The following is a 45432-nucleotide window of genomic DNA, read 5'->3' as shown; positions in this document are numbered from 1 at the left end:
GAGGCCGTAGAGCGGGTTGTGGTGAATGAAGGTCCGCATCGGCCAGAAGAACGGCACCGGCTCACCCGCCACATAGGCGGTCGAGCGCACCCGCAGACGCCGGCCGAGGTTCAATGCATCCACCATGACCATCCTCCGATCGAAGCCAGCACTGCGGCAACGGCAGTAAGCATCAGCCCCAGGCCAGCGCCGTATGACAGATCGACCGTTCCCGCAGGACGCGGCCATTCGCGCCCGAACAGGCCGTGCTGCCATAGCAACGCGGCCGCCCAGCTCCACAGCAACCACACCGCGAGCACGACAGCCGCCAGGCCAACAGGAATCTGCTGCAACACCGCAAGCATGGCGAAGAATCCAGGGAACGGCGGCGCCGCCAGCGCCGCGAGCAGGGTCACCACCCACGCGAGGGTCAGGCGCGGAAAAGCCGGGCCGATGCGTCCACGCAGGCCGAGATAGGCCCCCCCGAAGCGGCTGCTCAGGCCGGAACCGAGAATCATCAGCACCGCGGCGGGGATCGTCATCGCCAGAGCCACGAACAGGAGGGTCTTCCCGTGCAGGCCGTGCAGCCAAGCCAGCCACACCAGCGGCCAGACCGAAGTGGCCTGCAACCGCGCCCAGATGAACACCTCCTGCACCGAAAGCAGTCGCCAAGCGTAGAGCAGCGCGGTGAACGCCGCCAATAGTTGTAGCGGAAGGATGTATTGCTCAGGCGGCGGCGCCGCCTGGTTGAGCAGCCACGCGCCCGCGGCGGGGAAAGCCAGAAGCACCGGAACACGCAGCCAGACGGGCAGCGCCTGGAGCCCGGCGTTGAACAACATGCTCAGGGGAAACAGCGGCAGAAGGATCAAGGCAAGGAGCAAAGCGATCATGGCGGTCAGACCCAACGCAGCCAGATGTTCACCCGCTTGGTCGCGCTCAGCGTGCCGCGCGCCAGTTGGGTGTAGATGTAGGACACGTAGAACTCTCGCGAAAACAGGGCGTAGAGATTGAGGTAGATGGCGTTCCACCGCGTGCCGGGCTTGCCCTCGAACTCGAGGGAGTGGGTATAGAAGGTGGCCAGCCAGGAACCGACAAGCGCGACCGTGACGAGCACCACGAGAATGTCAAAAGCCAGGACATTGATGCTCGCCGCGGCATAGATGGCGTCGCGCAACTCCTCGTCCGGGTAGAGGAAGCTCTCGAACGTATGAGCGATCAGTGTGTAGCCCACCACCACGATGAAAAAGGACAGGAGGACCATGGTCAGTGTGCGCAACGGACTCTCACTGGGCATTTTATGAATGGAAAAGAACAGTTGCGCACCGGTGACCCAGCCGAAGAACAGCAGCACCACGGAACCCTGCTTGTGGAAGAAATCCGCCGCCACCATCCCATGTGACAGACCCAGCACCAGCGCCGGCACCAATACGGTGGCGAGCGCGGCCCACAGCCATGGCACTTTCTGGACTTCGCGCAGGGGACGGCGCTCGACCACGAAGCTGTAGATATCATCGGGCGGCACGCCATCGTCGCGGCGGCTGTCGCCGATCACGTTGCCCGCGTTGAGAAACAGCGTAGCCTTGAACAGTCCATGCGCGATGAGATGATAGACGGCGAGCGAAAATGCGCCCAGCCCGCATTCCATGATCATGAAGCCCATCTGCCCCATGGTGGAATAACCCAACGATTTCTTGACGTCATTCTGCGTGAGCATCAGCGCCGAGCCGATCAGCGCCGTCACCAGCCCAACGACGAACGCCAGGTGCAGCGCGTCGGGCGCGTGAACAAACACCGGCGCGAAGCGGTTGAACAGAAATCCGCCGGCGTTGACGATGCCCGCATGCATCAGGGCCGACACCGGCGTTGGACCGTCCATCGTATAGGGCAGCCATGTATGCAGCAGGAACTGCGCCGAGCGGGCAAACGCCGCGAGCGCCAGCAACAGCGCCACCAGCGGCACCACCGCTACTCCGCCGAGCTGCATACCCGGATTGGCGGTGATCCGCGCGAACAGTTCCGGCAATTCGGCGGTGCCATAGCCATGCCACAACAGCAACGCCGCGCCCACCATCGGCAGATCGCCCACGCGATAGGTCAGGAAGGTCCACAAGGCATAGCGGCCGCTGGCCTTGCGGGTCGTATCGAAGCCGAGCAGGAAGAACAGCAGCACCCCGATCAGGAACCAGGCTGCCAGCAGCGTGAGCAGATCGGCGGCGGTCACCATCAACAGGATGACAGCCGTCATCAGGTCCAGCATGGCGAAAAACCGCACGTAGCCAGGCTCGTCGGCCATGTAGCGCACGGAGTAGACATGCACCACCAGGCTGATGGCAGATACCAGCACCGCCATCGCCACGGCGAGGTTGTCGAGCATGAGAGCCGCGGGCCCGAGCCGCGCCACTGTCACATCGCCCTGCGGGGCACGCAGCACCGCCACCAGCAAAACCACTGAGACCACGCAGGTGACAGCCGTCATCGCCACGCTGAGGCGCGCCGCCCGTGCTTGCTGACCAGATCCTGCCAGCGGGGCCACTATCGCCGATAGTACCGGGAGCGCCGGCAATACCACCAGACACCAAGAGACCCATTGATCCACGGCAACACTCCTTGTTGAATCGGGATGGCGCGATGTCGAAGCAGTCGAGAGGGCCCCCTGCTCCAGCTGGCCGGAGCAGACTGACGTGGGGCATCATATAAGGAAGTATCGAATAAGCAGAAATTTGAATTTCTTATTCAACCCCCAAAGTAAGCTAATATAGTTTGACCCTGACGCTCATTGAATCGTTTTTCAAGCAAGAGAACTACCATGGCTAAATACGTCGGACTCGATCAAGACACGCACGGGATAACCGCGCTCGGGCGAACCGTGCTCGATGCGCGCGTTTTCGGACTCATCCCTGAAACGCAGGATTGCGCGGGCTGGGACGCCGGGCAGATGCAGGCGCTGATGAGCAAAGTGAACCACCTTTGGGATCAATATGGTAACGTTCCCAGTGCGTTACCGCCAGAACTGGCCGAACGCCACGATCGCGTTTATACTGAGGCCATCGCACGCGCCAAGGCGCGCGGCTGGAACGCAGAACTGGACGACAACGATTAGCCGAAATGAACCCGCCTGCCCCCGCCGAGTTCAGATCAGGCTTTTGCACGATCAGGCTGGTGAGTTGCGGATGACGAGCGTCGCATGACGGTATGTGACGACGCGTCGCATCACCTCAAGCTGGCCAGGCCCATTCAAAGTCTGACAACGAAGGGCCCTCGTACTCAAACGGCGCGAAAGTTCCTGGATATGCTACAAGGCCACGCATCATGAGCGTTCTGAAAGTCTATGTGTATGTGATCCCGTTTCTGGTGATCTCCGCTACCATTGGCGCTGTTTTGTGGAATCGACGGAAGATCAACCGCGCCCGCGCGTCCGCCCCCAACAAAAAGCCTGAAGATGAGAGCCTTTCCGCCTCTGACTGAACTCAAAGTCCCTCACCTCTTCAGAGAAGTGGTGAATGACTTTATCTTCATGTTTTGACGCGTTTTTCCTCACGCAAACCAGATTCCATCCTCGGGTCAAGCCCGAGGACATGCTTCGCTCGAAAACGTTATAGAAGCGAAACTCTGGCAAACCGCCGAAAAAGGAACAATGTTTCCGTATTCACGCGAACCGGTATCCGGCCCCAAGTCCGATCCGGGACATTCTTCACGCGAGGGTGCTGTCTTCAGTTGCCAGATGAAATGGGTCCCGCCGCGCGTACGACGCAAGTCAAAGCGGCTCGTCAGTGCACCGTCATCCAGGCCCGCGCATCGCGTTGCGCCATGACGATCTCGGTCTCGGACATCAGCGCGGCAACTTCGCGGCGCATCGCGGCCGCTTCAGCGTGTCCCTTGAGGGCGGCAAGATTGAACCATTTATGCGCGGCCACCAGATCGACCAGACCAGCACGACCGCTCGCCCAGTACAGTCCCCGCTCGAAAAGAATATCCTGAATTGCGTCAGCGCTCACCGGCACCGCCGTCTCGAAGTCGATCTGCCCCTGAAACATCCCTCTGTTCCCCTTTTTTGCCGCCCTGCTTCGAGTGCGGCCCATCCACCTGTCAGCGCCCCGCTGGATCCAACCGCCGTTCGCCGGCGTGCCGTCCAGACACACGGATCATGAAGGTGAAATTTGAAGAGCAGTTTAAGTATCGCGATGAATCGAACGTGAACGTCATCGGCGGACAGCTATCACTTCGGATCAGAAAACCCTTATATGACAATGGTTTTCGTCATTTCACACGATTCGGTTTACTGTGAGATTTGGCAAACCGCTAACCATCGTTACAGCCCGGATCCAAGGCGCGCGAGCAAAGGCGCTATCCGGGACGATGCCGTCAGCATCATCGCGATCCGCAAGGCTTCCAGCAGCCGCTCTATTGTAAGACGGGAAATGACGACGCGAGAGCTATAGCGTCTTCGCGCGAAGAACGTCCCCGGGCTCGACCCGTGGATGGGTATACCGGTTCACGCGAAGAAGACGCGTCAAATCAAATCCGGTAGCGCGCCCCTGATTTGATCAGAAGCGAAGAAAGCTTGATAGCCGAGCCAGCGGCAGGACGAGGGCGTCGGTGAACACGTCAGGACCAACTCTCACCGCAGCCTGAGCCGCCAGTGATCGCGGACTTGGTATCCGCGCTGAAGAAGACCGGCGATGAGACTCACCGCGCTCTTCCTTCGGACCAGTTGTCGAGGAGGAACTCCGAAACAACGATCCGACCGTTTGACCTGATGTCTCGCCGACACCCTCTCTCGTCGTCGTCACCCGAACTGAAATCTGCCTGGAAGCAAACTGTCTCGGCCCCGACGACGTCACCGGCATCAAGCAGCCGGCGATTCCAAAGCGAGCTTACTTCTTCTTCTTGGCGACCTTCTTGGCGACCTTGCGGGTCTTCTTCGCAGTCTTCTTCACCGCGCTCTTCGTCTTCTTCACCTTCTTCGTCGTCTTCGCCTTGGCTTTCGCCTTCTTCGCCTTCTTGGCCATGTTGCCCTCCAGAGTGAGATGGCTTCGTCGCTGCATGCATTCGGGAATCGAAATGCACATCTTTCGAATACACCAACATCAAAAAAAAAACAGCGTCCCGCTTAAGGAAGTGTTGACATCTCACGGCGGCACGACAGTGGCGCGCGCCAAGGTTATACGGAGACTCGTGGATGGACGATGCCAGCAAGCCACGGGAAACCCAAGCAGGCGTTTTTCGTGATTTCAAATAATGGCTGCGCCGCAACGATATTCTTAATTCAACAAACGGACGGCGGATGCGCGGCACGCATCACACCGACCAGCGGCGCCACTGAAATCGATATAGATGCGGACTCCGAGTCCTGACTTTTGGCAATAAAAATATTTTCGCCGATAACTTTGAAAGCCGCCTTCGGCGTCCGCTACGACGCATGTTTTCGCGAATCTTGAAATGCGATTCGCGAAAACCGATTCAGCTTTCCTACTCCGCCGACCGCTATCAGCATGGCCGGCGTACGCTTAAGCAAACGCAGTTCAATGATGAAGCAGCTCGATGGCTGTCCCCTCGGCCCGCGCGGCGTCCGTCGAAAACCATGCACCAGACAACGAGGCAGTCGGCGCGTCGATGCCGTCAAAGCGAGGAATGCAGCCGCGCGAGTTGAACCGGCAGCCGAAGGCTACAGACCAAGCCTGGTCTTGAGCAGATCGTTCACCGCCTGCGGATTGACCTTGCCGCCGGACGCTTTCATCACCTGACCGACGAACCAGCCGATCATCTGCGGCTTGGCGCGGACCTGTGCGACCTTATCCGGGTTGGCGGCGACGATGTCGTCGACCACCTTTTCGATCGCGCCCATGTCGGTGACCTGCTTCATCCCGCGAGCCTCGACCAGCACCCGTGGATCGCCGCCTTCGGTCCAGACGATCTCGAACAGATCCTTGGCGATCTTGCCGGAGATGGTCCCCTCGCCGATCAGGTCGATGATCGCAGCGAGCTGGGACGCCGACACCGGCGACGCCGCGATGCTCACGCCCTCTTTGTTGAGGCGTCCGAACAGTTCGTTGATCACCCAGTTGGCGGCGACTTTCCCGTCGCGTCGCGCGTTCGCAAGACCGGCCAGGACCGACTCGTAGAAGTTGGCGCTCTCATGCTCGCTGACCAGCACGGTGGAGTCATACGGTGTCAGGCCAAGATCCGCGATGAAGCGTCCCTTCTTCTGATCGGGCAACTCCGGCAGGTCGGCCTTCAGCGCATCGACGAAGGATTGCGAAAACTCCAGCGGCAGCAGGTCGGGATCCGGGAAATAGCGGTAGTCGTGCGCCTCTTCCTTGGAGCGCATCGCGCGGGTCTCGCCCTTATCCGGATCGAACAACCGCGTTTCCTGATCGATGCTGCCGCCGTCTTCGAGAATGCCGATCTGCCGGCGCGCCTCGTGCTCGATCGCCTGACCTATAAATCGGATGGAGTTGACGTTCTTGATCTCACAGCGCGTGCCGAAGGGTTCGCCCGGCCGACGCACCGAGACGTTGACGTCAGCGCGGAGGTTGCCTTTCTCCATGTCGCCGTCGCAGGTGCCGAGATAGCGCAGGATCGTCCGCAGCTTGGTCACGTAGGCCCTGGCCTGTTCGGAGGAGCGCATGTCGGGCCTGGATACGATTTCCATCAGCGCCACGCCGGAACGGTTCAGGTCGATCGCGCTCATGTCCGCGTGCTGATCGTGCAGGGACTTGCCGGCGTCCTGTTCGAGATGCAGCCGCTCGATCCCGACCACGAAGCTTGTGCCGTCGGCAAGATCGACCACGACCTCGCCCTCGCCGACGATCGGCGACTTGTACTGGCTGATCTGATAGCCCTGCGGCAGGTCGGGATAGAAATAGTTCTTGCGGTCGAACACCGAGCGCAGATTGATCCTGGCGTTCAGCCCCAGGCCGGTCCGCACCGCCTGGCGAACGCATTCCTCGTTGATGACCGGCAGCATTCCCGGCATCGCCGCATCGACCAGCGAAACATGGCTGTTGGGATCGCCGCCGAAGGCGGTCGAGGCGGCGGAGAACAGTTTTGCGTTGGAGGTGACCTGGGCGTGGACTTCGATCCCGATCACCATCTCCCACTCGCCGGTTGCGCCTTTGATCAGGTTGGACGGTTTGACAGGTGCGTTCATGCGCGGTTTTTACTCCGGGGCTCACGATTGGGAAACCCAATCTTTTATGTGCGAGGTCTCCGCTCGCTTACATGCGTCCGGCGAACATGCGAAAGGCGGAGCTTGCCCGCAATGCGTCGCGACCTGCCGCGATCACCTCGTCCACCTGCTGCGGCGGCAAGTGGAATCGGGTCGGAACGGTCTCGAGGCGAGCGGCGCGCGCGGGATCGAGTTGATCGAAGCCGACCCGGCCGACAAAAAATTTAAGATCGCGACAGTTCCAGCCCGGGCGTGCCCCGTAACGCGCGCGCTCCGCCGCCGACAGGCCACAACGCCAACGGATCAGCCCCGCCTGCCAGTCACCCATGGTGCGCTCGAAAGCCGTGAAACCCGCGCCGACGCTGGCATCGATCGCGGTACTCGCCGCCGCCTTGACCAGATCGACGCCGCTTGGGCCTTCAATGGTATTGATCCAGTTGCCTGAAACGCCGGTCTTGGCGTCCACGACCACAACAAGTCCGCGCCGGATTTTGACGGCCTGCTCGGGTGACAGCGGTTCATAAGGCGTGCGCGCCGACAGTAGCGAGATGGTGAAACCCGACAGGCCGAAGTTGTCGACCAAACCGCCGTCGAGCAGCTTGATGAAGGGAATTTCGCCGTCATGATAGCGGCTGATGGCTTTGGCAAAGGCGCTCAGCATCGGCGGCGCATTGCGGTTGTCCCGCGCCTTCACGATCCAGTCCGGTAGCGGATCCTTGCATCGACCGGGAAAGGTCTGAATCACCACCGGCGCGAATGCGACAGGCACCGCCGCCGACGCCGCCACGGCGTTCGCCAGCGGATAGGAGGCGAGATCGCTGCACATCGCACTGAACGCGGTCGCTCCAAAAACGAAAGGTGTGCGATTGTAGATGTCGGAGGCGTTGATCCATACCCGCGGGCGCACCGTCCTTCGCAGATCGGCGAAGGTCGCGCCATGAAACAGGTTGGCGTCGAGCCAGCGCGGCAGCCCGCTGGAGTCGTTGATGCCGCCGGCGAACGCCCTGCCAAGCGTGGCGAGGTTGAGGTCGGTTTGAAGTCCCTCCTCGGCATTGCGCAGAAGAAACTTTTCACGGAAGTCGGCCATGGCCTCGCGCTTGCGCAACCCGAAATAGGCAGCGGTCACCGACCCTCCGGACACCCCGGAAATGAAATCGATACGGTCGATCATGGATGCGCCGCCGCGCACCGGCGTCTGCGCCAGTTCTTCCAGCACGCCGAAGGAAAAGGCCGCCGCCCGCGTACCGCCGCCTGAGAACGATAGCACCACCAGACTGTCGTCAGTGGCGGCCCATTCTTCGAAGTTTTCGCGTAGCTGGCCTACGAGGTCGGCGCTGCTGCCCGGCTGGTTGACGGGCGCGTTCTGGATCGACGCGCAACCGAGCAGCAGCGCGCATAGTCCGATAACAGCAAATGCTGAACGCATGGTCGTGCAGGGGCCCCGCCAATCGCGCGCCGACTATGGTTCGTGACGCAGCGAATGGCAATCATCCCGACGATCTATCTACGGTCGTGGTCAATGCCGGTCGTGGTCAATGCCAGCGCCGCACCTGAACGGCGGCAAACCGGCAGGCGGCCTGCCCCTTCCGATACCGGCTAGCCGTTGCCGCCACCCAGCAATTCCGCGACGATCTGATTCCACTCGTCCTCGGACGAGCCCTTTCCAAATGGCTTGTCCGCGCGGCGGTACCAGTAAGCGGCGTTGCCGATCTCGCGGCCATCAAGCCTGTGCAGGTAGGCGTGGACCCACGCGGCCTCCGGCCCCACCACCGGCTGCACGATGACATGCGCCTTGTTCCAGTCGCCCTTGGCGGCCCACCACAAGGCCACAAGCGGCACCGAAACGCCCTGCGGCGGCTCGGCATTTGCCAAGCTGGCTTTGAAAGCATCCGGCGTCACCACCATACCTCCGGCGTAAAGCGTCCGGCGGCCTGTTCGATCACCTCCCCGAGCGAGATAACCGCCTCCTCGTCGAACGGGCGGCCGATCAGTTGCAGCCCGAGCGGAAGCCCCTGGGCGTCCCTGCCCGCGGGCACGGCAATGCCCGGCAGGCCGGCCATGTTCGCCGTCACCGTAAAGATGTCGTTGAGATACATCTCGATCGGATCGGAAGCAGTCTTCTCGCCGATGCCGAAGGCGGCGGACGGTGTTGCCGGAGTGAGGATCGCGTCGACCCCCGCCGCATAGCAATCCTCGAAGTCCTTCTTGATCAAGGTGCGAACCTTCTGTGCACGCAGGTAATACGCATCGTAGTAACCCGCGGACAAAACATAGGTTCCGATCATGATGCGACGGCGAACTTCCGCGCCAAATCCTTTCGCCCGGGTGTTCTCGTACATCTCGACGATATTGCGTCCATCGGCGCGGGCGCCGTAACGGACGCCATCGTAGCGCGCGAGGTTGGACGACGCCTCGGCCGGCGCGACGATGTAGTAAGCAGGCAACGCGTATTTCGTGTGGGGTAGCGACACCTCCACCAGTTCGGCGCCCGCCGCTTTCAGCCAATCGGCGCCCTGCGACCACAGCTTCTCGATCTCGGCGGGCATCCCGTCCAGCCGGTACTCCCTGGGAAGGCCGATCTTCATTCCCTTGACGGATCTGCCGACCGCAACCTCATAGTCGGGCACGTCACGATCGACCGACGTCGTATCCTTCGGGTCGTGGCCGGCCATCGAGCGCAGCAAAATCGCGGCGTCGCGCACCGTGCGTGCGATCGGCCCGGCCTGATCGAGCGAAGACGCAAACGCGACCGTGCCCCAGCGGGAGCAACGTCCGTAAGTGGGCTTGAGGCCGACCGTGCCGGTGAAGGCCGCGGGCTGGCGGATCGAGCCGCCCGTATCGGTCGCGGTTGCACCGAGACAGAGTCCGGCCGCCACCGCCGAGGCCGAGCCGCCGGATGAACCGCCGGGCACCAGTTTTACATCGGAGCCCTGCCGCCGCCATGGATTGACGACCGGACCGTAGCACGAGGTCTCGTTCGACGATCCCATCGCGAACTCATCATTGTTGAGCTTGCCGAGCATCACAGCGCCGTCGCGCGTGAAGAGTTGCGACGTTACCGTGGATTCATAGGGCGGCCTGAAATCACCGAGAATGCGCGAACACGCCGTGGTCCGCGTGCCTTCCGTCGCAAACAGGTCCTTCACGCCGAGCGGAAGACCGTTGAGCGGGCCGCCCTCGCCTTTGGCAATCCGCTCGTCCGCCTGGCGCGCCATCGCCCTCGCCTGCTCCGGCGTCTCCAGCACATAGGCGTTCAGGACGCGCGCCCGCTCCATCGCCGCGAGATGCGCGTCGGTCAATTCCAGCGAGGTGAAAGATTTGCGCGCGAGACCGTCACGCGCCTCGGCCAGCGTGAGCGAGGTCAGGTCCGTCATCTATCAACCGCGCTGCAAAAAAAAGGCGACAGCGTCCTGTCGTTCCGGGGATCATCGGCAGGCGCCGTATCGACCGCATGGAGCCTGTCGAGAACGGCGTTCGCCGCCTCGTCGGGATCGGCGGTCCGGCCCTGGCGCTCCATGGCGTCGAGGTAATCCATATAGGCCCGATAAGCCTTTTCATCGCCGCAGAGCAGACACATCAAATCAAAACCTGTTATTCGACAACCTTCGGCACCAGAAAGAAGTGGTCGTGCGTCACCGGCGCGTTGGCGACGATCCTGTCCGCGATTTCACCGTCATTCACCACGTCGGACCGCATTTTCATCGCCATCGGCGTCACGGACGTCATCGGCTCGACACCATCGACGTTCACTTCCTGCAACTGCTCGACGAAGGCCAGAATCGCGTTCAATTCGTCTTGCAGATGGGGCACCTCGGCGTCATCGACCGCTATGCGCGCCAGATGCGCGATGCGGCGGACGGTAGCGGCATCAACGGACATATTGTAAGCCCCCGCAGGCTCGATCGTAAGGCACTGTCGTCTGACAGGCGTTGTCACGCCTATAGCAGACCCGGCTTTCGCACCGCAACCATTCGTAGTGGCGAGGGGTCGCCCGAGCAGACCCGCGGCCCCTTTGCCCGGCCTGTCCCGCGCATGATATGGGGAGCCATGCCTGCATCCGTCCTCCCGCTGGTCGAAGCCGCCGCGCATTGGCCCGCGCGCGGAGCGCTCGTCGGATTGGACCTCGGCACCAAGACCATCGGCGTCGCGGTGTCCGATCCCGATCGCCGCCTCGCCGCCGGCGTCGAAACCATCCGTCGCAAGACGTTCACGTTGGATGCCGCGCGGCTTCTCGCCATTGCAGGCGAACGCCGCGCGGCAGGTTTCATCCTTGGATTGCCGATCAACATGGACGGCAGCGAAGGACCGCGCGCGCAATCGACCCGTGCCTTCGCGCGCAATCTGGCCAGGCTCACCGATTTCGCCATTGGGCTGTGGGACGAGCGGCTTTCGACGGCGGCCGTCGAACGCGAATTGATCGGACTGGACATGAGTCGCGCAAGGCGCGCCAAAGTCATCGACGAACACGCCGCGATCTTTATTCTGCAGGGCGCGCTGGACCGGCTAGCGACGCAGCGGCGAACGTCCGGGCCGGGATGATCACGGCGAACCGGCGAGCCATAACGTTTGCAGCGTCGCCGCGAGGTTGTTGAATCCGTGCAGGATCACGGTCGGCCAGATCGAACTACTGAGATACCGGAGATAACCGAACAGCAATCCGATCGAGAAGATCTGTCCGAAGAAGAACCAGTCGTATTGGAGATGCATCGCGGTCCACACCAGCGATGACAGCACGATCGCCCCGATGGGACGCAGGAAGGACTCCGACCAGCCGCGATACAGGAATCCGCGCGCCAGGAGTTCCTCGCTGACCGGCGCCACGACGCAGAACGAAACCACCAGAAGCCACAGCGCGCCATCGGCGCGGGCCGACTTTGCCACATCGACCATGAAGGCAGGCGAACTTTCGTGTCCCACCGCCTTGGATATCCCCTCCCATCCGGTGACGAGCACGACCATGGCGACAATGCCGAGCAGCAGGTGACGCCAGGAAGCCCGGCGCAGCGCGAGATAATCGGCGAACGGCACCCCCGAGAGCCGGATCGCGATCCACAGCGCGAGCAAGACCGCCGGCAGTCCCGTGACCACCGACAGCGCGACCGTCAGGCCGCTTTCAGCCTGTTCCGCGACCTCGTCCAAACTGAACGGCGCGTCATCAGTGATCACGAAATAAGCAAGCACGGATAGCTGCCCCGCGAACATCGCGGCGAACACCACGAGCCCCCACAGGCTGGTGCCGAGGAATTTCCAGGCTCGCGGGAGGCGCGGTTGCGGAGGCAGTGGCGGCGGCGCCACAGCAGAAGACACGGGCGCTTCAGCGGAAGTCATCGACATTCTTCCCTTTCGTCATGGCCAGCCTTGTGCCGGGTATCCACATCATGCAGCCTCGCAACAGAAAGGCGTGGATGGCCGGGACGAAGCCCGGCCATGATGCCCCATACTCCTTATTGGAATCGTAGTCCGCGCTCACGGCAGTGCTCGCTCAAGCAGATCGCGGCTCTGGGCGGCAGACAGTTCGGCCGTTCCGAACATGCTCCCGTGGGGGTGGCCGAGCCGCGTCGCCGCGAACAGCGCCGCCTGATCCGGCGCGGTCCGGTTGAGCGCCGCGGCTGCGGCCAGTTGCGCCAGCGTTTCCACCGCCTGGCGCGCGGCGCGCTCGCCGTCAGGCCGACGGAAGGTCCCGGCGAGAAAAGCCACCGCTTCCGCCGCACCCGGCAGATCGCTGGTATCCGCCGCGAGATCGTCAAGCACGGCGACGGCGGCCTCCCCGTCGCGGGCCAACACCCGCAGCACGTCGAGGCACATCACATTCCCGGAGCCTTCCCAGATCGCGTTCACCGGCGCCTCGCGATAGTGCCGGGCCAGAATGCCCTCCTCGACATAACCGTTTCCCCCGAGGCACTCCATCGCCTCGTACAGAAGGCCCGGCGCGCTCTTGCAGATCCAATACTTCACGGCGGGCGTCAAAAGCCTCATCCACGCCGCCGCCTTCGGGTCGGACGGTGCTTCATCGAAGGCGCGGCACAGACGCATCACCAGCGCCACCGACGCCTCCACCCGCAACGCCATATCGGCAAGAACCGCCTGCATCAACGGCTGATCGGCCAGACGCTTCTGAAACACGCTGCGATGACGCGCGTGATGCAGCGCATGCGCCAGCCCCGAGCGCATCAGGCCGGCCGAGGCGATGGCGCAATCCTGCCGCGTCAATTGCACCATCTGCAGGATGGCGCGGACGCCCTTGCCTTCTTCACCGACGCGCCGGGCAAAAGCTTCGACGAATTCCACTTCGGAGGAAGCGTTGGAGCGGTTGCCGAGCTTGTCCTTCAGCCGCTGGAGATGAATCGTGTTGACCGATCCGTCCGGGCGGAAGCGCGGCGTGAAGAAGCATGTCAGTCCGCCCTCGGCCTGCGCCAGCACCAGAAACGCGTCGCACATCGGCGCGGACATGAACCATTTGTGGCCGGTGATATGATAGGCGTCGCCATCACGCACGGCGCGGGTCTGGTTGGCGCGCACGTCGGTGCCGCCCTGCTTCTCGGTCATGCCCATGCCGAGCGTCATGCCGCGCTTGGTCCGCCATGGCGCGAACGACGGATCGTAGCTGCGGGTCGCGATCACCGGCATCGTCTCCGCCAGCAGGTTGGGCTGCACCGCAAGCGTCGCCACTGACGCGCGGGTCATGGTGATCGGGCAGAGATGTCCGGTCTCGACCTGCGCGGCCATGTAGAATTTTGCAGCGCGCACCACTTCCGCCGCGCCGGCCGCGGGCCCGCCGTCGGCGGTCCAGGTGGAATTGTGGAGGCCGGCATGAGTGCTGTGCGCCATCAGTTCATGATAGGAGGGATGGAATTCGACCTCGTCGCGCCGGTTGCCGCGCGCATCGAAGATTCGCGGCTTCGGCGGGTTCTCGTTGGCGAGACGTCCGCGCGCGGCCATCGCCGCCGAACCCCAGTGCTTTCCAAACGCCTTCATTTCGTCGCGGGCCGCGGCTCCGCCGTTCGCCGCCACTGCCTCCGCCAGCGGACGGTCGAGCGTGAACAGATCGACATCCTCGAACGGCGGCGACTGGTTGAAGACCTCGTGCGTCCTGAAGGGCTGCGTCATGAACCGCCTCCGCCGGCGATGATATCCATGTGACTTTATGCCCGAACAGCGGCCAGATCACGCCAGCGATCTTGCCATCGTTTACCGTGACCTCCCTTCGGCGGGGGAAAACTTGCCTGCGCGCTGTTCGGCCTTGCCCCCACGGACGAGTGTGCCTATAGCTCTGGCTTTAATGACATCGACAGCCAAATCTAGCTTTGTCCTCGGCCACCGGCATCTGCTGGGCATCGAGGGCCTTTCCGTCGCCGATATTACCGGCCTTCTCGATCTTTCCGAAGAATATGTCGAACTGAACCGCCAGGTGGACAAGAAACGCGCCTCCCTGCGGGGTCTCACCCAGGTCAACCTGTTCTTCGAGGCTTCGACCCGCACCCAGTCATCATTCGAGATCGCCGGCAAGCGGCTCGGCGCCGATGTGATGAATATGTCGGTGTCGTCACTATCGACCCGCAAGGGCGAGACGCTGGTCGATACCGCGATGACGCTCAACGCCATGCATCCGGACATCCTGGTGATGCGCCATTCCGCCTCCGGCGCGGTGGAGCTTCTGGCGCGCAAGGTCGACGGCTCCGTCATCAACGCCGGCGACGGCTCCCACGAACATCCGACCCAGGCGCTGTTGGACGCCCTGACCATCCGCCGCAACAAGGGACGGCTCGACGGACTTCTGGTCGCGATCTGCGGCGACGTTCTCCACTCGCGCGTCGCGCGCTCCAACATCATCCTGCTCAACGCCATGGGCGCGCGCGTCCGCGTCGTCGCGCCCTCCACGCTGTTGCCGCCGGGCATCGAGCGCATGGGCGTCGAGGTCGCCCGCGATATGCGCGAGGGACTGGACGGCGCGGACATCGTGATGATGCTGCGGCTGCAGCGCGAGCGGATGAGCGGCTCGTTCGTGCCGTCGAGCTCCGAGTATTTCCACTATTTCGGCCTCGACCAGAAGAAGCTCGCCTACGCCAAGCCCGACGCGCTGGTCATGCATCCGGGACCAATGAATCGCGGCGTCGAGATTGACTCGATCGTCGCGGACGGCACGCAGTCGCTGATCCGCGAGCAGGTGGAAATGGGCGTGGCGGTGCGGATGGCGGTGCTGGAAGCGCTGGCGAGGAACCTGCCGAATGCGTGAACGCGAGCCCTCCCACCGATTTGCACGGCGAGCATTGTCACGCGCGATGTTAGCGAACAGTTCGCGAAGGTGCCGCATATGCTGAGCGGCCATCGCCCGATCCTGCTCGCCAACGCCCGCATCGTCGATCCCGCGCGCGATCTCGACGGCCCCGGGGACGTACTCATCGCCGATGGAATTATTCGCGATGCGCGGCACGGCATCGGCGCGGCGGGCGCGCCCGAAGGCGCCGACATCATCAACTGCGCCGGCATGATTGTCGCGCCGGGCTTGATCGACATCCGCGCCTTCGTCGGCGAGCCGGGCGCGGGCCATCGCGAAACCTTCGCATCGGCAAGCCGCGCCGCCGCCGCCGGCGGGATCACCACCATTGTCTGCCAGCCTGACACCTCGCCGGTGATCGACAATTCCGCCACCGTCGATTTCGTGCTGCGCCGCGCGCGGGATACCGCGATCGTCAACATTCATCCGATGGCGGCGCTGACCAAGGGTCTTGCCGGCAAGGAGATGACCGAGATCGGCCTCCTGAAGCAGGCCGGCGCGGTCGCCTTCACCGATGGCGCCCGCAGCGTGATGAACGCGCAGGTGATGCGCCGCGCCCTCGCCTATGCCCGCGACTTCGACGCGCTGATCGTCCATCACACCGAGGATGCTCATCTCGTCGGCGACGGCGTCATGAACGAGGGCGAACTGTCCTCCCGTCTCGGATTGACGGGCGTTCCTGCGGCCGCGGAGGCGGTGATGCTGGAGCGCGACATGCGGCTCGTCGGGCTGACCGGCGGCCGCTACCACGCGGCGTCCCTGACCTGCGCGGAATCGCTCGATATCCTGATGCGAGCGCGCGATGCCGGGCTTCCCGTCACCGCATCCGCATCGATCAATCATCTGACGCTGAATGAAAACGATATCGGGCCGTACCGCACGTTTCTGAAATTGTCGCCGCCGTTGCGCGGCGAGGACGACCGCCGCGCGCTGGTCGCGGCGCTGGCGTCGGGCCTGATCGATGTGGTGATGTCCGACCATAACCCGCAGGACGTGGAAACCAAGCGTCTGCCGTTCGCGGAAGCCGCGGCCGGTGCGATTGGGCTGGAGACCATGCTGACGGCCGCGCTGCGGCTCGTGCACAACGCGGAACTGGATTTCATAACGCTGATCCGGGCGATGTCGACGCGGCCCGCGGAACTGCTGGGTTTGCCCGGCGGATCGCTGCGACCGGGCGCGCCCGCCGATGTGATCGTGATCGATCCTGACGTGCCATGGATTCTCGATCCCGCCAATCTCAAATCGCAATGCAAGAATACGCCATTCGACGAATCCCGGTTCTCGGGCCGGGTTGTTCGGACGATCGTCGGCGGACGCACGGTTTTCGAGCACGCCTGACATGACAGGTGTTTCGATCGAAGGAAGGTTCTATCCGCTCGAATAACTATCCGAAAAATCAAAACCATAGGGCCTTCCCCTCCGATGCCGTCGGAAGAAGGCGTGGTCATGGGATGCAATTTTTGAAAGTTTATCGTCCGCATAAATCTTTGCAGCCGAATGTTGATGCCCGCGACGGTGTGAATATCTGCCGTGGCGTGACCATGCCGATCCATGGTTTACATCGACGGCATTTGGCATTCGGAGCCCTTTTCGATGTTCCCTAACGGCCTGATCGCTTTCGTCTTCGGCTACCTGCTTGGCTCCATCCCGTTCGGTATGATCCTGACGCGGATCGCGGGCACACAGGATTTGCGCTCGATCGGTTCGGGCAATATCGGCGCGACCAACGTTCTTCGCACCGGGCGCAGGGGGCTCGCGGCGGCGACGCTTCTGGGCGATATGCTGAAAGGCACGGCCGCCGTCGTGATCGCATTGCTCCTCTCCGGACCGGGCGCGGCGATGGCCGCGACGCTTGGAGCGTTCCTTGGCCATCTGTTTCCGGTGTGGCTCAAGTTCCGCGGCGGTAAGGGCGTTGCGACATATATCGGCGTACTGCTCGGCCTTTTCTGGCCCGCGGCGCTCGCCTTTTGCGCGATCTGGCTGCTCGTCGCCTTCACGACGCGCTACTCATCTCTGTCGGCTCTGCTCGCCAGCCTCACCACGCCATTATTGTTATGGGGCTTCGGGCATCCACAATTCGCGCTGCTGTTCGCAGTGCTGACGACGCTTCTCTGGTTCAAGCACCGCGAGAATATCACCCGCCTTATCGCTGGCAGTGAAGGCAGGATCGGCGCGAAAGCGTAAGCCGCGTCGGTATCCGGCTAAGAGGACAGCGTGAATATCCGGAATCCAGACAGGCGGCTGAGCGAAGCGCAGCGGATCGATTGGCTGCGGCTGATCCGGTCCGATAACGTCGGGCCGCGGACCTTTCGTTCGCTCGTGAACCATTTCGGCAGCGCCAGCGAGGCGCTTATCCGGCTGCCCGATCTGGCGCGGCGTGGCGGCGCTTCCCGTCCCAGCCGGCTTTGCACGGAAGCAGACGCGCGGAACGAACTGGCAGCCTCGCGGCGCATCGGCGTCAGCCTGCTGGCGCCGGGAGAGGCCGGCTACCCCCCGCACCTTGCAACGATCGACGATGCACCACCGCTGCTGGGCGTGCGCGGCAACCTCGACGTCATGGAGCGTCCCATGATCGCCATCGTCGGTTCACGCAACGCATCCGGCGCCGGTCACAAGTTCGCGCAAACGCTGGCGCATGATCTCGGGGACGCCGGTTTTGTCATCATATCGGGGCTGGCGCGCGGCATCGATCAGGCGGCGCATCGCGCGAGCGTAGCGCGCGGGACCGTCGCGGTGCTTGCCGGTGGCCACGACCGCATCTATCCACTGGAACATGAGGATCTTCTGGCAGCCGTATTGGAAGGCGGCGGCGCGATTTCTGAAATGCCGATGGGGCATGTTCCGCGTGCCCGCGATTTCCCGCGGCGCAACCGCCTGATCTCCGGCGCCGCGATCGGCGTCGTCGTGGTCGAGGCAGCGCATCGGTCCGGCTCTCTGATCACCGCCCGCATGGCCGCCGAGCAGGGCCGCGAGGTTTTCGCCGTGCCGGGCTCGCCGCTCGATCCGCGCGCCGCCGGCACCAACGATCTCATCAAGCAGGGCGCGACACTGATCACCGAAGCAGCCGACGTCATCAATGCTGTCCGGCCGATCATAAGACGGCCGGTTGATCTGCCCGCTGAAGAACCGGAGCCCAGTGAGCCCTGGACCGAAGAGCCCGCCGCAGGCGACCGTGCGCGGATAATCGCCTTGCTGGGTCCGGCGCCGGTCGGACTCGACGATCTGATTCGGATGGCGAATGCCCCGCCTGCCGTCGTGCGCACGGTCCTGCTTGAACTGGAACTGGCCGGACGGCTGGAGCGCCATGGCGGCGGCCTGATATCGATGATGTGACCGCGATCTCGCGGCCTGTCCGCTCGGATTCGAAGTTGCAGCGATCAAGCAGAGCGTTTTCAAGCGAAGTGGACACCGGTTCGCGTGAAGAAAACGCGTCAAATCAAAATCATAGAGCCCTTTCGCTTCTGATTACATCAGAAGCGAAAGGGCTCTATAGCGCTTCGAAAGCGCTACCGGTCGGGAGCCGGTGGCGGCGCGGACGACGAAGCGGCGGGCTCCGCAGACGGCGAGGCATTGCCTTCGCCGACCTTTGGTGAGGGCGTGACCGCTGGAACGGGATCGGCACGCAGCGGCACCGCTTTCGGTTCGCCGGAGGTTGGAGCATCGGCCGGGATGCTGTCGGGTTTGCCGCTCTCCGCCGCACTGGACTTTCCGGCTTCTGATTTATCAGCGGCAGGCTTGCCATCGGCTCCGTCTTTGCCAAGGTCGGGCTTGTCATTCGCGGAGGGAGCAGGATCAGGTTTCGGCGCGGGCGTCACCGCTGGAACGGGATCGGCCCGCAACGGCACAGCTTTCGGCTCACCGGAAGTCGCGGCATCGGCCGGGGCGCCGTCGGGCTTGCCGCTTCCCGCCGCACTGGATTGTCCGGCTTCAGATTTGTCGACGTCAAGTTTGCCGGCTGTTCCGTCTTTGCCGGCGCCAGCCTTGTCATGAGAGGATGGAACGGAATCAGGTTTCGGCTCGTCCGAACCGACCGCCTTCGGATTCGCGGCCTGCTCCGAAGCAGGCTGCTTCCCACCGGCCTCGTCCTTGGCGGATTCCTTCTTTGGCGCTTCGTCCTTCGCGGTCTTGTCTTCGGCCGCATCTTCCCCGGCGGGCTCCGGTTTTGAAGCCGCTCCCCTGGAGGTTTTCTCCTGAACCGCTTCTTCGCTGACGGCTTCGTTTTCCTTAGGCGGCGTCGCGCCGGACGGTTCGGTCTTCGCCGTCTCGGGCTTCACAGCAGCATCGGAAGGAGACGCGCCCTGCCCCGCGGCACCGGCTTTCGCCGCCTCTTCCGGGCTCTGCTTGCCGGGCTTTCTCTTGTTTGCGGGCGTCCGCCGGTCCTTGCCCACCTGAGCCTCATTCTGCTGCGCGGCAGACTCAGGAGGCTGTGCCGGCTGCGGAAGCGGTTTCCGGCCTTGCCGTTCCATCTGTCTCGGTTCGGTTCTCAGATCACCCGGATGTGACTTCGGCGGCTCGACGCGCCGCCGCTGATCGGTCGCGCCGTTGGAGATCAAATAAGCGCTCAACATCCCGGCCATGTCGGGACCGGTGGTGTAATGCTGACGCAAAAAACCTGGCAGCGATCCGGGCGGCACGGTCCTGAGTAGTCCCCTGGCCCCTTTGTGGCAGGCTGCGCAGTTCCCTGAGAACATCTGAGGAGCCGATTTTCCCGCATCGAGATTCTTCGCTCCCGCATCACCTGCCGCAAAAACGACGGTCACGAGCATCACCGTCGCTAAGCTGAGCGCTCGGCTCGACATTCTCATCCTCCGGGTGCGGAAACTGCGCTTCCATCGCAGCGGCCACGTTTTAGCTCATTACGCCGCGAATGGAAGCGCCGAGATGGACGCAAAGGACACCGCGTCTTCATTTCGGATATCGGCGTTGCGGTCCGAGCACTGGTGAACCGGACCATACGACACTACATTCTCATGGAACTTGGACACCATTCCCGGAGTTACGGCGGCCAGAGTCTGCTTCAACTGCGTTGAATCCGATTCAACAGCGTTGAACCAGACTCGTCGCTTAACTTTTTGTTTGAGCATGATCCTATCCGACCGGTTTCCACTTTTCGGGATCATGCTCTAGCGCGCGTCCTCGTGTTGATGGTGGTTTCGATGGACCGTGTATTACGGTTTTTTCTGAACCAGTTTGTCCGGCGCGGCTCGATCACATTCGTAACCGCGAGCGGCCTGACCTTTACCTGCGGCGACGGCACCGGCGAACCCGTTCGCGTGCGGCTGACGACGAGCGAAGTCGCGCGCCAGCTTCTGCTCGATCCTGAAATGTCCTTCGGCGAGGCTTATACCGACGGCACGTTGCTGATTGAACGGGGATCGATCGCTGATCTCCTGACGGTAATCCTTGACCAGCCCGACGTCATGCCCCGCTGGGGGAAGTTGCAGTGGTGGCTCCGCTATCTCGTCCGCAATATCCAGCAGTTCAACCCACGCGGGCGGTCAAGAAATAATGTCGCGCGCCATTATGACCTCGACGGCAGGCTCTATTCGCTGTTCCTGGATGCGGACAAGCAATACAGTTGCGCGTATTTTGAAACCCCCGACATGACGCTGGACGACGCCCAGCTTGGAAAGAAACGGCATATCGTCGCCAAGCTGCTGCTCGAACGCGGTCACAGCGTTCTTGATATCGGTTCAGGCTGGGGCGGCCTCGGCCTGTATCTTGCGGAAATGACCGGCGCCAACGTCACCGGCATTACGCTGTCAACCGAACAGTTTCAGGTGTCCAACGCCCGCGCGGTGGAGAAAAAACTGACGCGGTCGGCGAAGTTTCTGCTTCAGGATTATCGCGACATCCCCGGACCGTTCGATCGCATCGTATCTGTCGGAATGTTCGAGCACGTCGGCGTCGACCACTACGATACTTTTTTCAAGCGTTGCGCCGGGCTGCTCGAACCCGATGGCGTCATGCTGCTGCATTCGATCGGCCGTTCGGAAGGTCCGGGCATCACCAATCCCTGGATCGCGAAATATATCTTCCCCGGCGGCTACATTCCCGCGCTGTCGGAAGTCCTGCCGGCCATCGAGAGCGCCGGGCTGCTGGTCTGCGACATCGAAGTCCTGCGTCTGCACTATGCAGAGACGCTGAAGGCATGGCGCGAGCGCTTCATGGCGCGACGCGAGGAAGCGGTGCGGCTATATGACGAGCGGTTCGCGCGGATGTGGGAATTCTATCTGGCGGCATCGGAAATGTCGTTTCGGAAACAGAATCTGATGAATTTCCAGATTCAGATCACGAAACGGCAAGGCATCGTGCCGATAACGCGCGACTACATCCAGCGCGGGGAGGCAAAGCTGCGCGGTCTGGAGCAAAAGCACCGGCCACGGCTTCAAATCGCGTGAGAATGATGCATGATCAACAGCAGCTTATGCTTCGTGCATCGCGGCTCGACGATGAGTCGCAGAGAAGGTTCAGCCGGCAGTCAAGTTCGTTGCGTTAGCGACTCGAGTTTCATTTAAGGTCATGTGGGAATCGGGCATAAGGGGCATGACCTTGCTTCCGCCGTCCACCGGAGCGGCGCTTTATGCGGGGCCCGTATCCCACAAATAGCGGGGCTCGTATCCCGCAAATATAGCGGGGCCCATCCCGCAAAGAATAAAGGTCAGAATCCGAAAGCCATGGCTGATTCGAACATCCTGAAGCTTGCGCCTGATGCGACGCCAGCCTATCGCACCCCGCCGCATAATCTCGAAGCGGAGCGCGACCTTCTCGGCGCGATTCTCGTCAACAACGACGCATTCTACAGGGTGTCCGATTTCCTCGACCCGAAGCACTTCTTCTACCCGGTGCATCGGACCATCTTCGAGACCGCGGGTAGCCTGATCCGCAGCGGCAAGATCGCAACGCCCGTGACGGTCAAGACCTTCATTCCCGCTGACACCGACATCGGCGGAATGACCGCAAGCCAGTACCTCGCCCGTCTGGCGGCGGAAGCCACCACGATCATCAACGCCCTGCATTACGGACGCACGATCTATGAGCAGGCGCTGCGCCGGGACCTGATTCACATCGGCGAGGACATGGTCAACGTCGCCTATGACGCGCCGGTTGATTTCGCGCCGAAGGCGCAGATTGAGGATGCCGAGCGCCGGCTCTACGAACTCGCCGAATCCGGCGGCTATGAAGGCGGCTTCCAGAAATTTTCCCAGGCGATGAAGACCGCGCTCGACATGGCGGCCAACGCCTATCGCCGCGACGGGAAACTGTCCGGCATCGCGACGGGGCTGCGTGACCTCGACTCGCGAATGGGAGGGTTGCAGCCGTCCGATCTGATCATCGTGGCGGGACGGCCGGGCATGGGCAAGACGGCGCTCGCCACCAACATCGCCTACAATATCGCCAAAGCCTATCAGGCGGAGCTTCAGCCCGACGGCACGATGAAGACCGTCAATGGCGGAATCGTGGGATTCTTCTCCTGCGAAATGTCGGCAGAGCAACTGGCGACGCGTATTCTCGCCGAGCAGACCAGCATCGCTTCCAGCAATATCCGGCGCGGCGGCATCACCGAAAGCGACTTCGAGAAGATCCGCGATCACACCATCGAGCTGGAGCACCTGCCGCTTTTCGTCGACGAGACGGGCGGCCTGTCGATTTCGCAGTTGACGGCGCGCGCGCGTCGCCTGAAGCGCCAGAAGGGGCTCGACGTGCTGATCGTCGACTACATCCAGCTTCTGCTGGGCAGCGGCAAGCGCAGCGACAACCGCGTGCAGGAAGTCACCGAGATCACAACCAGCCTGAAAGCGCTGGCGAAAGAACTGAACGTTCCGATCCTCGCGCTGTCGCAACTGTCGCGTCAGGTCGAAAGCCGTGACGACAAGCGCCCGCAACTTTCAGACCTTCGCGAATCCGGTTCGATCGAGCAGGACGCCGATGTCGTGATGTTCGTCTTCCGCGAGGAATACTACCTCCAGAACAAGGAGCCGCGCGCGGGCACCCCGGAGCACGAGAAATGGCAGCTCGATATGTCGCTGGTGCACGGCAAGGCGGAGGTCATCATCGGCAAGCAGCGACATGGACCCACCGGCACCGTCGAGCTGCAGTTCGAGGGGCAGTTCACGCGCTTCAGCGATCTCGCACATGAAGGTCACCTGCCCGAGCGGATCTAGCCTTACAGACCTTCCAGACCGACCGCTCGCGCGGTTGAACCGCCGTGCGGCCGGGCGTAGCATGCGGCATGAATCTCATGCCCGATTCTAAAGTAAGAGGCGTGCCGGCCGATACCGGCGCGGCGACTGCGGCAGCCGCGGCAACCGGCACCCTCACGGTCGATCTCGACGCCATCGTCGCCAACTGGCGCAAGCTGGAGAAAACCGCCGTGCCCGCCGAATGCGCGGGGGTGGTCAAGGCTGACGCTTACGGCTGTGGCGCCCGGCCCGTGGCGCGCGCGCTGAGCGCTGCCGGATGCAGGACGTTTTTCGTCGCCACGCTCGATGAGGCGCGGGTGGTTCGCGCCGCCGCTTCCACCGCCGACATCTATGTGCTGGATGGCTTCTTCCAGAATTGCGGTGACGCCTTCGCGACAATCAATTGCCGGCCGGTAATCGGCGATCTCAATGAACTTGCGGAATGGGACGTGTTTTGCCGGCGCACCGGCTGGGCGGGTGGCGCGGCCATTCACATCGACACCGGAATGAACCGCCTGGGTCTCACCCTGGATGAGGCGCAAGGCATCCTTCCAAGAATCAATGCCGGCGATCATGGTGTCACGCTGGTGATGAGTCACCTGGCGTGTGCGGAAAGCCTCCACCATCCGCTCAATGCCAGTCAGGTCGCGGCGTTTCGTGAGATCGCCAGGCAGTTTTCCGGGGTTCCGGCCTCATTGGCGAACTCGTCCGGCATTTTTCTCGGGGCCCAGTATCAGTTCGACCTGGTGCGTCCGGGCGCCGCGCTCTATGGCGTCAACCCCACGCCGGAAGCGGGCAATCCGATGCAGCCGGTGATCGACTTGAAGGCCCGGATCATCCAGACCCGCTCGATCGACAAAGGCGAAAGCGTCGGCTACGGCGCAACCTGGACCGCGCGGCGGCCGACCCGGCTTGCCGTCGTCTCGGCGGGATACGCCGACGGCTATTTCCGCGCCGGCGGCAGCAATGACGGCACGCGCGGAGCCGAGGTCGTTGTCGCTGGAACGCGATGTCCGGTGGCGGGCCGGATTTCCATGGACCTGCTGGCGGTCGACATCACCGATCTGCCAGCCCACGCCGGAGTCCGGCGTGGTCATCTGGCGACGCTGATTGGCGAAGGCATCACCGTGGACGAACTCGCTCACCATTTCGGCACCATTGGTTATGAGGTGCTGACCAGCCTCGGCGGCCGCTACCACCGAGTCTATAAAGGCGGCCCGGCCGAGTCCCGAACCTGACACCGATCAATGGCTAAATCCGCCCTCTCCTTCGTCTGCCAGAACTGCGGCGCGGCCTATAACCGCTGGCAGGGCAAGTGCGACGGCTGCGGCGAATGGAATACGCTGGCCGAGGAGGATATCACCGGTGCGACGACGATGCCGGTCAGCGTGCGTTCCAGGCGCAAGGGCCGGCTGTTCACGCTGGAGACGCTGACGGGCAAGACGCAGGACGCGCCACGCCTCTCCTCCGGCATGGCCGAACTCGATCGCGTGACTGGCGGCGGCTTTGTGCGCGGCTCCGTCCTTCTGGTCGGCGGCGATCCGGGAATCGGCAAATCGACCCTCCTTACGCAGGCGACGAGCCTTTTGGCGCGCGCCGGCCATCGCGCGGTCTACATTTCCGGCGAGGAGGCGGTCGCGCAGGTGCGGTTGCGCGCCGAACGCCTCGGGCTTGCCGACGCGCCGGTGCAACTGGCGGCGGAAACCTCGGTTGAGGATATCGTCGCCACCCTGTCCGAAGGCACGGTGCCGCGTCTCGTGGTGATCGACTCGATCCAGACCATGTGGACCGACACGGTGGAATCCGCGCCGGGAACGGTCACGCAGGTTCGCGCCTCGGCGCAGGCGCTCATACGCTTCGCCAAAAAATCCGGAGCGGCTCTGATCCTGGTGGGCCATGTCACCAAGGACGGCCAGATCGCCGGTCCACGCGTGGTCGAGCACATGGTCGACGCGGTGTTGTCGTTCGAAGGCGAAGGCTCGCAGCAGTTTCGCATTCTGCGCGCGGTGAAGAACCGGTTCGGTCCCACCGACGAGATCGGCGTCTTCGAGATGACGGGACTGGGCCTGCGCGAGGTCTCCAACCCGTCCGAACTGTTCCTGTCGGAGCGCGATCTCGGCAGTCCGGGCACGGCGGTCTTCGCGGGCATCGAGGGCACCCGGCCGGTGCTGGTGGAATTACAGGCGCTGGTGGCGCCGACCTCGCTCGGAACGCCGCGACGCGCCGTCGTCGGCTGGGATTCGAGCCGGCTGTCCATGGTGCTGGCGGTTCTCGAAGCGCATTGCGGGGTCAAGCTTTCGGGGCACGACGTTTATTTCAATGTGGCGGGCGGTCTGCGCATCAACGAGCCGGCCGCCGATCTTGCCGCGGCCGCGGCGCTGGTGTCATCGCTGACAAACGCCCAGCTCCCGACCGACGCGGTCTATTTCGGCGAGATTTCGCTATCCGGCGCGGTCAGGCCGGTGGCGCAAACCTCGGCGCGGCTCAAGGAAGCCGCCAAGCTCGGATTCGGACGTGCCGTGCTGCCGGAATCGGCCCGCGGAGATATCGGCAGCGATGCCGGTCTTTCCCTCGATACCGTCGCCGGATTGACCACGCTGGTGGCGGATATCGCCGCGCGCGGGCAAGTCCGTCCCGGCAAACGCGCAGACCCGGAGAAAAATGCCACACCCGGCCAAAACCGTCGTCAAGGAGGCTAAAGCGGCGTGACGTTGCGGCCTGCCGCCGCTATACATCCCGCGCCGGCCGCAAGGCCGATGCAAGGCTGGAGCATGATCCCCGAAAAGTGGAAACCGGTTTTCGGAAAAGATCATGCTCAAATAGTAAAGATAGACGACGAGTCTGAATTCAACGCGGTTGAAACAGACTCTAATGATCGTGTTATGCGAATACGTCCCTCCGGACGTGCCGCATGATAGTCTGCCCCGGCAGGCGATCGAACGACGATTCGCGGTTTTCGAGATTTACGAGCGGACCTGACCAGCCGATGCCGATAACAATCCTCGACCTCGTTCTGCTCGGCGTGATGCTGATTTCGGGCCTGCTGGCGATGATTCGCGGCTTCATGCGCGAAATCCTGTCGATCGCCTCATGGGGCATCGCCGCGCTGGCCACCCTTTACTCCTTCCAGAAGCTTCTGCCGTTCGCGAAGAATTATTTCAACAACGACACGATCGCGGCAGCGGCCGTGATCGGCGGCGTTTTCATCGGCACCCTGATCGTCATTTCGATCCTTACGACACGCATTTCGGACATGGTTCTCGATTCGAGGATCGGCGCGCTCGACCGCACCCTTGGTTTCCTGTTCGGGCTTGCGCGGGGGCTGCTCATCGTCGTCGTCGCTTTCCTGTTCTTCACCTGGCTGGTTCCGGACAAGCAGCGGCCGGACTGGGTCACGGGCGCGAAATCGCTCACGATGCTCAATTCCACCGGCACCTGGCTACAGTCGCTCTTGCCGGACGATCCAGAGAACACCATCTTAAACAAGCTCAAGAAGAATAAGCCCGAAGTGGAGCAACCGGATTCAGAACCTGCTGAGTCTCCGGGCTCCGATGGCTATTCCAAACCTGCCCGAGACAGCCTGCAAAAACTGATCGACGGCAAACCGGCGGAACATTAGTTGGGAGCGCGGACTTGACGTTCACGACTTACTCAGGTGCCGTCGAAAAGCGAGGCGCAATGGACTGTCAGCAGAGTCTTTCCAGCGACGCTTCCCCCAACGATCCCGAGACTGATTTCGATCTTGACGGCGACACGCTGCGCGAGGAGTGCGGCGTGTTCGGCATTTTTGGCCATCCGGAAGCCGCGGCGATCACCGCGCTCGGCCTTCATGCTCTCCAGCACCGCGGCCAGGAAGCGGCCGGAATCGTGACCTTCGACGGCCACCGCTTCCATTCCGAACGCCGGCTCGGACTTGTCGGCGATGCCTTCTCCCGCCGCGAGGTGATCGAGCGTCTTCCCGGCAGCGCCGCTGTCGGCCACACCCGCTACTCCACCACCGGCGGCACCATCCTGCGCAACGTGCAGCCGCTGTTCGCCGAACTCCACGCCGGCGGCTTCGCCGTCGCCCACAACGGCAACCTCACCAACGGACTGACGCTGCGCCGCGAACTGGTAGGCCGCGGCGCCTTGATGCAATCGACCTCCGATACCGAGGCCATCCTGCATCTGGTCGCGCAGTCGAGGCGCGGCCGCTTCATCGAGCGCTATATCGAAGCGCTCCGGGCCATTGAGGGCGCCTATGCGCTGGTGTCGCTGACCAACAAGAAGCTGGTTGGAGCGCGCGATCCGCGAGGCATCCGTCCGCTCGTGCTCGGCGAACTCGACGGTTGCCCGATCCTTGCCTCGGAAACCTGTGCGCTCGACATCATCGGCGCCAAGTATGTCCGTGACATCGAACCGGGCGAAGTCATCGTGTTTCACCGCAAGGATGACGTTATTCAAACCGAGATTCACAAGCCCTTTCCTCCGATGCCGCCCAGGCCGTGCATCTTCGAATACATCTATTTTTCACGGCCGGATTCGATCGTCGCAGGCCGTTCGGTCTATGAAGTCCGCAAGGCGTTCGGCGCGCAACTGGCCCGCGAAAGTCATGTCGATGTCGATGTCGTCGTGCCGGTACCTGATTCCGGCGTGCCTGCCGCCCTTGGCTACAGTCGTTTCTCCGGGGTGCCCTACGAACTCGGCATCATCAGAAACCATTATGTCGGCCGCACATTCATCCAGCCGGCGCAAAGCGTTCGCGAACTCGGCGTCCGGATGAAGCATTCCGCCAACCGCGCAGCGATCGCCGGCAAACGCATCATCCTGATCGACGACTCACTGGTGCGCGGCACGACTTCGAGAAAGATCGTCCGTATGATGCGCGATGCCGGGGCTACGGAGGTGCATTTCCGCCTCGCCTCGCCTCCGATCATTCATCCCGATTACTACGGCATCGACCTGCCCGACCGGAACGGACTGTTGGCCGCGACCCACAGCCTCGAAGAGATGCGTGAGATGATCGGCGCGGATTCGCTGGCCTTCCTCTCCATCGACGGCATGTACCGCGCCATGGGCGAACCCGGGCGCGATCCGGCCAACCCGAAATACGCCGACCACTGCTTCACGGGCGCTTATCCGACCAGCCTTACCGACCATACCGACATCGAACCGCAGCCGCATCAATTGTCGCTGCTCGCGGAAGCAAGCTGACCCTCGCGCTAGCAAGCAACAGGACCGCTAGCAGCAGGACCGCTTCCATCTGACCGCGCCAGCCATACGGTGTGGCCACCGCATATTGCGTCTTCCGCAATGTGGTCGACGACATCAAATCGGTGGGCACGCAGCAACGCCCGATATTCGTCGGGATCGAGACTCGCGTGGTACAGTGCCTCGCCCTGATATGACCCGATCGCCTCGCCCGCACGCGGGCCGCTGGTGAACATCAGCGCGCATCCTTCCGCCGCATGCGCGGCAAAGACCGCAAACATCGCCCGTTGATCGGCTTGTGTAAGATGGAAAAAGCTGTCCCACGCAAGAATGCCGCCGAACCGACGGCGGAGGACGAGGCTCCGCATATCGGCAACCACCCACGATTGCGCCGGAAAGCGCTCACGGCAGATTGCGATCATCGTTTCTGCCGAATCGATACCGGTGATGTTGTGTCCGGCCTCGATGAGCGCGCGCGCAATCGGCTCGCCTGATCCGCAACCGATGTCGAGGATGGCCGCTCTTGGGCCGGCGACCGTGCGAAACCGATCAAGCCAGCCGCGTTCGAACAGGCTCCTGCCGCGCTCGCGATCGAAGGTCCGCGCGTGCCGTTCGTAGAGATCGATAATCCATTCCGAGGACTCATTCACCAACAGAACCTCCAGCCTATAGCGTTTTCGAGCGAAGTGTGCCGGTTCGCGTGAAGAAAACGCGTCAAAACAAGATCATAGAGCCTCGCTTCTGATTCAATCAGAAGCGGAAAGGCTCTGGAGCGGCTGGACCATGAAGGCCGAGGCATTGCTGTAACCGCTTGTCGAACGCAATCTCGTGGAAGCCGCGATTGCCGAGACCTGCGGCAGGTCGGCCGGCGACATCGACCGCCATTGGGCTTTGGCCTCGGCGGATAATTCAGGCATAAGGCGCAAACCTCCGTTCTCGTCACCCCTAGCACGAAGCACCCCCTGTCATGACAAAACCGCTCACTTCCCGCATCGCGCTCGTGACCGGAGCTTCGCGCGGAATCGGCTACGCCACCGCGCGCGCGCTGGCAAAAGCCGGCGCGCATGTGATCGCCGTGGCTCGCACGCAGGGCGGACTCGAAGAGCTTGACGACGACATCCGCAACGACGGCGGCAGCGCGACGCTGGTGCCGCTCAATCTCACCGACTTCGACGGGATCGCCCGGCTCGGCGCCGCATTGAACGAGCGCCACGGCAAGCTCGATATTCTCGTCGGCAACGCCGGCATCGCCGGTCCTTCCTCGCCGCTCGGACACATCGAACTGAAGCCATGGCAGGACGTGATGGCGATCAACGTCACCGCGAATTTTCAGTTGATCCGCTGCATGGAGCCGTTGCTGCGGCAGTCGGACGCCGGACGCGCGGTGTTCGTCACCTCCGGCGCCGCCGGCAAGGCCAATGCCTATCGCGGGCCCTACGCAGCCTCGAAAGCCGCGCTGGATACGCTCGTGCGATGCTGGGCGAACGAAACCGCGACGACCGGAATCCGGGTCAACCTGTTCGATCCGGGGCCGGTCCGGACCCGGCTGCGCGCCATCGTGTTCCCGGGCGAGGATCCCATGACGCTGGACACGCCTGAACAGATTGCCGAACTCATCATCCCGATGTGCCTGCCCTCCTGGAGCGAGACCGGAAACCTATACGATCTCAAGAGTCGCGATGCGTGATGCGGGAACCTTTCTGGAGATGGATGGTTTCGATCGGATCAGGAGTTGACGATGCAAGCCATTGTGGAACGCGTGATCCGCGCTCTTGCTTTCAAGAAGCCGCCATTCACGAAAAACCTCAGCGGTGATCGCCGAACTCCGGCCGAACTGGCCGCAGACCTGCTGGTGAACTACAGAACCCAGCTCATGCAGCGTGCGCGGCCTCCTCAAAGTCGCTGACCGGCATCGATCCAAGTCTTACATTCAAGTCTCCACATTCACGTCCGCACACCGAGGCTGCCATCCCAGTCCGCGCCGTGCTCGCTATGACTTGCGCTTGCGTTTATGCGCGAACGGATTAGCTTTTTCGCGAAGCGTGATTCGGATCGGCGTGCCTGCCAGATCAAAGGTCTCACGCAAGCTGTTGACCAGATAGCGTAGATAAGATTCCGGAACGGCATCCGCCCGCGAACAAAACACCACGAAGCTCGGCGGACGCGCCTTGGTCTGCGTTGCGTAGTTGAGCTTCAGCCGCCGACCGGAGACCGCAGGCGGCGGACTGGCTGCGACCGCCTGCTGAAACCAGCGATTGAGCAACGCCGTTGCGACACGGCGATTCCATACGGCATAGGCGGTTTGGATCGCGGTCATCAGCCCATCAATTCCCTCTCCCGTCAGGCCGGAAATCGCGACCACCGGAGCGCCCCTGACTTGAGGCAGCCAGTGATCGACATCGTTGCGCAGCGAGGCAATCCGCGCCGAACCGCCCTTCATCAAGTCCCATTTGTTCACGGCAATCACGAGCGCGCGGCCTTCGCGCTCGATCAAATCGGCGATGCGGAGATCCTGCTCCTCGAACCTGTTCTGCGCATCCGTCATCAGGACGACAACTTCGGCGAACCTGACGGCGCGCAACGTATCCGCCACCGACAACTTCTCTAGCTTTGCCTCGATCCGCGACCTCCGCCGCAATCCGGCGGTATCGAAGATGCGGAAATCGCGTCCCTTCCAGTTTAGCTCGACCGAGATCGAGTCCCGCGTCGTGCCGGCTTCCGGACTCGTCAGCAGCCGCTCTTCGCTGAGCAGATAATTGATCACGGTCGATTTGCCCGCATTGGGCCGCCCGACAATGGCCACGCGGATCGGCCGCGACATATCGGGCTCGACGATCTCCTCCTCGTCGACCTCTTCCGCCGGCTCCGGCATCACCGAGCGCAAGGCATCATAAAGATCGCCCATGCCTTCGCCGTGCTCGGCGGACACGCCGACCGGATCGCCGAGCCCCAGCGCATAGGATTCCAGCGCGCCAGCGTCGCCGTGCCTGCCCTCGCTCTTGTTGGCGACGAGCACGACCGGCTTGTCGGCGCGGCGCGCGAAATCGGCGAATGAACGATCCGTTGGCGTGAGGCCCGCGCGCGCGTCGAACACGAACATCAGCGCATCGGCGGCTGCAATCGCGGCCTCGGTCTGCTCCTGCATGCGCGCCGTCAGAGACCCGCGCGGCCCCTCGTCGAGGCCGGCGGTGTCGATCACCGTGAAATCGAGATCGCCGAGACGCGCCTGCCCCTCGCGGCGATCTCGCGTCACGCCCGGCTCGTCGTCAACCAGCGCCAGCTTCTGCCCCACCAGACGGTTGAACAGCGTCGATTTTCCGACGTTCGGACGGCCTATGATGGCAATGGTGAAAGACATCGACGCTCCGCACCCGCTCTATAGCGTTTTCGAGCGAAGTGAAATCCGGTTAGCCGGATAATGCTCAAGGGCGGCGTCTCAATACCAGTGTTTCAGCAGCACCGATACCGCTGTCAGCGCGAGAAGCTGCCGCTGGGCAGCGGAGCCGGGAATGGCGACGCTGCAGCCGGCTCGGACGGCGGCGCGGCGGGCGGCGGCGGCTCGGCCTGCCGCGTTGGGGGAGCTTCTTCCTTTGGCAGGGACGTGGCCCGGCGATGAACGAGACGCTTGGGCTTGCGGGGTGCAGCGGCTGTGGGAGCATCGGCCGCTGTGGCGCGACGAGACGAGCTGTCCGCCGCGCCCTGGCGTCGCGTCAGCTCTGATTCATCGGGCGGCGCCGCAGCCTGCTCCTGCTGAAGCCCGACATCACCCTTGTAGAGATCCTTCGGCACACCCTGCTCGATACCCGGAACACCATTCGGGAAAACCGGCTGGCGGTTACCCGGCATCTTCTTCTTGGTGTCGAGGAAATTGAGCATATCGGTCGGATCCCAATTGTTCAGACCACCACCACCGCAACCGGCCAGCATGCCGCACAGCGAGATCAGAACGGCGACAGTCAACAGACGTTCCGAGCGGCGCATCGACGGTTTCTCGTTCAAACTTGACTTCGGCACGCCTGTTCAGCTCTTCGCAACCGGCGGCAGCAAGGCTTGCAGGGCTTCGGCGCGACTGCGCAGGCTGGACGGGGTCTGGCCATCCTCGCTGATCATATCAAGCCACTTCCGCGCCGCCGTGGCGTCGTCGGAACGCCAGGCGGATAACGCCAGAAGCTCCCGCGCGCTATGGCGGAACGTCGCCTCGGGCGCAGCCGCCGATTCGAGCCGCTGCAGCATGTTGTTGTAGGTCTCGGCGTCCACCAGCAAGGCGGCGGCGCGCACCCGCGCGAAATCGCGCTCGACGCTGCTGAATCCACCCTCGGTGGCGATCGCGTCATACAATTTCACCGCAGCATTGATATCATGCTTGGCGGCTTCCGCGGCGGCGCGAAGCCGCGACAGATTACGATATCCGAGAGGCGCGGTCTCCGCCAGTTTGGCGAAAGCCGCCTCGGCTTCGGCATGCTTGTTCTGATCGGCCAACGCAGCAGCCGCTTCAAAGGCTGAACTGGCCTCGGCGGCCTTCTGGGTCTGGAGATATTGGTATCCACGCCAGCCGCCGACAGCGACGAGCGCGAGTATGACGGCGGCAATGATGAGCGCCGAATACTGGCCCCAGACTTTCTTGAGTCGCTCGCGACGGAGCTCATCATCAATTTCACTATATATTTCAGTCACTTATAGTCGCCCCAATTCCGCAAACGTCAAGCGCCGCGCGGCGCGTAACCCACCATGTCGGCTGCGGTATCGTAGCGATATGGCACCGACAAGGCAAAAGCGAACCTGATCGGCTCGATCACGATGGTTTTGGATCGAATCGATCCAAAACCATAAACGTGATCTTGTTTTGACGCGTCCTCTTCACGCGAACCGGATTCCATCCTCGGGTCAACCCCGAGGACGTGTTTCGCTGGAAAACGCTACAATGGCGAAGCAGGCCAACCGTTCAAAGCGTTTTCAGATATTCGAGAAGCGCTTTCTTGTCGGTGTCCGGCAGACTCGTCCCGAACTCGTGGCCGCAACGGCTGTTGCCGGAATTCAGATCGTCGCAACCGGTCGTTTCGCGAAAGTTACCGGCCTGGGTCTGGTTGGCGGCAATGCCGATGTTATTCACGTCATAGTCGGGACCGATCGCAAAACGCTGCTGCCGCTGGCTTGCAGGCTTGAGCAGTTCGGCAAGACTTGCGACCGAACCATTGTGCAGGTATGGCGCGGCCGCCCAGATACCGTAGAGAACCCGCGATTCATACGCGCCCTTCGGAGGTGCGGGAGTTGCGGCATCCGTGTTCGAGCTTCCGGCACCCATGTCCAGTCGAAGACGGGTTTCAGGAGTTGCAGCGGCTTCAGGGAACCTGAATGCACCCGGCAAATCCTGCAAGACAGCCGGGAGTTGAGTGGCGTCGACGGGCTGAGGTGCGCCCGGCGCGGCCTCTGACTGAACGGAGGCCCCGAGAGCGCGTGGAGAGGCGCCTTTCGAAAAGCTCAGGACATGCTCTCCGATCGTGCCGATCACCGAGGTCGAAAGAATGTTGAACGCGAGGTCGGTTTCTTTCAGAGGCTTGGTCGCGAACGGAATGTAGGCGCCTTTCAGCACGCCCGATTTGGCCGTCCATCCCAGGATATCGTACTCACGCGTGTCCGTCCCGACGTTCTGAATTGGTGTTGCCCAGGTCTTTTGAAAGGGGAAACGCTCCTTGCCGGCTTTCTGGCCATGGCATTCCTGGCAGCCGCCGTCAGCAGCCGCCCGTTCAAAGACAGTCTTGCCCTTGGCCGCGAGCGTCGCATCGACGGACCATGGCCATTTCGGCGGCCCGATCTTCTTTGCAAGATCCTCAAGCTTTTGCAGCCCGTCGAAATTCACCGAGTTGTTGTTCAGGAAGTCGATGAACAGGCCGTCGCGCGTCGGCTGGAAGTTGCCGAAAACGCCCATCACCTCGCCGACATTCCGAGCCAGCCCGAGGATATCGCTCCCGTTATCAGCAAAGCCCGGCCATTGCGTCTTGTCCTGCTTGGGTGCGTTCCAGAGGAAAGGATAGCGTACCGGCGCGTCGGCTCTGTGAATGTTCTCCGGGATCAGAAAGGTCGGCTCGGGGCCGATGCCCAACCCCGTCACGCGATTGAAGATCATGCCGACCGCATCGAGGCGTCCCAATCCCCAGCCAGGGTTCGGAAGGGACCGATCCACAATGGCGTGATAGCGAACGTACCATGCGTCCACGTCGCTCCGCAGAGCGGCGATCTTATCGCTATCAGGCTTGGGCGTCTGAAGGACAGACGCCGCGAATGCCTTGAACGCGGCATCATCGGATGTTGCCCGCGCCATCGCTTTGTCGAGGTCGCTCAGAAACGCCTGGAAATCGACGAGAGCCGGCCCTCCGTCGATGCGATACTGCCGGTCCGCGACCTTGATCTGGCGCGTGTGACAGGCGGAGCACGTCATCCCGACGACCTTCGCGCCGGTCGGCCCGGACGCGTAGAATCCCACCGGAAGCTCCGCTGAAGCATCGAGAGCCGGCAGGTATCCGTACCTTGTCAAACCGTCGGAGAGAAAGGGAGCGCCGTCAGCTTGCTTGAGCGCCTTGAACCACGCCCACGGAATGAGGCGCGAACCCTGATCGCGCGTGTAGAAATCGCTTCGGCTGGACATATCCCAGGCCGCACCCTGGTCGGTGAATACGGGACCGGAGTCATCGGCAAAGGACGGTGTGACAAGGGGGAAATTCAAAAGGGCGAGGGCCAGAATAAGGGTTCGCATCTGTGCTCCGAGCGTACAGCCGTTTGTGGGCTGTCGTGTTGTTGTTCAACGCGCCGCCTGCTGGCGGCAGGCGTACTTTGCACGGATAACGTGTTCTCGCAACAGTTGCGGCAATCAGAAAATTCTAGTCAAGCGATCGTAAAGTTGAGGGATTCGAGTCGGCCCCCTAACTTTTCGGCTTCATGGCATAAACGTGCTCCGGGCCAGGAAAGGCGCGGCTGCGCACGTCGCGCGCATAGCCCTCGATCGCGGCCTCGATCATGGGGCCGAGTTCGCCATAGCGCCGGACGAATTTCGGCGCGCGCGGCGACAGGCCCAGCATGTCCTCCAGCACCAGCACCTGACCGTCGCAGGCGGGACTGGCTCCGATGCCGATCGTAGGGATCGCGACTGTTTCCGTGATCCTGCGCGCCAAAGGCTCCGCGACGGCTTCGATCACCATCGAGAATGCGCCGGCTTCCGCGACGGCGCGCGCATCATCCTCGAGCGGCTGCCATGTCCCTTCCTCGCGTCCCTGCGCGCGAAACGAGCCCAGCGTGTTGATCGATTGCGGCGTCAGGCCGACATGCCCCATCACGGGAATCCCGCGCGCGGAAAGAAACGCGATGGTCTCCGCCATCTTCACGCCGCCTTCGAGCTTCACCGCGCCGCAAAGCGTCTCCTTGAGAATACGCGCGGCGGAATGAAACGCCTGCTCCTTCGAGGCTTCGTAGGAGCCGAACGGCATGTCCACCACGACCAGCGCCTGTTGCGATCCGCGCATCACCGCGCGGCCCTGCAGGATCATCATGTCGAGCGTGACCGGCACGGTGGTCTCGAAACCGTGCATCACGTTGCCCAGGCTGTCGCCGACCAGAATGACGTCGCAGTAACGATCGACCAGCGCCGCGGTATGAGCGTGATACGAGGTCAGCATCACGATCGGATCGCCGTTCTTGCGAGCGCGAATGTCCGGTGCCGTCCTGCGCCTGATGGCCGACTGGACCGACATGCTACGCTCCGAAGACGGGAACACCGAGGACGAAAGGATGGAAAAGAGCGCCGATCGCGACATAAACGACGATGCCGACGACAATGGCGATCACGTCGTTGCGAACCCCGCCGACCGGAATCGGCAGGCCGCCCGGATCCGAGCGGTGCTTAAGCGAGATGCGGTCGATAACCGCCCACGCCAGGATCGATCCGAACAGGATGATCGAGCCGAGGTCGCCGTTGGCGAGCAGATGCGCCGTCGCCCACAGTTTGATCCCTACCAGCATCGGATGCTTCAGCTTCGCATAGATGCGGCCGCGGATATAGGACGCGACCACAAGAATGATGGATGGCAGGATCAGCGCTTCGGCGATGTGCTTCATCACGCGCGGCGGATACCAGACGTCGATCACGCCGGTGGCGCGATAACTCAGAAATCCCCAAAGGGTCAGCGCGACGCCAACAGCCGATATCAGCGAGAACCCGATCTTGTACGGCCCTTCGCCATAGGACGAGATCAGCCGCGCGCGAAACTCGCGCCGTGTCACGACGAGATGCACGCCGAGGGACAGAACAAGGCCAGCAATCATCACCAATAGTCCCATCGTATCCTCCTGTGTGCACTGGTCCCCGATTAACACCCTTGATGAGTTTCAGGCAACACGGCGCAAGAACGGGGGCAAACATGTTTTCGTCGCAACAACACCCCGCAATCACCTTGAATGACTGGGAACGCGGGCGGTCGATCGCGGTTATCGCCGCTCCACCAACCAGATGGAGCATACGCAAATGAACCTCAGACTTCTCGCCGCCGCCGCTGCCGTCACGGCCTTCGGAATTGCGGGAGCCCAGGCTCAGCAGCCCTCGCCTTACGGCCAGACGCAGCAGAACGACAGCGTCCGTGGCAGCGCGGGAGCGTCCGGATCGGCGCATACCCAGAAAGTTCATCCGAGAGGATCGGCTAAAGGCACGGTCGGCGCGGCTCCAGGGCGTGGCAACGTCGACGCAGGCGCCGCCGGATCGATGGATGCAGCACCGCCGCCGGCAGGCATCAACGGCGCCCCCCGCCCCGGCGGCCCGATGCGCTAACCCTTCACTTTTCAAAACGGCCGGTCCCGCACCGGCCGTTTTCGTCAGGTGAAATCATGACGTCTTCTTCACGTCCTTGACGCTGGAAAAAACGATGCCTTCGGCGCGCTCTCGCGTATAGCCAAGATAGAATTCGTTCTTGGCCAAAAACACCGGATCGCCGTCGACATCATCCGCAACGCCGGAGCCGTTGGCGGCAATGAAGACATCGAGCTTCTTGCGGTCGTCTGATGAAATCCAGCGCGCGAGCTGAAACTCGCAGACCTCGAAATCCACCGGCAGCGAATATTCGGCATCGAGGCGCGCCTTCAGTACGTCGAGCTGCAACATCCCGACGACGCCGACCAGCGCGGGCGCTCCGTCGCGCGGGCGGAAAACCTGCACCACGCCCTCCTCCGACATCTGCTGCAGAGCTTCCTTCAGTTTCTTCGCCTTCATCGCATCGGTCAGCCGCACGCGACGGACGATTTCCGGCGCGAACGAGGGCACTCCGACGAAAGTGACATCCTCGCCTTCGGTCAGGGTGTCGCCGATCCGCAAGGTGCCGTGATTGGGAATGCCGACCACGTCGCCGGCGAACGCCTCGTCCGCGATGGCGCGATCCTGCGCAAAAAAGAACTGCGGCGAGGACAGCGGCATCGGCTTGCCGGTCCGCACCAGCTTCGCCTTCATGCCGCGCGTCAGCTTGCCGGAACACAGGCGCGCGAAGGCGATGCGATCGCGATGGTTGGGATCCATGTTCGCCTGGATCTTGAACACGAAGGCGGTCATGCGCGGCTCGTCGGCCTCGACCTTGCGCAGGTTGGACTCCTGCGCGCGCGGCGGAGGCGCGAATTTTCCGAGCCCCTCCAGAAGGTCGCCGACGCCGAAATTGCGCAACGCCGAGCCGAAGTAGACCGGCGTCAGATGCCCCTCGCGAAATGCCTCGAGTTCGAAAGGCTTGCAGGCTTCGGTGGCCAGCGCCAGTTCCTCCCTGATCTCATCGACATTCAGGTTGGCGTTGCGCGTGGCGAGATCGGCGATGTCGATCCGTTCAGCCGCGCCGGTCTTGGCGCCGCCGCCGTCGAGCAGGCGAATGCCGCCGGTCGCGATATCGTAGGTGCCGAGAAAATCGCGGCCGCGCCCGACCGGCCAGGTCATCGGAGTGGTATCGAGCGCCAGCGTCTTTTCGATCTCGTCCAGCAGATCGAAGGTGTCGCGACTCTCACGGTCCATCTTGTTGATGAAGGTGACGATCGGGATATCGCGCAGCCGGCAGACCTCGAACAGCTTCCGGGTGCGGGCCTCGATGCCCTTGGCCGCGTCAATCACCATGACGGCGGAATCCACCGCGGTCAGGGTGCGGTAGGTGTCCTCGGAAAAGTCCTCGTGACCCGGCGTATCCAGCAGATTGAACACCCGGCCATCGAACTCGAAGGTCATCACGGAAGTGACCACCGAGATACCGCGGTCACGTTCGATCTTCATCCAGTCCGACCGGGTATTGCGGCGCTCCCCCTTCGCCTTGACCTGTCCGGCGAGATTGATGGCGCCACCGAACAGCAGCAGCTTTTCCGTCAGCGTGGTCTTGCCGGCGTCCGGGTGCGAGATAATCGCGAAGGTGCGCCGGCGCGCGACTTCCGCCGCCAGCGGCGAGGCAGGTGTCGATTCGGTCTTTAAGGCGAGATCGGGCATCAGCGAGCTGTGTGGCAGGGAAAATCGGCCGGATCAAGGGGATTTGCATCCCCTGCCCGGACCCAGCCGGATGCTTGCCGAACGCCTCCGCCCGCCCCATATCAGGGCTGCGGAAGGACGACCTCCCGTATCCCACACAACCACGCGCGGGGACGGCCCTGCCTCATGACTTGGGAGGGCCGCATGGCATGGCTCTTGTTGTTCGCCGCCGGATTGATGGAAATCGGCTGGGCGATCGGCCTCAAATACACGGAAGGGTTCACGCGGCTGGTGCCGTCCGTACTGACACTGACGGCCATGGCGATCAGCCTGGGTTTGCTCGGACTTGCGCTCAAGACGCTTCCGATCGGCACCGCCTACGCGATCTGGACCGGCATCGGCGCGGTCGGAACCGCGATCCTCGGCATCATGCTGTTCGACGACCCGGCAACGCTGGCGCGGCTGGCCTGCATCGGCCTCATCGTCGCCGGCATCGCCGGGCTGAAGCTCGTTACCTGACGATCGCCACCGCCCAATAGGCCAGCGCGGCGACGATCGCCGATGCGGGGATGGTGATGACCCACGCATAGACGATGGAGCTCGCAACGTTCCAGCGCACCGCCGACACGCGCCGCGCCGCGCCAACGCCGACAATGGAGCCGGTGATGGTGTGGGTCGTTGATACCGGAACGCCGAGGAACGTCGCCATGAACAGCGTCGCCGCGCCGCCGGTCTCCGCGCAGAAGCCCTGCATCGGCGTCAGCTTGGTGATGCGCAGCCCCATTGTCCGCACGATCCGCCAGCCGCCCATCAGCGTCCCCAGCGCCATCGCGGCCTGACAGGACAGCACCACCCAGAACGGTACGCTGAACTCGCTGCCGAGGTAACCTTGCGAGAACAGCAGCACCGCGATGATGCCCATGGTTTTTTGCGCGTCGTTGCCGCCATGACCCAGCGAATAAAGCGAGGCTGAAAAGAACTGCAAAATGCGGAATGCGCGATCGACCGCGAACGGCGTCGAACGCACCGACAGCCACGAGACGATCGCGACCAGCACGAGCGCCAGAAGAAAACCGACCACCGGCGACAATACGATCGCCAGCAGCGCCTTCGACAGACCACCCCAGACCGCCGCCGAAAGGCCCGCCTTGGCGACGCCGCCGCCGACCAGACCGCCGATCAGCGCGTGCGAACTGCTCGACGGAATCCCCAGTCCCCACGTCACCAGATTCCACACGATGGCGCCCACTAGCGCCGCGAAGATCACCTGCGCATCGATCACGTTCGGATCTATGATTCCGGTGCCGATGGTATTGGCGACGTGCAGCCCGAATACCAGGAACGCGATGAAATTAAAGAACGCCGCCCAGATCACCGCGTATTGCGGTCGCAACACCCGGGTCGAGACGATGGTCGCGATCGAATTCGCGGCGTCGTGCAGCCCGTTCAGGAAATCGAACAGCAGCGCGACGGCGATCAGGCCAACGAGGACCGGAAGAGCAAGCATGGCGTCCACGGCGCGGTCCTGCCCTATACCTGCTCGATGACGATGCTGCTGATCTCGTTGGCGACGTCGTCGAAGCGATCGGCAACCTTCTCCAGGTGATCATAGATCTCGGCACCGACGATGAAGTCCATGGCGTTGGCGTTGCGGTGCTTCAGAAAAAGCTCCTTCAGGCCGATATCATGCAGATCATCGACACGGCCTTCCAGCTTGCCCAACTCCTCGGTAATCGCCATTAGCATGGCGACGTTGTTGCTGATCGACTCCAGCAGCGGCAGCGCGCGATGGACCAGATTGGCGCATTCCACGATCAGCGAGCCTATCTCGCGCATCGGCGGCTCGAAGCTGCGCACCTCGAACAACACCACGGCCTTCGCCGTCTGCTGCATCTGGTCGATGGCGTCATCCATCGAAGTGATGAGATTCTTGATGTCGACGCGGTCGAACGGCGTGATGAAGGTGCGCCGGACCGCTGTCAGCACCTCGCGCGTGATGCCGTCCGCATCGTTCTCGAGCTGACTGACCCGCTGGCAGAAAGCCGGTGTTTCTTCGCCACCCTTCAGCATTCCCTGAAGCGCTTCCGCCCCAAGCATGACCGTCTGCGAATGGCGGGAAAACAGATCAAAGAAGCGTTCCTCTTTCGGCAGAAAGAACCGGAACAAGCGCAGCAGCATCACAGTATCCACTTTGCAGACAAGAACCGGCCGCCAGTCCGGATCACGAGGATGTCATAAACCATTTCCGGCAAAGGTGGGCAATCAGCATCGCAACCGGCGGAATCATCCACCGGTTTTGTCGGCCTCCACCCGATGAGGGATTGACAACGGGTACGAATATCCGGACAGCGCGACGGAATCTATCGAGGCTGCGCTATCGCCTCGTCTTGGGCGACCGAAGCTGCTCTTCATAGATCTCCGGCTTGAATCCGACGAGCAGCTTGTCGCCGGCCTCAAGCACCGGCCGTTTGATCATCGAGGGCTGGCTCATCATCAGGGCCAATGCCCTGACTTCCGTCAGTCCCGCCTTTTCCGCATCCGGCAATTTGCGAAACGTGGTGCCCGCGCGGTTGAGCAATGCTTCCCAGCCGAGCTTCGCGGCCCATCCCTTGAGCCGGACACCATCAATGCCGGCCGTCTTGTAGTCGTGAAAGTCATAGGTGATGCCATGATCGTCGAGCCAGGCGCGCGCTTTCTTCATGGTGTCACAGTTCTTGATGCCGTAGATGGTGGTGGTCAACGCAAGGCTCTCCGGAGATTGCTGTCGTGAAGCGAATGTATAAGGAGATTTCAGTGCCGACGAAACTGTTTGCCGCGCTCATCATCCTTTGGAGCCTCACCGGATCGGCGGCCGCGGGGCCTGACGAGGACGCCGTGCGCGATCTGCTCCATTCGACCTTCGACAAGCCGGAAGCAAAGCTGGACGTCGCGCCCGTGGTCGCCGTGGCGGGCTACGCCATTGCGGGTTGGACGCAGGGCGAGACAGGCGGGCGCGCCCTGCTCCGAAACCGGAACGGGCGCTGGGCCATCATCCTCTGCGCGGGAGACGAAATCAGGAACGCCGAGGCTTTGCGGCAGGCCGGCATTGCTCCCGACGTCGCAAACACGCTCGCTCAGGCGCTGGCGAATGCCGAGCAAACAGTTCCGGCTGACCGGCTTGCGATGTTTGCGCGGTTCGAGGGGCTGGTGCGGATGGACGAGGTGGGTAACCATCCCCCCGTCCATGATCGGGCGCACTGACCAGGAACGAAGCCCGCTCCCTCTCCGGGATCCGGCGGCCGCTGGCCTTCACGGGTTGCAAGCCGCAAATCGGCTGCTATACCGCAGCATCCCGCTTACCTGCGCTCGTTCGCAGGAGTGAGCCACAGGAGAGAGTGAATGTCCGACAAACAAGACCCCGCCGGATTCCGGTACGGCCTCGCCAACCTGAAGCCCGTCTCACCCACCGACAACGTCATCCTCACCTTCCCCGATGGCGCGACGCGCGAATTCCCGAAGAACACCACCGGCCTTGAAATCGCCAAGGGGATCTCGCCGTCGCTGGCCAAGCGCACGGTGGCCATGGCGCTCGACGGCATCGTCAGCGATCTCGCCGACCCGATCGAACAGGACGCCACAATCGAATTCATCAGCCGCGACGACCCTCGCGCGCTGGAACTGATCCGTCATGACGCCGCGCATGTGCTGGCGGAAGCCGTGCAGACATTGTGGCCGGGCACGCAGGTCACCATCGGTCCGGTGATCGAGAACGGCTTCTATTACGACTTCTTCCGCAACGAGCCGTTCTCGGTCGAGGATTTCGCCGCGATCGAGAAGAAGATGCGTGAAATCATCGCGCGCGACCAGCCTTTCACCAGGGATGTATGGGATCGCGAGAAGACCAAGCAGGTGTTTCGCGACAAGGGCGAGGCCTTCAAGGTCGAACTCGTCGACGCCATCCCCGGCAACGAGCCGATCAAGATCTACTACCAGGGCGACTGGTTCGATCTCTGCCGCGGCCCGCACATGACCTCGACCGGCAAGATCGGCAACGCGTTCAAGCTGATGAAGGTGGCCGGCGCTTACTGGCGCGGCGACAGCAACAATCCGATGCTGACGCGCATCTACGGCACCGCCTTCGCGAACCAGGCGGCTCTCGACGCTTACCTCAAACAGATCGAGGAAGCCGAGAAGCGCGACCATCGAAAGCTCGGCCGCGAACTCGACCTGTTCCACTTCCAGGAGGAAGGTCCGGGCGTGGTGTTCTGGCACGCCAGGGGTTGGACCATCTTCCAGGCCGTGATCGCCTACATGCGCCGGCGGCTCGCGGAAGATTATGACGAGGTCAACGCGCCGCAGATGCTCGACAAGTCGCTCTGGGAGACCTCGGGACATTGGGAATGGTATCGCGAGAACATGTTCGCGGCGCAGTCGGCCGGCGATGAAGCCGAGGACAAGCGCTGGTTCACGATCAAGCCAATGAATTGTCCCGGCCATGTGCAACTCTTCAAGCACGGGCTCAAAAGCTACCGCGACCTGCCGCTGCGGCTCGCCGAGTTCGGCGTCGTGCATCGCTACGAGCCCTCAGGCGCAATGCACGGCCTGATGCGCGTGCGCGGCTTTACCCAGGACGACGCGCATGTTTTCTGCACCGAGGAGCAACTCGCCGACGAGTGCCTCAAGATCAACGAGCTGATCTTGTCGACCTATGCCGATTTCGGCTTCGACGGTGAATTGACGGTGAAGCTCTCGACGCGCCCCGACAAGCGCGTGGGCTCGGACGCGGCGTGGGATCACGCCGAAGCGGTGATGGCGGATGTCCTCAAGCGCATCGCCGCGTCGAACAACCGTATCAAGACCGAGACCAACCCCGGCGAGGGTGCGTTCTACGGGCCGAAGTTCGAGTACGTGCTGCGCGACGCCATCGGCCGCGACTGGCAGTGCGGCACGACACAGGTGGACTTCAATCTGCCAGAGCGGTTCGGCGCCTTCTACATCGACGCGGACGGCGGCAAGAAGGCGCCGGTGATGGTGCATCGCGCGATCTGCGGATCGATCGAGCGATTCATCGGCATCCTGATCGAGCACTTTGCCGGCCACTTTCCGCTCTGGCTCGCGCCGGTGCAGGCGGTCGTCACCACCATTACGTCGGATGGCGATGAATACGCGAAAGTGGTCGCTGCCGCCGCGCGGCGCGCGGGGCTTCGCGTCGAACTGGACCTGCGCAATGAGAAGATCAACTACAAGGTGCGAGAGCACTCGCTGGCGAAGATCCCCGCTTTGCTCGTTGTCGGCAAGAAGGAAGCCGAGACTCAATCGGTGTCCATCCGCCGTTTGGGTAGCGACGGCCAGAAGGTGATGCCAACCGGCGAGGCCATTGCCGCGCTCGTAGCGGAAGCCGTTCCGCCGGATATCCAACGCAGCAGGACAGCGCCCTAAAGCATTATCGCTTCTGATTGAATCAGAAGCGGGGCTCTATAATATTGTTTTGACGCGTTTTCTTCACGCGAACCGATGCCCACTTCGCTCGAAAACGCTATAGCGGCTCGTAACCAACCGATCACCATCGCGTCGCCTCTCGTACGAACCGAGCAGACGGCAGCAAGTTCAACGAAAGCAGCTATGTCCGATATCATCGACTTTCTACGTACACGCCGATCGGTCAAGCCGCGAGAGATGACCGGGCCGGGTCCCTCGCCTGAAGAGATCGAGACCATTCTCACCATCGGCTCGCGCGTCCCCGATCACGGCAAGATCGTGCCGTGGCGGTTCATCGTGTTCGAAGGCGATGGACGCGTCCGCGCCGGCGATGTCATCGCCCGCGTCTACGCGCGCAAAAATCCATCGGCTCCACAGGAAGAAATCGAAATCGAAAAGCGCCAACTCATGGAGGCGCCGCTGGTGATCGGCGTGGTGAGCTGCATCAAGCCGCATCCGAAAGTGCCGTCGTGGGAACAGGTTCTATCGGCGGGCGCAAGCGCCATGAACATCGTCACGGCGGTCACCGCGCTCGGCTATGGTGCGAACTGGCTGACAGGCTGGTTCGCCTACGATCGCGACATACTCGACGGCCTCGGTTTGAAGCCGGACGAAAGATTCGCGGGCTTTATCCACATCGGCACGCCAACCAAACCCAGCAAGGATCGGCCTCGCCCAACGCTGTCTGAGATCGTTTCGCGATTCTAGAGCGGCC

The 45432-nt window shown here is 62.6% G+C and carries 46 protein-coding genes; 20 read left to right on the top strand and 26 right to left on the bottom strand.

The window, feature by feature from the left end:
• Positions 1 to 110: 110 nt before the first annotated feature.
• Together NWI01_RS14845 and NWI01_RS14840 are read right to left on the bottom strand one after the other, a co-directional pair.
• Complete coding sequence (locus tag NWI01_RS14845) at positions 111 to 884, bottom strand: hypothetical protein (protein ID WP_244613791.1); 774 nt, start codon at positions 882 to 884, stop codon at positions 111 to 113.
• Positions 875 to 2575, bottom strand: coding sequence for a proton-conducting transporter transmembrane domain-containing protein (locus NWI01_RS14840; protein ID WP_141384753.1), 1701 nt, complete (start codon positions 2573 to 2575; stop codon positions 875 to 877). Before NWI01_RS14840 ends, NWI01_RS14845 begins: the two co-directional genes overlap by 10 nt.
• Positions 2576 to 2785: 210 nt before the next feature.
• Here NWI01_RS14840 and NWI01_RS14835 point away from each other — a divergent pair, with 210 nt between their 5' ends.
• Both NWI01_RS14835 and NWI01_RS19020 read left to right on the top strand, forming a co-directional pair.
• Complete coding sequence (locus NWI01_RS14835; RefSeq protein ID WP_141384752.1) at positions 2786 to 3079, top strand: hypothetical protein; 294 nt, start codon at positions 2786 to 2788, stop codon at positions 3077 to 3079.
• Positions 3080 to 3288: 209 nt separating this feature from the next.
• The gene (locus tag NWI01_RS19020) at positions 3289 to 3444 is read left to right on the top strand and encodes a hypothetical protein (protein WP_181410508.1); all 156 of its coding nucleotides are present in this window, start codon (positions 3289 to 3291) and stop codon (positions 3442 to 3444) included.
• 302 nt (positions 3445 to 3746) lie between these two features.
• Here NWI01_RS19020 and NWI01_RS14830 read toward each other — a convergent pair whose 3' ends face one another.
• The 8 genes from NWI01_RS14830 to gatC all read right to left on the bottom strand — a co-directional run bounded on the left by NWI01_RS14830 (position 3747) and on the right by gatC (position 11026).
• Positions 3747 to 4013 (bottom strand): hypothetical protein, encoded by a 267-nt coding sequence (locus NWI01_RS14830; protein ID WP_141384751.1) that lies wholly within the window; start codon positions 4011 to 4013, stop codon positions 3747 to 3749.
• An 840-nt stretch (positions 4014 to 4853) separates the two neighbouring features.
• Positions 4854 to 4988 (bottom strand): hypothetical protein, encoded by a 135-nt coding sequence (locus NWI01_RS20110; RefSeq protein ID WP_283809250.1) that lies wholly within the window; start codon positions 4986 to 4988, stop codon positions 4854 to 4856.
• 656 nt (positions 4989 to 5644) lie between these two features.
• On the bottom strand, positions 5645 to 7129 hold the full coding sequence (gene gatB, locus NWI01_RS14825) for an Asp-tRNA(Asn)/Glu-tRNA(Gln) amidotransferase subunit GatB (RefSeq protein WP_141384750.1): 1485 nt from the start codon (positions 7127 to 7129) through the stop codon (positions 5645 to 5647).
• Positions 7130 to 7196: 67 nt separating this feature from the next.
• Complete coding sequence (locus NWI01_RS14820; RefSeq protein WP_141384749.1) at positions 7197 to 8573, bottom strand: patatin-like phospholipase family protein; 1377 nt, start codon at positions 8571 to 8573, stop codon at positions 7197 to 7199.
• A gap of 170 nt (positions 8574 to 8743) precedes the next feature.
• Positions 8744 to 9052, bottom strand: a complete 309-nt coding sequence (locus NWI01_RS14815; protein ID WP_141384748.1) for a hypothetical protein — start codon at positions 9050 to 9052, stop codon at positions 8744 to 8746.
• Positions 9043 to 10521 (bottom strand): Asp-tRNA(Asn)/Glu-tRNA(Gln) amidotransferase subunit GatA, encoded by a 1479-nt coding sequence (gatA, locus tag NWI01_RS14810; RefSeq protein WP_141384747.1) that lies wholly within the window; start codon positions 10519 to 10521, stop codon positions 9043 to 9045. The genes NWI01_RS14815 and gatA overlap by 10 nt, the downstream gene beginning before the upstream one ends.
• Positions 10518 to 10724 carry a hypothetical protein gene (locus tag NWI01_RS14805; RefSeq protein WP_141384746.1) on the bottom strand — a complete coding sequence of 69 codons (207 nt, stop codon included), beginning with the start codon at positions 10722 to 10724 and terminating at the stop codon, positions 10518 to 10520. Before NWI01_RS14805 ends, gatA begins: the two co-directional genes overlap by 4 nt.
• Positions 10725 to 10738: 14 nt before the next feature.
• Complete coding sequence (gene gatC, locus NWI01_RS14800) at positions 10739 to 11026, bottom strand: Asp-tRNA(Asn)/Glu-tRNA(Gln) amidotransferase subunit GatC (RefSeq protein WP_141384745.1); 288 nt, start codon at positions 11024 to 11026, stop codon at positions 10739 to 10741.
• Between the two features lie 168 nt (positions 11027 to 11194).
• On the opposite strand from gatC, the gene ruvX reads away from it, so the two are divergent.
• A complete protein-coding gene (gene ruvX, locus NWI01_RS14795; protein ID WP_141384744.1) occupies positions 11195 to 11686 on the top strand; it encodes a Holliday junction resolvase RuvX in 492 nt (163 codons plus the stop codon).
• On the opposite strand, the gene NWI01_RS14790 is transcribed toward ruvX, so the two are convergent.
• From NWI01_RS14790 to NWI01_RS14785, 3 genes are read right to left on the bottom strand one after another with little or no spacing between them, the layout of a single operon-like run.
• Positions 11687 to 12475: a CPBP family intramembrane glutamic endopeptidase gene (locus tag NWI01_RS14790; RefSeq protein ID WP_141384743.1), complete on the bottom strand. Its 789-nt coding sequence runs from the start codon at positions 12473 to 12475 to the stop codon at positions 11687 to 11689.
• Positions 12462 to 12617, bottom strand: coding sequence for a hypothetical protein (locus tag NWI01_RS19010; RefSeq protein ID WP_181410507.1), 156 nt, complete (start codon positions 12615 to 12617; stop codon positions 12462 to 12464). The genes NWI01_RS14790 and NWI01_RS19010 overlap by 14 nt, the downstream gene beginning before the upstream one ends.
• The gene (locus NWI01_RS14785) at positions 12614 to 14254 is read right to left on the bottom strand and encodes an acyl-CoA dehydrogenase family protein (RefSeq protein ID WP_141384742.1); all 1641 of its coding nucleotides are present in this window, start codon (positions 14252 to 14254) and stop codon (positions 12614 to 12616) included. Before NWI01_RS14785 ends, NWI01_RS19010 begins: the two co-directional genes overlap by 4 nt.
• Before the next feature lie 172 nt (positions 14255 to 14426).
• Here NWI01_RS14785 and NWI01_RS14780 point away from each other — a divergent pair, with 172 nt between their 5' ends.
• From NWI01_RS14780 to dprA, 4 genes are all read left to right on the top strand, one after another.
• Positions 14427 to 15380 (top strand): aspartate carbamoyltransferase catalytic subunit, encoded by a 954-nt coding sequence (locus NWI01_RS14780; RefSeq protein ID WP_141384741.1) that lies wholly within the window; start codon positions 14427 to 14429, stop codon positions 15378 to 15380.
• 78 nt (positions 15381 to 15458) lie between these two features.
• Positions 15459 to 16760 carry a dihydroorotase gene (locus tag NWI01_RS14775; protein WP_141384740.1) on the top strand — a complete coding sequence of 434 codons (1302 nt, stop codon included), beginning with the start codon at positions 15459 to 15461 and terminating at the stop codon, positions 16758 to 16760.
• A gap of 255 nt (positions 16761 to 17015) precedes the next feature.
• Positions 17016 to 17606, top strand: a complete 591-nt coding sequence (gene plsY / locus NWI01_RS14770; protein ID WP_141384739.1) for a glycerol-3-phosphate 1-O-acyltransferase PlsY — start codon at positions 17016 to 17018, stop codon at positions 17604 to 17606.
• A 30-nt stretch (positions 17607 to 17636) separates the two neighbouring features.
• Positions 17637 to 18755, top strand: a complete 1119-nt coding sequence (gene dprA / locus NWI01_RS14765; protein ID WP_141384738.1) for a DNA-processing protein DprA — start codon at positions 17637 to 17639, stop codon at positions 18753 to 18755.
• Between the two features lie 173 nt (positions 18756 to 18928).
• On the opposite strand, the gene NWI01_RS14755 is transcribed toward dprA, so the two are convergent.
• On the bottom strand, positions 18929 to 20221 hold the full coding sequence (locus tag NWI01_RS14755; RefSeq protein WP_141384736.1) for a hypothetical protein: 1293 nt from the start codon (positions 20219 to 20221) through the stop codon (positions 18929 to 18931).
• Positions 20222 to 20578: 357 nt separating this feature from the next.
• On the opposite strand from NWI01_RS14755, the gene NWI01_RS14750 reads away from it, so the two are divergent.
• The 6 genes from NWI01_RS14750 to purF all read left to right on the top strand — a co-directional run bounded on the left by NWI01_RS14750 (position 20579) and on the right by purF (position 28798).
• Entirely contained in the window at positions 20579 to 21823 is a 1245-nt protein-coding gene (locus NWI01_RS14750; protein ID WP_181410506.1) for an SAM-dependent methyltransferase, read from the top strand.
• A 276-nt stretch (positions 21824 to 22099) separates the two neighbouring features.
• Complete coding sequence (locus tag NWI01_RS14745) at positions 22100 to 23587, top strand: replicative DNA helicase (protein WP_141384735.1); 1488 nt, start codon at positions 22100 to 22102, stop codon at positions 23585 to 23587.
• A gap of 68 nt (positions 23588 to 23655) precedes the next feature.
• Positions 23656 to 24843, top strand: a complete 1188-nt coding sequence (alr, locus tag NWI01_RS14740; RefSeq protein ID WP_141384734.1) for an alanine racemase — start codon at positions 23656 to 23658, stop codon at positions 24841 to 24843.
• Positions 24844 to 24852: 9 nt separating this feature from the next.
• Positions 24853 to 26304 carry a DNA repair protein RadA gene (gene radA, locus NWI01_RS14735; RefSeq protein WP_141384733.1) on the top strand — a complete coding sequence of 484 codons (1452 nt, stop codon included), beginning with the start codon at positions 24853 to 24855 and terminating at the stop codon, positions 26302 to 26304.
• Between the two features lie 287 nt (positions 26305 to 26591).
• The gene (locus NWI01_RS14730; protein ID WP_141384732.1) at positions 26592 to 27224 is read left to right on the top strand and encodes a CvpA family protein; all 633 of its coding nucleotides are present in this window, start codon (positions 26592 to 26594) and stop codon (positions 27222 to 27224) included.
• A 59-nt stretch (positions 27225 to 27283) separates the two neighbouring features.
• Positions 27284 to 28798: an amidophosphoribosyltransferase gene (gene purF, locus NWI01_RS14725; RefSeq protein ID WP_141384758.1), complete on the top strand. Its 1515-nt coding sequence runs from the start codon at positions 27284 to 27286 to the stop codon at positions 28796 to 28798.
• Between the two features lie 8 nt (positions 28799 to 28806).
• On the opposite strand, the gene NWI01_RS14720 is transcribed toward purF, so the two are convergent.
• Together NWI01_RS14720 and NWI01_RS19005 are read right to left on the bottom strand one after the other, a co-directional pair.
• Positions 28807 to 29445 carry a class I SAM-dependent DNA methyltransferase gene (locus NWI01_RS14720; RefSeq protein WP_141384731.1) on the bottom strand — a complete coding sequence of 213 codons (639 nt, stop codon included), beginning with the start codon at positions 29443 to 29445 and terminating at the stop codon, positions 28807 to 28809.
• Between the two features lie 96 nt (positions 29446 to 29541).
• Complete coding sequence (locus NWI01_RS19005) at positions 29542 to 29712, bottom strand: hypothetical protein (protein ID WP_181410505.1); 171 nt, start codon at positions 29710 to 29712, stop codon at positions 29542 to 29544.
• Between the two features lie 50 nt (positions 29713 to 29762).
• On the opposite strand from NWI01_RS19005, the gene NWI01_RS14710 reads away from it, so the two are divergent.
• On the top strand, positions 29763 to 30482 hold the full coding sequence (locus NWI01_RS14710; RefSeq protein WP_141384730.1) for an SDR family NAD(P)-dependent oxidoreductase: 720 nt from the start codon (positions 29763 to 29765) through the stop codon (positions 30480 to 30482).
• A 51-nt stretch (positions 30483 to 30533) separates the two neighbouring features.
• A complete protein-coding gene (locus tag NWI01_RS19000) occupies positions 30534 to 30701 on the top strand; it encodes a hypothetical protein (RefSeq protein ID WP_181410504.1) in 168 nt (55 codons plus the stop codon).
• A gap of 84 nt (positions 30702 to 30785) precedes the next feature.
• Here the strand turns inward: NWI01_RS19000 and der are convergent, their stop codons facing one another.
• From der to NWI01_RS14680, 6 genes are all read right to left on the bottom strand, one after another.
• Positions 30786 to 32153: a ribosome biogenesis GTPase Der gene (gene der / locus NWI01_RS14705; protein WP_141384729.1), complete on the bottom strand. Its 1368-nt coding sequence runs from the start codon at positions 32151 to 32153 to the stop codon at positions 30786 to 30788.
• A 113-nt stretch (positions 32154 to 32266) separates the two neighbouring features.
• The gene (locus tag NWI01_RS14700) at positions 32267 to 32776 is read right to left on the bottom strand and encodes a hypothetical protein (RefSeq protein ID WP_141384728.1); all 510 of its coding nucleotides are present in this window, start codon (positions 32774 to 32776) and stop codon (positions 32267 to 32269) included.
• A gap of 39 nt (positions 32777 to 32815) precedes the next feature.
• Positions 32816 to 33469, bottom strand: coding sequence for a tetratricopeptide repeat protein (locus tag NWI01_RS14695; RefSeq protein ID WP_141384727.1), 654 nt, complete (start codon positions 33467 to 33469; stop codon positions 32816 to 32818).
• Between the two features lie 268 nt (positions 33470 to 33737).
• Positions 33738 to 35546, bottom strand: coding sequence for a di-heme-cytochrome C peroxidase (locus NWI01_RS14690; protein WP_141384726.1), 1809 nt, complete (start codon positions 35544 to 35546; stop codon positions 33738 to 33740).
• A gap of 166 nt (positions 35547 to 35712) precedes the next feature.
• Positions 35713 to 36537 (bottom strand): 3-methyl-2-oxobutanoate hydroxymethyltransferase, encoded by an 825-nt coding sequence (gene panB / locus NWI01_RS14685; protein ID WP_141384725.1) that lies wholly within the window; start codon positions 36535 to 36537, stop codon positions 35713 to 35715.
• A 1-nt stretch (position 36538) separates the two neighbouring features.
• Complete coding sequence (locus NWI01_RS14680; RefSeq protein WP_141384724.1) at positions 36539 to 37123, bottom strand: NnrU family protein; 585 nt, start codon at positions 37121 to 37123, stop codon at positions 36539 to 36541.
• Between the two features lie 184 nt (positions 37124 to 37307).
• Here NWI01_RS14680 and NWI01_RS14675 point away from each other — a divergent pair, with 184 nt between their 5' ends.
• Positions 37308 to 37607 carry a hypothetical protein gene (locus NWI01_RS14675; RefSeq protein ID WP_244613790.1) on the top strand — a complete coding sequence of 100 codons (300 nt, stop codon included), beginning with the start codon at positions 37308 to 37310 and terminating at the stop codon, positions 37605 to 37607.
• A 54-nt stretch (positions 37608 to 37661) separates the two neighbouring features.
• On the opposite strand, the gene NWI01_RS14670 is transcribed toward NWI01_RS14675, so the two are convergent.
• Positions 37662 to 39281: a peptide chain release factor 3 gene (locus tag NWI01_RS14670; protein ID WP_141384722.1), complete on the bottom strand. Its 1620-nt coding sequence runs from the start codon at positions 39279 to 39281 to the stop codon at positions 37662 to 37664.
• A gap of 183 nt (positions 39282 to 39464) precedes the next feature.
• On the opposite strand from NWI01_RS14670, the gene sugE reads away from it, so the two are divergent.
• Entirely contained in the window at positions 39465 to 39779 is a 315-nt protein-coding gene (gene sugE / locus NWI01_RS14665; protein WP_141384721.1) for a quaternary ammonium compound efflux SMR transporter SugE, read from the top strand.
• Here sugE and NWI01_RS14660 read toward each other — a convergent pair.
• The 3 genes from NWI01_RS14660 to NWI01_RS14650 all read right to left on the bottom strand — a co-directional run bounded on the left by NWI01_RS14660 (position 39772) and on the right by NWI01_RS14650 (position 42000).
• Positions 39772 to 40776 (bottom strand): inorganic phosphate transporter, encoded by a 1005-nt coding sequence (locus tag NWI01_RS14660; RefSeq protein WP_141384720.1) that lies wholly within the window; start codon positions 40774 to 40776, stop codon positions 39772 to 39774. The two genes, sugE and NWI01_RS14660, sit on opposite strands and share 8 nt — an antisense overlap.
• A gap of 14 nt (positions 40777 to 40790) precedes the next feature.
• Complete coding sequence (locus tag NWI01_RS14655) at positions 40791 to 41435, bottom strand: DUF47 domain-containing protein (protein WP_141384757.1); 645 nt, start codon at positions 41433 to 41435, stop codon at positions 40791 to 40793.
• 199 nt (positions 41436 to 41634) lie between these two features.
• Positions 41635 to 42000, bottom strand: coding sequence for an ArsC family reductase (locus tag NWI01_RS14650; protein ID WP_141384719.1), 366 nt, complete (start codon positions 41998 to 42000; stop codon positions 41635 to 41637).
• 53 nt (positions 42001 to 42053) lie between these two features.
• Between NWI01_RS14650 and NWI01_RS14645 the strand changes: the two genes are divergently transcribed.
• The 3 genes from NWI01_RS14645 to NWI01_RS14635 all read left to right on the top strand — a co-directional run bounded on the left by NWI01_RS14645 (position 42054) and on the right by NWI01_RS14635 (position 45425).
• Positions 42054 to 42500 (top strand): copper uptake system-associated protein, encoded by a 447-nt coding sequence (locus NWI01_RS14645; RefSeq protein ID WP_244613789.1) that lies wholly within the window; start codon positions 42054 to 42056, stop codon positions 42498 to 42500.
• A gap of 138 nt (positions 42501 to 42638) precedes the next feature.
• The gene (gene thrS / locus NWI01_RS14640; protein ID WP_141384718.1) at positions 42639 to 44678 is read left to right on the top strand and encodes a threonine--tRNA ligase; all 2040 of its coding nucleotides are present in this window, start codon (positions 42639 to 42641) and stop codon (positions 44676 to 44678) included.
• A 183-nt stretch (positions 44679 to 44861) separates the two neighbouring features.
• Positions 44862 to 45425 carry a nitroreductase family protein gene (locus tag NWI01_RS14635; protein WP_141384717.1) on the top strand — a complete coding sequence of 188 codons (564 nt, stop codon included), beginning with the start codon at positions 44862 to 44864 and terminating at the stop codon, positions 45423 to 45425.
• The last annotated feature ends 7 nt before the right edge of the window (positions 45426 to 45432 follow it).

Source organism: Nitrobacter winogradskyi (assembly GCF_006539545.1).
GTDB classification, from domain to species: domain Bacteria; phylum Pseudomonadota; class Alphaproteobacteria; order Rhizobiales; family Xanthobacteraceae; genus Nitrobacter; species Nitrobacter winogradskyi_A.
Note: the sequence above shows the minus strand (reverse complement) of the source record. Positions and strands in the feature narration are given on the sequence as shown.

Excerpts from the sequence above, each read along its gene's own strand:
- NWI01_RS14835 (WP_141384752.1), top strand. The coding sequence starts at position 2,786 with ATGGCTAAATACGTCGGACTCGATCAAGACACGCACGGGATAACCGCG.
- NWI01_RS19020 (WP_181410508.1), top strand. The coding sequence starts at position 3,289 with ATGAGCGTTCTGAAAGTCTATGTGTATGTGATCCCGTTTCTGGTGATC.
- NWI01_RS14830 (WP_141384751.1), bottom strand. The coding sequence starts at position 4,013 with ATGTTTCAGGGGCAGATCGACTTCGAGACGGCGGTGCCGGTGAGCGCT.
- NWI01_RS20110 (WP_283809250.1), bottom strand. The coding sequence starts at position 4,988 with ATGGCCAAGAAGGCGAAGAAGGCGAAAGCCAAGGCGAAGACGACGAAG.
- gatB (WP_141384750.1), bottom strand. The coding sequence starts at position 7,129 with ATGAACGCACCTGTCAAACCGTCCAACCTGATCAAAGGCGCAACCGGC.
- NWI01_RS14820 (WP_141384749.1), bottom strand. The coding sequence starts at position 8,573 with ATGCGTTCAGCATTTGCTGTTATCGGACTATGCGCGCTGCTGCTCGGT.
- NWI01_RS14815 (WP_141384748.1), bottom strand. The coding sequence starts at position 9,052 with ATGGTGGTGACGCCGGATGCTTTCAAAGCCAGCTTGGCAAATGCCGAG.
- gatA (WP_141384747.1), bottom strand. The coding sequence starts at position 10,521 with ATGACGGACCTGACCTCGCTCACGCTGGCCGAGGCGCGTGACGGTCTC.
- NWI01_RS14805 (WP_141384746.1), bottom strand. The coding sequence starts at position 10,724 with ATGTGTCTGCTCTGCGGCGATGAAAAGGCTTATCGGGCCTATATGGAT.
- gatC (WP_141384745.1), bottom strand. The coding sequence starts at position 11,026 with ATGTCCGTTGATGCCGCTACCGTCCGCCGCATCGCGCATCTGGCGCGC.
- ruvX (WP_141384744.1), top strand. The coding sequence starts at position 11,195 with ATGCCTGCATCCGTCCTCCCGCTGGTCGAAGCCGCCGCGCATTGGCCC.
- NWI01_RS14790 (WP_141384743.1), bottom strand. The coding sequence starts at position 12,475 with ATGACTTCCGCTGAAGCGCCCGTGTCTTCTGCTGTGGCGCCGCCGCCA.
- NWI01_RS14785 (WP_141384742.1), bottom strand. The coding sequence starts at position 14,254 with ATGACGCAGCCCTTCAGGACGCACGAGGTCTTCAACCAGTCGCCGCCG.
- NWI01_RS14780 (WP_141384741.1), top strand. The coding sequence starts at position 14,427 with ATGACATCGACAGCCAAATCTAGCTTTGTCCTCGGCCACCGGCATCTG.
- NWI01_RS14775 (WP_141384740.1), top strand. The coding sequence starts at position 15,459 with ATGCTGAGCGGCCATCGCCCGATCCTGCTCGCCAACGCCCGCATCGTC.
- plsY (WP_141384739.1), top strand. The coding sequence starts at position 17,016 with ATGTTCCCTAACGGCCTGATCGCTTTCGTCTTCGGCTACCTGCTTGGC.
- NWI01_RS14755 (WP_141384736.1), bottom strand. The coding sequence starts at position 20,221 with ATGTCGAGCCGAGCGCTCAGCTTAGCGACGGTGATGCTCGTGACCGTC.
- NWI01_RS14750 (WP_181410506.1), top strand. The coding sequence starts at position 20,579 with ATGGACCGTGTATTACGGTTTTTTCTGAACCAGTTTGTCCGGCGCGGC.
- NWI01_RS14745 (WP_141384735.1), top strand. The coding sequence starts at position 22,100 with ATGGCTGATTCGAACATCCTGAAGCTTGCGCCTGATGCGACGCCAGCC.
- alr (WP_141384734.1), top strand. The coding sequence starts at position 23,656 with ATGAATCTCATGCCCGATTCTAAAGTAAGAGGCGTGCCGGCCGATACC.
- radA (WP_141384733.1), top strand. The coding sequence starts at position 24,853 with ATGGCTAAATCCGCCCTCTCCTTCGTCTGCCAGAACTGCGGCGCGGCC.
- NWI01_RS14730 (WP_141384732.1), top strand. The coding sequence starts at position 26,592 with ATGCCGATAACAATCCTCGACCTCGTTCTGCTCGGCGTGATGCTGATT.
- purF (WP_141384758.1), top strand. The coding sequence starts at position 27,284 with ATGGACTGTCAGCAGAGTCTTTCCAGCGACGCTTCCCCCAACGATCCC.
- NWI01_RS19005 (WP_181410505.1), bottom strand. The coding sequence starts at position 29,712 with ATGCCTGAATTATCCGCCGAGGCCAAAGCCCAATGGCGGTCGATGTCG.
- NWI01_RS14710 (WP_141384730.1), top strand. The coding sequence starts at position 29,763 with ATGACAAAACCGCTCACTTCCCGCATCGCGCTCGTGACCGGAGCTTCG.
- NWI01_RS19000 (WP_181410504.1), top strand. The coding sequence starts at position 30,534 with ATGCAAGCCATTGTGGAACGCGTGATCCGCGCTCTTGCTTTCAAGAAG.
- der (WP_141384729.1), bottom strand. The coding sequence starts at position 32,153 with ATGTCTTTCACCATTGCCATCATAGGCCGTCCGAACGTCGGAAAATCG.
- NWI01_RS14700 (WP_141384728.1), bottom strand. The coding sequence starts at position 32,776 with ATGCGCCGCTCGGAACGTCTGTTGACTGTCGCCGTTCTGATCTCGCTG.
- NWI01_RS14690 (WP_141384726.1), bottom strand. The coding sequence starts at position 35,546 with ATGCGAACCCTTATTCTGGCCCTCGCCCTTTTGAATTTCCCCCTTGTC.
- panB (WP_141384725.1), bottom strand. The coding sequence starts at position 36,537 with ATGTCGGTCCAGTCGGCCATCAGGCGCAGGACGGCACCGGACATTCGC.
- NWI01_RS14680 (WP_141384724.1), bottom strand. The coding sequence starts at position 37,123 with ATGGGACTATTGGTGATGATTGCTGGCCTTGTTCTGTCCCTCGGCGTG.
- NWI01_RS14675 (WP_244613790.1), top strand. The coding sequence starts at position 37,308 with ATGAACCTCAGACTTCTCGCCGCCGCCGCTGCCGTCACGGCCTTCGGA.
- NWI01_RS14670 (WP_141384722.1), bottom strand. The coding sequence starts at position 39,281 with ATGCCCGATCTCGCCTTAAAGACCGAATCGACACCTGCCTCGCCGCTG.
- sugE (WP_141384721.1), top strand. The coding sequence starts at position 39,465 with ATGGCATGGCTCTTGTTGTTCGCCGCCGGATTGATGGAAATCGGCTGG.
- thrS (WP_141384718.1), top strand. The coding sequence starts at position 42,639 with ATGTCCGACAAACAAGACCCCGCCGGATTCCGGTACGGCCTCGCCAAC.
- NWI01_RS14635 (WP_141384717.1), top strand. The coding sequence starts at position 44,862 with ATGTCCGATATCATCGACTTTCTACGTACACGCCGATCGGTCAAGCCG.